This is a genomic window from Paenibacillus sp. FSL R7-0273, assembly GCF_000758625.1.
GTDB lineage: Bacteria > Bacillota > Bacilli > Paenibacillales > Paenibacillaceae > Paenibacillus_AQ.
In genome coordinates this window covers 85001-132500 of sequence record NZ_CP009283.1, presented here as the reverse complement: position 1 = coordinate 132500, position 47500 = coordinate 85001, and the positions used below count along the sequence as shown (strand labels likewise).

Genomic DNA, 47500 nt, shown 5'->3' with positions numbered 1-47500 from the left:
AACTGAACACGAGTGAGTGTTCGAACCCGAAGGTTCTAATGGAAGCTTAGCTTCCGATTTGAATGTCACCGTTGCAGGTGACGATTCTCCATAGAAAGGAGGTGATCCAGCCGCACCTTCCGATACGGCTACCTTGTTACGACTTCACCCCAATCATCTACCCCACCTTCGGCGGCTGGCTCCCTTGCGGGTTACCCCACCGACTTCGGGTGTTGTAAACTCTCGTGGTGTGACGGGCGGTGTGTACAAGACCCGGGAACGTATTCACCGCGGCATGCTGATCCGCGATTACTAGCAATTCCGACTTCATGCAGGCGAGTTGCAGCCTGCAATCCGAACTGAGACCAGCTTTGCTGGGATTGGCTCCACCTCGCGGCTTCGCTTCCCGTTGTACTGGCCATTGTAGTACGTGTGTAGCCCAGGTCATAAGGGGCATGATGATTTGACGTCATCCCCACCTTCCTCCGGTTTGTCACCGGCAGTCACTCTAGAGTGCCCAGCTTAACCTGCTGGCAACTAAAGTCAAGGGTTGCGCTCGTTGCGGGACTTAACCCAACATCTCACGACACGAGCTGACGACAACCATGCACCACCTGTCTCCGATGCTCCGAAGAGGGGCACTATCTCTAATGCTTTCATCGGGATGTCAAGACCTGGTAAGGTTCTTCGCGTTGCTTCGAATTAAACCACATACTCCACTGCTTGTGCGGGTCCCCGTCAATTCCTTTGAGTTTCAGTCTTGCGACCGTACTCCCCAGGCGGAGTGCTTACTGTGTTAACTTCGGCACCAAGGGTATCGAAACCCCTAACACCTAGCACTCATCGTTTACGGCGTGGACTACCAGGGTATCTAATCCTGTTTGCTCCCCACGCTTTCGCGCCTCAGCGTCAGTTACAGCCCAGAAAGTCGCCTTCGCCACTGGTGTTCCTCCACATCTCTACGCATTTCACCGCTACACGTGGAATTCCACTTTCCTCTTCTGTACTCAAGCCACCCAGTTTCCAGTGCGACCTCAGGTTGAGCCCAAGGTTTAAACACCAGACTTAAATAGCCGCCTGCGCGCGCTTTACGCCCAATAATTCCGGACAACGCTTGCCCCCTACGTATTACCGCGGCTGCTGGCACGTAGTTAGCCGGGGCTTTCTTCTCAGGTACCGTCACTCCGGTAGCAGTTACTCTACCGGACGTTCTTCCCTGGCAACAGAGCTTTACGATCCGAAAACCTTCATCACTCACGCGGCGTTGCTCCGTCAGGCTTTCGCCCATTGCGGAAGATTCCCTACTGCTGCCTCCCGTAGGAGTCTGGGCCGTGTCTCAGTCCCAGTGTGGCCGTTCACCCTCTCAGGTCGGCTACGCATCGTCGCCTTGGTGAGCCGTTACCCCACCAACTAGCTAATGCGCCGCAGGCCCATCCCTTAATGACAGATTACTCCGCCTTTCATTCTCCCTTCATGAGAAAAAAGAAATTATCCGGTATTAGCTACCGTTTCCGGTAGTTATCCCAGGCTAAGGGGCAGGTTGCCTACGTGTTACTCACCCGTCCGCCGCTAAGCTTACCCCGAAGGATAAGCTCCGCTCGACTTGCATGTATTAGGCACGCCGCCAGCGTTCGTCCTGAGCCAGGATCAAACTCTCCAAATTGGTATTTAGAAAGAGCGATTGCTCATTTTGAAACATCTGACGAGAATTTGCATTCTCTATTTTGAAATCACCAAGGTGATTTCCACTCACTCGTTGTTCAGTTTTCAAAGATCAATTTGTTTCGTATTCTTCGTCGTTGTCTTTGTCAGCAGCGACCTTTATAATATATCATAACCTCTTCGATTAAGTCAAGCGTTTTTTTAATTTCTTTTTTCGCTTTACTCGGTAACAAGTTATTAGTGAATATCTTGTCCGAAGGGCCGAGAATTAATGTACCATAGATTCTTAGCCCTCGTCAACCTTTAAAACAAAGTTATTTTTAAACCGAGCAGCATCAATACTCCAGGAAGCCCCAAAACCGTTACTGTGCCTATTGTAGCAGGATTCAAAGGGATATAAACTTCAGTAAGTAAACCAGAGAAATTAACAATATAAATGCCAAGTGCCGCTAATACCAGATGACTGCCGAATAAAGTCAGCCAGGCCCAGCCAAGCTTTTTACGAAATACAATCAAACCAAGCAAGATAACTGAGCCAATTAAGATACCTAACGCTACCGCCCTCACACCATCATCCTCCATTCTACGCTAATATAATTCACATTCGGGTGCGGTCAAGCCCCAGACTTTTCGCATGCTTCAGATGGATCTGATACTTCCGCTCAGCCGCCTCAAGAATAAAGATCGCATAATCGATCTGATCCTGGCCTAATGCTTCATCAAACATCAGATGTGCCCTCTCCCACTCCATCTGTGCATTGCGCACCTCATGGAATACACGCCAATCCTCGTCCAAGTTTAATTGATTCAGGCTTTTAACCCCTTCTTCCTGCCGGGCATTTCCCCACCAGCGCATAACAGCTCCCCCTTTGTATGAAGAATCCAGTCCCGCAGACACCGCACTTGCCACCGCTGCATATTCTCATTCATATCAGCAGGAGGACAAACTTAGAACCAGAAAGCTGCATGTCTGATTTGTTTTGATAGGGGAGCCGCAGGCTGCAGGGTACTCAAAACCAAACAAAAAAAGAAGCCCCTCGGGCTTCTCTGGTTAAAGCAGTTATTTGCAAATCTGTCTCAACGAGCCTCAGAGCTCGCGTCGGCCTTCCAGAGCCTTGGACAAGGTTACTTCATCCGCATACTCCAAATCGCCGCCTACAGGCAAGCCATGGGCTATTCTCGTGATTTTAATTTCAAACGGGCGGACGAGCCGGGAAATATACATAGCTGTAGCTTCCCCTTCTATATTCGGGTTCGTAGCCATAATCAGCTCCTTCACCCGTTCGTCACTTAAGCGCGTCAGGAGCTCTTTGAGGCGGATATCATCCGGACCAATTCCCTCCATTGGAGAGATCGCCCCCTGCAGCACATGATAATAGCCGTCAAACTCCTTTGTCCGCTCTATGGCCACAAGATCCTTGGATTCCTGAACTACACAGATCACCGAAGCATCACGGGTCTTATCCTGACAAATCCGGCACGGATCAGTATCGGTAATATTACAGCAGACCGAGCAGTAGTGAAGATTTCGTTTGACGCTGACCAGCGCCTTGGCAAAATCAATAACTTCGTCCTCTTTCATGTGAAGCACATGAAAAGCCAGCCGGGCTGCCGTCTTGGGCCCGATCCCGGGCAAACGTGTAAAAGCATCAATCAGCTTGGCTAGCGGTTCTGGATAATACAAAGCGATGATTCTCCTTTGGGCTAGAGTGTAGCGGGTCTAGAACAGTCCCGGGATCTTCATTCCGCCAGTGAATTTACCCATGTCGTTGTTAGCCAGCTCTTCCGCTTTGGTAAGCGCATCGTTGACAGCAGTAATGACAAGATCCTGCAGCATTTCAACATCATCCGGATCAACTGCTTCCGGTTTGATCTGGATGGACAGCAGTTTTTTGTGTCCGTTAACCTGTACGGAAACTACGCCTCCGCCGGATGTTCCTTCGATTGTTTTGCTGCCCAGCTCTTCCTGCGCCTTGAGCATCTGTTCCTGCATTTTCTTAACCTGCTTCATCATTTGGTTCATATTATTCATTTGTCGTCTCTCCTTTGGGATGCGCTTATGCGCTGATAGGCTTAAGTATCACTCTTTTATGACAACAAGGTCTTCTCCAAAAAGCTGGATCGCCTCGTCAATCCATGGTTCGGACTTCTCTCCGGCCGTTTCGTGCTCATGCTCCAGCCGCAGTTCCTCAGTCCCCGGCTTGGCAGCCGATTTCTGGGAGGCCTCAGTCCAGTCACGCAGCATCATCGTCACAAGCCTGTAGGGCTTGCCCAGACGTGCAGCAAAGACATGCTCAATTACCTGGCGGTTAGCCGGCTTCTCGGTAGTATCACGGTGGATGGTATTCTTAAAAGCCACAAGCACCGCATCCTCCATAACCGATACCGGCTCGCCGTCAACAAACCAGGCATGAACCGTGACCCGCTCTTCCTTCACGGCCTGCAGCACCGTACTCCACTGCTTATATATGGCATTGGAGTCAGCACTGTCCTTGCTGGCAATGAATTTATCAAGCTGCGGAGGCAGCTTAGAGCCTGACGATACGCGCGGAGCAGGGCTTGAAGCCGGACTCTGGCGCTGTACAGCCGCCTGATCCCGCCCTGCTCCTGAAATGCCGCCCGCCTGGATAGCCTGCTCAAGCTTCTTCTCCAGCGCAGCAATCTGCCGCTTCAAGGCATCCAGCTCACCCGCCGCAGCAGGCTGCCCGCCGGCTGAAGTAGCACTCGCTGACCCTGCCTGTGCAGATGATGCTACTGCCGGTTCAGCTTCCTGCTGCATCGTGCACAGCTTCATAAGAGCTACCTCAAACAACGTCTGGGGATGCGTTGCATATTTCATTTCACCAAGATAGCGGTTTAAGGTTTCTATGATCTGAAACAGCCGCCCACGTGTAAAGCCGGCGGCCATGTCACGGAATTCTGCCGGGTTAAGCACCCTGTCTGTCAGCTTATCTGCACCAGGTACCATCTTGATCATCAGAAGATCCCGGAAATAATACAGCAGATTCTCGAGACATTTATCAGCACTCTTCCCTTCCTGCATCAGCTGCTCTACCAGCTCCAGCAGCCTTCCCATATCCCCCTCCAGAATGGCCGTGGCAAGCCTTGCAAACTGCTCGGAAGGAATGCCGCCGGTCATGCCAAGCACCTGCTGATAGGTCACCTGTCCGTCTGTAAACGAAGATATCTGATCCAGTATGCTGAGCGCATCACGCATCCCTCCGTCGGAGAGCCTCGCTATATACTGCAGCGCATCAGTATCTGCAGTAATCCCCTCTTTGAGGCAGATTTCAGCAAGACGGCCGCTCTGCTCTTCAAGTGATACCCGGCGGAAGTCAAACCGCTGGCAGCGGGAAATGATTGTTGCCGGCAATTTATGCGGCTCTGTTGTCGCCAGTATAAACATTACATGCGGCGGCGGCTCCTCAAGCGTCTTCAGCAGAGCGTTGAACGCCTCTGTTGTCAGCATATGCACTTCATCAATAATATACACTTTACGGCGCACCTCGGTAGGTGCATATTTCACCTTGTCCCGCAGGTCACGAATCTCTTCAACTCCGCGGTTAGACGCTGCATCAATTTCCTGTACGTCCATTATATTACCCGCAGTGATTCTTAGACAGGAAGGACATTCGTTGCACGGCTCCGGACCCGGTCCGCGCTCGCAATTGACCGCTTTGGCGAGCACTTTGGCTGCACTCGTCTTACCTGTTCCGCGCGGACCGCTGAACAGATAGGCATGAGAAACCCGCTGTTCACGGATTGCATTCTGCAGCGTCTGGATAATATGCTGCTGTCCTACCATGTCCTGGAACGACTGAGGCCGCCAGGCACGGTACAGCGCGATATGTTCCACTAAGCATTACCCTCTCTTAGACTGCCGCTTTCCGGCATTTGTAGCTTATTTATTATACTATATTCCCGGGGCTTTGACTAAAACAAAAAGCATCTTCGCTTGTGGCAAAGATGCTATAATTAGCAGTTATTAAACCGTGCACCTGTTATTGATGACTGCGATCCAAGCGGCAACCCTACAGAACTGCTCGGGCTAGGCAACCCTCCGGCACAAGAGTAAACTTGCTTATGGCTGCTTCCTTCCGGACCTGACCAGGTTCACAAGCACTCATTGCGGAGGACCCAACCGTCAACACAGCCCATAGGAACCAAGACCTCACATCGACAGCACCTCTAACAGGAATTCAACCTCGCTACAGCGGATTGCGAGTTACAGGGCACCGCTACCTCCCCGTCTAGCACGGCGAAGATAAGTATAGCTCACACCCCGGCAAAAATCAACCTTTCCCGTAAAGTGGCAAATAAAAACTCCCCGGATATTATATCCGGAGAGTGATCAGTGCTACGCCGCAGCGCGGCGCTGGTAATTAGATACCGTATTTCTTCTTGAATTTATCGACACGACCACCAGCATCCAGGAACTTCTGCTTGCCAGTGAAGAACGGGTGGCAGTTGGAGCAAATTTCGACGCGCAGTTCCTGCTTAACAGAACCAGCTTCGAAAGTGTTGCCGCAAGCACAGGTTACAGTAGTGATGTGGTACTTTGGTTGAATGGCTTCTTGCATTTCATTTCACCTCTCTTGCCCTAGGCCTCATGCGGACCCAGAGTTATTAAACACACAACGACATTCTAGCACGAAACATCGGACACTGCAATATTTTTAAATCACGGATGCTTTAGAGGCGTACACGCCGTTCCTTCACCCGGGCCAGCTCGGCTGGGGGGATGTGTGTATACGAGCCAATAACTACCTCCGGGAGCTCTTCACGGAATATATCCAGCATCGTCTTCATGCCAAGAATCTCTCCTTGTGCAGGAGGAATAAGTCCAAGATAGCTCTCGGGGTCAATATTAAGATTACGCATTTGGATCAGCTTCAGATCTGTCCGCCGGCAGAATTCAACCATGGCTTCAATCTCTTCCTCCCGGTCTGTAACTCCGGGGAAGATCAGGTAATTGATTGATGTATAAACTCCCTGGGAGGCTGCATACTTCAACGACTTCTCCACGTTGGCAAGCGTATATCCGCGCGGCTTGTAATAGGCATTATAGTGATCATCAAGCGCGCTGATGGTACTGACCCGCATCAAATCAAGTCCTGCATCCACAATTCCGCGGATATGATCACTTAGTCCAGCATTAGTATTAATATTGATATACCCCATATCGGTAACCGCCCGGACTTCCCGCATCGCTTCAATAATTATCTTAGCCTGGGTAGAAGGCTCTCCCTCACAGCCCTGGCCGAAGCTGATAATCGACTGCGGTGTCTTAAGGTGCTCCAGCATAACCTGGGAAATTTCATTTACGGTAGGCCGGAAGTTCATCCGGGTCTGCGGGGAGACGAACCCGCTGTCATCCGGCTGCTCTGAAATACAGCCGAAGCACCCTGCATTACAGGAGTAAGATACGGGAACAGCTCCTTCCCAGCGGCCAAGGAATGTATTAGACGAAGTAAGGCATTCGTAACCCAGTGCACAGTTGGAAAGATGGTCGTATAAGCGGTTCTCCGGATACTTCGCTTTCAGATCGCCTACCCCGACCTCGACTTCCTCCCTGTCACAGTTAAGGGGATTCCACTGCTCCGGATCATCCGTCGGATCGGCAGCAACATAAAAGCCGCCATCTTTCCACACTACAGCGGAGTAACCGAAGAGCGGAAGCTTATACGATTTATCCGTCTTGACATAACCGGGAAGGCACAGTCTTGTAAAGCCCTGCGGCAGCAGTGCTCCGACAGCCTGTGAACCCTCCGGCAGCGAAAGCATTTCACCCGTTTCGGGATTCATACCGACCGCGCGGGTGCTCGGAAGCCCGACCAGGGTTGCCCCATCCGGAAGCGGAATAAGCTCCTCCTCCAGCATCTCAACGATCATATCGCCGCTGCGGGCAAGCCCGTACAGCTCCGGATGATCATATACATTTCCTTGTTCATCGGCATATACCAGATACATGTTAATCTCCTCTTATTCTCTATTCTCAGGTTGTAGGGACAGAAGGTGTCTTTGGCCGTGAAGTCCGGCGGGCGGAAGCGCCGCTGTTGGAGGTTCCTCCGCTGCTGGCCGTGCCGCTTGGCGATGAGGAATCTTTACCGGATACATCGAACGAGGCCAGGAATTCAGCGTTAGTCTTACTGTCACGAAGCTTCTTGAGGAAGCCTTCTACGAAATCATAGGATTCATTCATATTTTTACGGATAGCCCAAATGGTATCCAGCTCTTCCTTGCTTAGCAGCACTTCTTCGCGGCGTGTTCCGGAGCGCCGGATATCGATCGCAGGGAAAATACGCCGTTCGGCCAGCTTGCGGTCCAAGTGAAGCTCCATATTGCCTGTACCTTTAAATTCTTCATAAATGATATCATCCATCCGTGACCCGGTATCAATCAGCGCTGTAGCGAGAATGGTCAGACTTCCGCCCTCCTCCACGTTACGTGCTGAACCAAAGAACCGTTTTGGACGATGGAAGGCAGCAGGATCAATACCTCCGCTGAGCGTACGTCCGGATGGCGGAACTACAAGGTTATATGCGCGTGCCAGCCGCGTAATGCTGTCCAGCAGAATAACAACATCCTTCTTATGCTCTACAAGGCGAAGGGCGCGCTGCAGCACAAGCTCAGCAACTTTGATATGATTCTCAGGCAGTTCATCAAAAGTAGAAGCGACCACCTCGCCCTTTACCGAGCGCTGCATATCTGTTACTTCCTCAGGGCGTTCATCAATCAGCAATACGAACAGCTCAATCTCGGGATTGTTAGTGGAGATACTGTTGGCAATTTCTTTCAGGAGGAGCGTTTTCCCTGCTTTGGGAGGTGCTACAATCAAACCGCGCTGCCCCAGGCCTACAGGAGCAAGCAAATCCATTATTCGGGTAGACAGATGAGTAGGGGATGTTTCAAGCGGCAGCTTGTCTTGCGGATAAAGAGGTGTTAGCGCCGGGAAATGCAAGCGCTCCGCTGCACTGGCAGGATTCTCGCCGTTGACGGCATTGACTTGAAGCAAACCGAAGTACCGTTCATTTTCTTTCGGTGTGCGGCATTTACCTGATACAAGATCGCCGCTTCTCAGATCAAACTTGCGGATTTGTGAGGCTGAGATATAAATATCTTCCGCACTGGGCAAATAGTTAATCGGTCTCAGGAACCCGTAGCCTTCCGGCAATATTTCCAGCACGCCTTCCATAAACATGAGCCCGCTCTGCTCCGCCTGCGCCCGGAGGATAGCGAAGATCAGCTCCCGTTTCTTCAGCTGTCCGTAGTAAGGGATCTGGTATTTCTTGGCCAGCTTATACAGCTCGGTCAGCTTCATTTCTTCCAGATCGGAAATTTGAAGATCCATGTAATAACCACCTATTCAATTTTTATAAAATATAAATCTATTAAATTGCTCATTAGGATAGGATTACCCGATTTGGAAGGAGATATGCAGCAAGCCGCAAAACTCCCTCCATTATTCAGATAATCCTATGGGTTAGTCTTCCTCGCGCCAGATTTCAGCGCCAAGGTCACGCATATTCGTTACCAGATTGTCGTAACCGCGGTCGATATACTCTACACCGGTCACCTCGGTGATCCCGTCGTCTACAGTCAGTCCGGCAATCACAAGCGCTGCACCCGCACGCAGATCAGCCGCTTTGACTTTGGCCGCATTTAGCCTGCCGCCTTCAATGATGGCAGAGCGTCCTTCAACACGGATTTTGGCCCCCATACGCACCAGCTCCGGAACATGCTTGAACCGGTTGCTGTAGACGAAATCACTAAGCACACTAACCCCTTCAGCCTGGGTCAGCATACTCGTCATCGGAGACTGCAGATCGGTTGCAAAGCCGGGATAGATCAGCGCCTTTACATCGACATGCTCATATTTGGATCTGCCGATAACGCGGATGCTCTCATCCAGCTCCTCTATACCTACACCCATCTCAAGCAGCTTGGCCGTTAATGCCTCCAAATGCTTGGGAATAACATTATCTATTAGTACGTTGCCGCGCGTTGCCGCCGCAGCAATCATGTATGTTCCAGCTTGAATCCGGTCAGGAATGATGGAATGGCGGCAGCCATGCATCTCGGTAACGCCTTCTATCCGGATGGTTTCTGTTCCGGCACCTTTAATAACAGCGCCCATGGAGTTTAACAGGGTTGCTACATCTATAATCTCAGGCTCTTTAGCCGCATTTTCGATAATTGTAGAGCCTTTGGCCCGTGAAGCCGCCAGCATAATATTAATCGTTGCACCAACGCTGGATACATCTAAATAAATTTTTGCACCGCGCAGTTCCTTGGCATACAGATGAATAGAACCATGATCATTAGTCACGGTTGCCCCTAGTGCTTCAAAGCCTTTGATATGCTGATCAATCGGACGGGGCTCGAAATTACAGCCTCCGGGCAGACCTATGGTCGCTTCTTTAAATCTTCCAAGCAGCGCACCCATCATATAATAAGAGGCACGAAGTTTTTTGACTGGTCCGTTAGGCATGGGAATGGAAACAATACGGGAGGGGTCGATTCTCATCTGGCTGCCTGTCCAGGAGACAGTGGCGCCAAGCTCTTCAAGAATTTCGGAGTATACGGCTACATCACTTAGGGACGGCAAATTATCCAGAACAACTTCAGATTCAGCTAAAATAGCCGCAGGAATAAGCGCGATCGCGCTATTCTTCGCTCCGCTGATGGTTACAACGCCCTTTAGCGGACGTCCACCGCCAATCATTAACTTTTCCATAGAATTATCTGTTTCCCCCTACGTGTATTGCAGCTTGCCCTTGCAATACCTGCTGTGGCTTATTAGTGTGAAGAAGAAACGGCTGCGCCGCCCTTGCAATAAGGACGGCACACGTTTCAGAAAAAACATATTTGACGATCTACAATAATGAACAGCTTGTCCGCCTGGAGCGGATCAGCTTAGGCTTTGTTGCTGGAACCGAATTCGCGGATTTTGCCGATAACGGTCTGTTTGATAGCTTCACGGCCTGGTGCGATAAATGTACGTGGATCGTAAGCATCCGGTTTAGCAGCCAGCACTTCGCGAACCACTTTTGCGAATGCAATCTGGTTCTCAGTGTTTACGTTGATTTTGGAAGTTCCCAGGGAGATGGACTTCTGGATATCATGCAATGGAATACCGGTACCGCCGTGAAGAACGAGCGGAAGCTTAACAGCATCACGGATTTCTTCCATTTCTTTGAATCCGAGGTTAGGCTCGCCAAGGTAAGGTCCGTGTACGGAACCAAGCGCCGGAGCCAGGGTATCAACGCCAGTTTCTTTAACCAGAGCGATACATTCGTTAAGGTCTGCATACTGGATGCCGCCGATAACGTCGTCTTCCTGTCCGCCTACTGTACCAACTTCAGCTTCAACGGAAACGCCTTTAGCGTGTGCGTATTCAACAACTTTTTTGGTCATTTCGATATTTTCAGCGATTGGATGATGGGAACCGTCGATCATAACGGAAGTGAATCCGGCATCAATAGCGTCTTTACATTTGTCAAAGCTGGAGCCGTGGTCCAGGTGAATAGCAACAGGAACAGTGATCTTCATGTCGTGAATAAGTCCTTCAACCATCTTCACTACAGTAGTGAATCCGCCCATGTGACGCGCAGCGCCTTCGGAAACACCAAGAATTACCGGGGATTTCTCTTCTTCTGCTGCACCAAGAATCGCCTGAGTCCACTCCAGGTTGTTAATGTTGAACTGGCCTACTGCATATTTTCCTTCAAGTGCTTTGTTTAACATGTCAGTCATAGATACTAATGGCATGGTTTCAATCCTCCTAAGAATGTTGGTTGCCTATATATAAGCCCACATCACATACAGGCTTATTATAGCACATCCTGTGTCAAATACTAAATAGGGCACGCAAAAAAATGTCCCGGTGGGACGATATTTATCCAACCCCGTCACAGGGCAGACTTATCCTATTTAGAGTATCCATAAAAGCCTGAAACCAAACCATCTATATCAAGAAGACTGAGACTAATTAACCGGCCTGCCCCTGAAGATGCATATTCACCGCTACCCGCATTTCATCAATGTCAAACGGCTTCGTAAAATGCATCAGCGCGCCAAGCTTTGTAGCTTCCTTAATCATATCAAGCTCTCCGTATGCCGTCATCATAATGACTTTAATGGCCGGATTCAGCTGCTTCAGATGCTTGAGAATTTCCAGCCCGTCCATGCCCGGAATTTTCATATCAAGCAGAACCAGATCCGGGGATTCCTTCTGGACAATATCAAGCGCCGCTTTTCCGTTAGCAGCCTGATAGGTGGTATACCCCTCGCTGTTAAACACTTCCATCAGGAGAATGCGGATTCCGTTCTGATCATCGACGATTAACACTTTTCTCTTTTCCATATCATACCCTCCCAGATTTAAAGCAGTTGTCAATACCGCGCCCTCTCACAGCTAACGGCCCATTATGACTTATCAGTCTATACGAAACCTATAATTCGTGCTTTACAGCCAAAATCCTGCTAATTGGATAAAAAGGGTAAAATGATTCCATAAAATGGTCACATCTTGCGGTAGTTTACAGACAATCTGTGCTTAATATCAAAAGAAAGCCTCCTGATGGAGGCTTTCCGAGACCCGTAAAGGGTATTCGTATATAAAATATTACAGCTGCTCTGAATGAGTCAGGGATGCTTTGACAAATTCGCGGAACAACGGCTGCGGACGGTTCGGACGGGAAATGAATTCCGGATGGAACTGTACCGCCAGGAACCAAGGATGTCCCGGAAGCTCCACAATCTCGACGAGGCGGCCGTCCGGTGAGGTTCCGGAGATTACGAGGCCCGCTTTTTCAATCTCATCGCGGTAAGCATTGTTGAACTCGTACCGGTGACGGTGACGCTCATACACCAGCTCATCCTCATAGCAGGACATTGCCAGGGAATCCGGCAAAAGCTTGCACGGATAAAGGCCAAGGCGCATCGTTCCGCCCATATCCTCAATATCCTTCTGCTCAGGCAGCAGGTCAATCAGAGCATGCGGTGTAGCCGGATCGATCTCCGAGCTGTTCGCACCGGTCAGCCCCAGGATGGAGCGGCCATACTCGATTACCGATACCTGCATTCCCAGGCAGATGCCGAAGAACGGGATAGACTGCTCACGGGCATAACGGATTGCGGAAATTTTTCCTTCAATCCCCCGGTCCCCGAAGCCGCCCGGAACAAGGATGCCGCCGATGCCGCCCAGCAGCTCGTCCACATTCTGATCCGTAATCAGCTCAGCATCAACCCAGCGGATCTTAACCTCCGCATTCGCCGCAAAGCCGGCATGGGACAATGACTCCACTACACTCAGATAAGCGTCATGCAGAGCTACATATTTACCGACAATTGCAATTTCAACCGTACGCTCCAGCTGCTGGATCCGGCCCAGCATGCTCTCCCATTCGCGCATATCCGGAGCCGGAGTAGTCAGCTTCAGGTGGTTGACTACAATTTCATCCAGGCCTTCGTCACGCAGATTGAGCGGAACTTCATATAGAGTGGAGGCATCGCGGCACTCTACTACGGCATTCTTATCAATATCACAGAACAGGGCAAGCTTGGCCTTCATGTCATCGGTCAGAGGATACTCTGTGCGGCATACAATCACATTCGGCTGAATTCCGATGCTGCGCAGCTCTTTTACACTGTGCTGTGTCGGCTTGGTTTTCACTTCACCGGCAGCCTTGATGTAAGGAATCAGTGTTACGTGAATGTACATTACATTCTCACGGCCGATATCGCTCTTGATCTGACGGATAGCTTCCATGAACGGCAGACTCTCAATATCGCCTACAGTACCGCCGATTTCGGTGATGACTACGTCAGAGCCTGTCTCACGTCCCGCACGGAATACGCGCTCCTTGATTTCATTCGTGATATGCGGGATAACCTGAACAGTTCCGCCCAAGTATTCACCGCGCCGCTCTTTACTGATAACTGAGGAATAGATCTTCCCTGTAGTCACGTTGCTGTTCTTGGACAGATTAATGTCAATAAACCGTTCATAGTGTCCAAGGTCAAGGTCAGTCTCCGCTCCATCATCGGTAACGAAAACTTCCCCGTGCTGATAAGGGCTCATTGTTCCCGGGTCAACGTTAATGTAAGGATCGAATTTCTGGATTGTCACCTTGAGACCTCTGTTTTTGAGCAGCCTGCCCAGCGAAGCGGCAGTTATGCCTTTGCCCAGGGAAGACACGACGCCACCCGTTACAAAAATATACTTTGTCACTGTAAAACCCTCCTAAATAAAGTCCAGGAATTCAGGCGACGCTTCTGTTTATCGTAACCCTTTTTTCCATTATCAAAACGGGGGAAACCAAAGTTACTTCCGCCGCCTAAAATGAAAGGCGATAATCATCAAAAACCACGGAAAAACCATCTAAAAAAATAAAAAAAGTGACACCCGTAGAGCCGGGGCACTTTTTATTTTAGAAAACATATTAACGTTCATTAGAAGCCCATGCAATAGTTTACTCTGGCGGTACCACCCGTGTCAAGGGAGGAATTACGCGGTTCTGCGATATTAATAATCGTCTTCCCCGTTGCCGTCAGCGTCCCCATTACCTTCTTCTTCCGAATCCTCTTCATCCTCATCTTCGTCCATGTCATCATCATCAATGACAACATCCTCGTCAACTTCCTCTTCGCTGTCGTCGTCGGAATAGAGGTCGTCGCGGTCTTCATCGATCGCATCGAAATCCTCTTCCTCGGCAGCGTAGTTATCATCCTCTTCAGCAAAGTCGTCATCTTCCAGGTCATCGTCCTCATCATTGATGATACGCGGACGTTTGGAGTTGCCGACTGGATCATCGGAGCGCTCAAGCGGATACCAGCGCTTCAATCCCCACAGATTGGTTCCGACACAGGCAAAACGCCCGTCGATGTTGATCTCGGTATATAACTGGGCAATCGTATCGTTGGTTTGTTCTTCGGTCATACCGCGCAGCTTGGCCACTTCGACCATCAGGTCACGGTAATAATAAGGCGTATTGGCCGCTTTAAGCACCAGGAAGGCCAGGTCGACCATCGGCATTTCTTTAACTTTCTCAGGGTCCAGCTTTAAATTGAGTGGCGTACTCACTAAGGGACACTTCCTCTCACGCATATTAACAAAACTAAGTAAAACCTATTTGAGGGCAAAATGCAAGTCAAATGCGGATGGAAGCCGGAAATACTAAGGAATAATATGTAAAATAATCCGCGGCAATAAAAAAGGCGGAGGAATTTCCTCCGCACATGACTGTATCCGCGCCAAGGATCGGCTCCTTACGGGATGTTGCAAAGAGAGCTTAAGATCTCTTCTGTTTATTTTATGTGAAGCTCCGCCTTTTGACACGATGGGCAGCCTATTTCGTAAAAAAAGGGCAAGTTCCCATTCGGACGCCCGCCTCTCCTCATACAATATGGCAGCACGGCAGCGAGGAGGGGACGGCGTAGCTTATGGATTATTACGGATTTTGGCAGTTGCTGCTTGAGGAGATATCGGCTGCCCCCAAAAATGCGGAGCGGCGCATCGTGACTTTTAATGACCACCGCCAGTATGCCGGTGCCCTGTCGCAGTGGAAATCACTGAAGGCCAAACGCCCGGGGCTGCGGCAGGTTCAGGTCTCGAGCCTGATTAAGGCCTTTTTTGTTCCGGCTGCAGGGGCGGAGAAGCTGATGGACCGGTTTCCCGCCTCCTTGAGCATAGAAGAAGATTTCAGAATCCAGGTCCATTCTCTCCCGGCGGAAAAAACAGCCACCTCCATCATGCCCTGGGGCGTGAAAGCGATTCATGCCCCCCAGGCCTGGTCCAGGTCGACCGGAGTCCATGTAAAAATCGGAGTCATCGACACAGGGGTCGATTACCGCCACCCCGACCTGAAGCATTCTCTCGCCTCCGGCGTTAACCTGCTCCACCGCGGCATGCTGCCGCTGGACGACAACGGGCACGGCACTCATATTGCCGGCACACTGGCCGCCGCCGGCGGTTCACGCGGCATGATGGGTGTGGCACCGCGGGCGCTGCTCTACCCGGTCAAGGCTTTTGACCATAACGGCTCCGCTTATGTGTCCGACATCGTGCTCGGCATCGACTGGTGTGTGCAGAACAAGATCGACATCATCAATATGAGCTTCGGCATGAAAACCCGGAGCAAGGCTCTGCATGATGTGGTAATCAAGGCCTACCGGGCCGGGATCGCCATCATCGCCTCCTCCGGCAACGACGGCAAGCGGGGCGGGGATTACCCGGCCCGTTATCCCGAGACGATTGCCGTCGGCGCCCTTGACCGGAGGCACCGCGTCGCGGCCTTCAGCAACCGCGGCCCGTATATCGACGTATACGGGCCCGGCGAGGGCGTGCCCTCCTGCTGGCTGCGGGAAGGCTACAAGGAAATGAGCGGCACCTCCATGGCGACCTCGCATGTCACCGGTGCCGCGGCCCTGCTGCTCGCGCTGCGTCCGGCGCTGACGCCGCGCGAGCTGAAGCAGCTCCTGCGCCGCACGGCCCTGCCGGTGCGGCTGCGCAAGGGCCAGCGCCGCGCCGCCCTCGGCGGCGGCGCAGCCGATGCCCTGCGCCTGCTGCGCGCAGGCGCAAGAGCCAAACGGGCCGCCGCCGCTGCCGCGAAGGCGTAGGCCCGCAGGGCCCCGCCGCGCACTGCGGCGGGGGCAGGCCGCCGGGCGCAGCGCCGGCGGCACCAAAAAGCACCGCCTCCCCGGGGCACGGGGAGGCGGTGCTTGGTGTGCTGAGCGGGTGCTACATCCGCTCAGGTGCCGTTACGCCAACGAGACGCAGGACGTTGGCGATGGTGGTGCGGGCCGCGCCCAGCAGGGCGAGGCGGGCCACGGTCTGGGCGGCGTCGTCAGTGATGACGCGCTCAGCCTTGTAGTAGCTATGGAACTGCGCAGCCAGATCGTACACGTAGCGGATCAGGCGGTGCGGTGCATAGCTCTCGGAAGCAATGGCAATTTCGGCAGGCAGCTCGCCGATTTTGCGCAGCAGGTCATATTCATGAACGGCTGTCAGCTTGCTGAAATCAATCTGATCCATAGCCGGCACGGTGATACCCTGCTCCTCAGCCTGGCGGAAAATACTGCAGATCCGCGCATGCGCATACTGCACGTAATAGACAGGATTCTCATTGGATGTGGAAATCGCCAGATCCATGTCGAAATCAAGATGGGAATCCATGCTGCGCATAGTGAAGAAGTAGCGGATCGCGTCGAGTCCGACCTCCTCCATCAGATCCTCCATTGTAACGGCCTTACCGGTACGCTTGGACATTTTGACCTTTTCGCCGTTCTGGAACAGGCTGACCATCTGGGCAATCAGCACGACCAGCTTCTCAGGGTCATTGCCGAGCGCCGACATAGCAGCCTTCATCCGCGGAATGTAGCCGTGGTGGTCGGCACCCCAGATGTTGATCATGGTATCGTAGCCGCGCTCATACTTGTCGTTGTGATAAGCGATATCCGGTGTCAGGTAGGTGTAGGTGCCGTCGTTCTTGATCAGCACGCGGTCCTTATCATCGCCGTATTTGGTCGTATTCAGCCAGGTAGCGCCGTCCTGCTCGTATACCTCGCCGCGGTCGCGCAGCTCATCCAGCGAGCGCAGCACCTGGCCGTTCTCGTACAGCGAGGTCTCGCTGAACCAGATGTCGAAATTTACGCGGAAGCGTTCAAGGTCGCGTTTGATCTTGTTAAGTTCCTTCGTAAGCCCGTAGGTACGGAAAAATGCCGCACGGTCTCCCGGAGTCAGCTCCAGCAGGGTATCACCCTTCTCAGCGACAAGATCCTTGGCAAAGCCCTTGATGTCCTCACCGTGGTAGCCGTCCTCCGGCATTTCCGCCGGCTGGCCAAGCTCCTGCAGATAACGGGCTTCAATTGATTTGCACAGGTTATTCACCTGATTGCCGGCATCATTAATGTAGTATTCGCGGGTTACCTGGTAACCGGCAAAATCCAGTACATTGCAGAGGGCATCGCCGACAGCCGCGCCGCGGGCATGTCCGAGATGCAGGCTGCCGGTAGGGTTGGCGCTGACAAACTCCATTTCTACCTTCTTGCCTTTGCCCGTCTCAATCCGGCCGTAATTATCGCCTTGCTCTGTGACAAGACCGATGACCGGGTAAAGATAGCTCTTGGAGAGCGTGAAGTTGATGAAGCCCGGGCCGGCGATTTCCGCTTTTTCAATAGAGGCGGAAGCGGTGTCCAGATGCTCAATAATAGCTTCCGCAATCTGGCGCGGGTTGCGCTTGGCGATCTTGGTAAGCTGCATAGCGGCATTGGTAGCCAGATCTCCGTGAGCCTTGTCCTTCGGCACCTCCAGCGCAATGGCCGGAAGCTCTTCCTGCGTTACGAGACCGGCAGCCAGAATAGCACCTGCTACCGCTTCTTTGACCCGCTCATTGGCAAGCTGCAGCGGATTTGAACTTTGTGTCATGATTGTGGTTCCTCCTGTATATACAAACTGATAGCGAACTGTCCTGATAACTCCCCGTAGACGTACAAGTCATACTCCCACGAGACCTCCAGCGAACGTCCATTACGCGTAATATCCAGCTTCCGTGTTGCGGTAGAAAGATTGAACTGGGCATACGGGGAGCGGTAGAAGCCGGGTAACTGCTTCCCTGTCTCAAAAGACTGCTCAGACTCGATACTCCCGTGCCGGATCAGCTTCAGTTCGCGCCCTGTAATCTTTATCATCGTACGGATGGATACGGCCTCTCCCTGAGGCCCCTGCTCCGTTTCTTCATAACGGATAAACAGCTGCTCCCCCTTGGAGACAGCTTCCCCGGCAGCCGTAATTACATTCTTCTGCCCGTCCTGCCGGCTTTCCAGAGTTACAGTAACACCGTATTTGCCGGACTGTAATTCAGACATTCTCTGTTCCTCGCTTATCGTTCAATTCATAAATTCAAGGCATATTCGCTTACCCATTGTACACTATATCCAGTTCGGGTGAGCAATACAATTGAACTTTTATTTTTCCCTTTGAATTGAATATAGGTTCAATTTATTTAACTTAGCTACAACGGCAGCAGCCGCACCTTATCTGTGGAGCGCAGCTGCTCTACCATGGCATGCCAGGCGGCCGGCTTATCTTCGAGTACCGTATAGTAGCGGGTCAGGAAGTCGGCCACCAGCGATGCCTCTACCGTCTCCTGTCCCTCCTGTCCGGGCATAAAGCAGAGGTCCAGCCCGGTTACAGCCTCACCGTCACCCTGCCAGGACGGGTGGACATAAGGGAAATCGAGCCGCTCATATCCCAGATGGGACAATACCTCACGGCGGACAAACGGGTCCATCGGCTTAACGCCGCCGAAGCCGAAATCCTCCACCCGGTACGGATCATAAATTTCCGCGAACATGCCGTACAGCTCCTTGCCGTTGTCTGCTGCAAGCTTCCTAAGATCCTTCAGGCGGCTTTGAGCCAGAAAACGCCCGATGCCGAGGCCCTCACGGCCGATTACGGTGAAGTCGGTCATCGCCACATTCCAGTCCGGATAGTAACGGTATTCTGTAGTACCGACAACGTTGCCTTCATGGACGGCTGCGAACACACGGATTCCCGGATCCTCCAGCGGCTCCTGCCACAGGCTGTATTCCAGCACCTCTTCCGGCGGGAACACCTCACTCAGCAGATTATGTACTTGTCTGAATAGCGGATCAGAAAGGCTCGTAATTCTTACATATTCCATAGTAGAATCTCCTCCAGTGTTATTCTGATTGGGTTCTGCCTTTAGCCAGTCTTTTCTATAAAAAAGGATTGCGCCACTCCATCAGTGCGGCGTAATTGCAGGACTCCTCATCCTCCAGGTAGTCTGCTGTCACACCAAGCGGCGACCGTCCGCAGCGCAGCAGGAACGTTATGACCGGATCAGCCAGCTGTCCGCTGATAACCTCAGCAAGATACGCCTGCGCCGATAGCCGGGAAGCCTCTTTATGATAGCCCGGCATTCTTCCCGCACCCAGCAGCCGTTCAAGCTTCTGTTCCACTACAACATGATACAGTGACTGCACCAGCTCCTTGCCCAGGCCCAGCTTGCGGAACTTGGGGCGTACACACAGATCTGCAATGTACAGCGTATTGCCGTAAGGCTGATGTGTGGTAAGATACCCGTCCGCTGTTACTTCGGACCAGGTATGGCCGTTATGCACCGATTCTTCATTAAAATGAATTTTGAGGCCCGTGACCGAACCGGCCAGCTCGCCGTTCACTTCGGCACAGAGCGCCCCCTCCTGAAACAGCTCCACATGATTGTGCAGCTGTTCCCGGTTCCACAGCAGCTCTTCGGGATAAGGGGGCGGGAAAGCCTCCGATTGTATCATAATCAGCTCGCCGAAATCCGCGGCCGTATAATTCCGGATAACCGCAGGGACCGGCACCTTGCCGTCAAATGCATAAAAGCTCTTCGTATACATCCTTGCCTGACTCCTTTATGTCCAGTCTGTGTAAAGGTCCGTTCTACGGTCGCGCCAGGTGGTCACTGACCCGCGCTCACGCACCCGGTACAGCAGCTCCAGATCCAGATCGGCGGTTATAATCATGTCATCGTTAATCTCACCTTCAGCCAGCAGCCCTTTTGGCGGAAAAGGAACATCATTAGGTGTGATTACAGCAGCCTGCCCGAAGTTCGCACGCATGAGATCAACAGTCGGCAGCGACCCGACGGTTCCTGTCAGCACAACGTAAATCTGATTTTCGATTGCACGCGCATGGCTGGTATAGCGTACCCGGTGGAACCCGTGGCGGTCATCCGTGCAGGAAGGACAAAAAATCACATCCGCCCCCTTGGCTCTGGCCATCCGCACAATTTCCGGAAATTCGATATCATAGCAGGTCAGCATAGCGATAGTACCTTTCTCCGTCTTAAAGACCTCCAGGCCTTCACCGGCCCCCATATTCCAGCCCTCTACCTCAGCTGGCGTAATATGAAGCTTGGCCTGCTCGGCAATTCTTCCGTCCGGATAAAAGAGATGCGCTACATTGTACAGCTTGCCTTCCCGGCGCAGCACATGGGTGCCTCCGATGATATGCACATTGTACTTTCTGGCATAGCCGGAGAACATGTCCCGGTACTGCTCCGTAAACTGCGGCAGGTCTTCAATGCCCAGGGCATTTCCCTGTCCGTCCCCGATGGACATCAGCTGAGTCGTAAGGAACTCCGGAAACAGAATAAAGTCGGTGCTGAATTCCTCAGCGGTCTTGATATAATGCTCACACCGGGCGGCAAACTCCTCAAATGAAGTAATCGTATGCAAATGATACTGAACCGCGGATACGCGAAAGGCCACTCTGCATTCCTCCTAGCAATTGTCCACAGGCTCCGCAGCTACGCGGCACCGTCCTGTTAAAGTAAATCAAATTTTATCATACTGGCGGCCAAAATCACACTCGGCAGGTAAACGTAAAAAGGCCCCCTTCCGGAAGATTGGCTAAATCTTGCGGAAGAGCAGCCATATATTTTACTTGGCAGCCCGCTCTGTAATCATTCTGGCGAGCTCTTTAATCTTTTCATGTTATTTCCCTCTAAAAGCAAACTTCTCCGTCCAGGTCATGCCACCGTCCTGAGTGGCATAAAGGAATGAAGCATCAGCATCTTTGACTGCCATCCAGCCCGCTTTGCTGTCAGGGAAGGAGATCCTTGCTTCATATCCGGCAATTGCCGGCAGGTTGCTCCACTGCTTGCCCGCGTTCAGTGTGCGGCCGACAGCCACCTGTTCACCTGCAGGCGAATAGCCTGCCAGAAAGGCTGTGCTGCTGCCGGCCAGCTGCATATTGGCCGGTCTGCCGGATACCGGACCTTTCTTCAGCAGCGCTGATCCGCTGCCCGGTGCGGGACCGCCGCCCGCCGTCTCCTGGGCAATTACGCGCGTCCAGTTCTTTCCCTGATTGCCGCTGGCATACAGCGAATACGAGGTCTGGGACATACCTGATCCTCCGTAGAGGAGCGCATATACCTGGTCACCCTTGGCATATACCTGTCCGTACTCCGGGTAAGCGAACGGCGATTTAAGTGCCAGCTTCCAGGTCGCTCCGCCATCAGTAGTCTTCATAACCCGGTAGCCTTCGCCCGGTGCCACCACTACTGCCCACCCGTTATTGCGGCTGGTAAACTCTGCGCCGCGCGTGTTAGCGGGAGTCTTGATCTGGCTCCAGCTCCGCCCCCCGTCTTCCGTATAATACGTAAAGGCACGGACGTAACCGAAGCCGTGCTTGCTGTCTGTAAAAGCAATCCGCTCAAAGCCTACCTGTGACTCTGAAATTCTGGTCCAGGTCGAACCGCCGTCCGTTGTGCCTATAAGATAAACCCCATTCTGCTCCTGAACCGATGCTAATGCCCAGCCGTGCACGTTGTCCGGGAATGAGATCTGCCGTAAGTTCCACTGTCCCTCATAAATCTTCTGAAAATGGCCGCCGCCGTCCGATGTCCCGATCATAAACCCTTTGCCTGCGGCCCGTCCTGTATCTGCACTGAGAAACGCCAGATCATTGAAGCTGAGCGGTGTCTCTTCAGCAGCCAGATACTTGGCCTGCAGCTGCTGCAGCAGCCCGTGATCTCCGCTGCCGCCGGCTGGTGCCGCTGCCGCCTGTACAGGAGCTGCTGCACCCCACACAGACAACGTGAGCAGTCCGGCCGAGAGAAGCGTTAATGCTTTTAAATGTACTTTTTTAGTCCAATTCATGGTGCCACCTCCTGTGATATATATACCCTTTCCTGTCAGCGCTACTCTCTGTTATACTCTCCCCCTGCTGTTCTATCTACCCCGGGAAGGTCACAAAAAGGAGACAATTTGGTTACTGCTGCCCCGGCCCTGAATATCTGCCCGTTTCCTTTCCCATAATGAAAACTAACCGGCACTATCCTTAGCGGATGAACGCCGCCGGCCGTTTAACATTCCTGAGGACAAGGAGCCTGAAGCCATGCCGCGCGATTCTGCTAACCCGAAAGTCAAGAAACACCGCCTCCGCCGGCTGATCCGGCTGCTGGCCGCCATGACAATAATACTTGTGCTTGCTGCGGGAGCGCTGCTGGGCTACCTCTATAACAAACCGCTGCCTCCGGTCGGTGATGATATCCGTTCCCGTCTGCTCGATGCCAGGGGCAATGTGCTGGCTACCTTTACAACAGACGGGCGCAGCCGTAATCCGGTAACACTGGACAAGATCGCCCCCGAGCTGATTCAGGCCACTCTCGCTGTAGAGGACCGCAAGTTTTTTGAGCATGCCGGGTTTGATCTGAAGGGCATGGCCCGGGCTGTTCTGGCCAATCTGGAGAAGGGTGAACGCTCCCAGGGGGCCAGCACGCTGACCCAGCAGCTCGCCCGCAATCTGTACCTTACCCATGAAAAAACCTGGACCCGTAAAACCAAGGAAGCCCTCTACACCATGCAGCTGGAGATGAAATACAGCAAAGACGAGATTCTGAATATGTATTTAAATGAAATCTATTACGGTCACGGAGCCTATGGCATAGAGGCTGCCTCCCGCATGTATTTCGGTAAAGCGGCGGCAGAGCTGAGTCTTGCGGAAAGCGCGCTGTTGGCCGGTATCCCCAAAGGCCCGACCTATTATTCACCGTACACTCACCCGGACAATGCCAAGAAGCGGCAGGGAATTATTTTATCCTCCATGGTCCAGGTAGGTGATATTACTGCAGCACAGGCTGAAGAGGCCTCAGAGGCTGTACTCAGCTTCAAGCCGCAGGGAGAACGGAATACCGTTGTCCTTGCCCCCTATTTCCGCGATTATGTGCGCGGGCTGGTTACAGATACGCTGGGAATCAGCAGCGACGAGCTGGAGCTCGGCGGACTGGAGGTATACACGACGCTTGACCCCGATATGCAGCAGGCAGCTGAGGAAGCGGTTGATAAAGGAATGGATTCCTCAAGTGAGCTGGAGACCGCGCTCGTCTCTATTGATCCGCGCACCGGTTATATCAAAGCGATGGTCGGAGGCAAGAATTACCGGAGCAATCAGTTCAATCATGCCCTGGCAACCACCCGCCAGCCGGGTTCCTCCTTTAAGCCGATCATGTATCTGACCGCCCTCTCATCCAGGCAAATGACCGGCCTGTCCGTCTTCAACAGCCAGCCGACCCTGTTCCATTATGACAATAACCGCAAAACCTACCAGCCTAAAAACTTCGGAGACAAGTATCTCGGGGAGATTAATATGCGTCAGGCCATTGCCGCCTCCGACAATATTTATGCTGTTAATACCATTATGGCCATCGGTGCCGACAAGGTCGCGGACATGGCCGCCAGGCTGGGTATCGGCAGTCCGCTGCAAAGCGTTCCTTCCCTTGCACTCGGGACCTCACCGGTCAGTCCGCTTGAGATGGCTTCCGCCTTTGCCGTAATCGGCGGAGGCGGCATCAGGCAGCCGGTTACGGCCATTCTGAAGATTACCGACTCCAAGGGAAATCTGGTCTATGAGGCCCCGCAGGCTTCAGGGGAGCAGGTCGTCGAGCCTGCAGCCGCCTACGTGCTGACCCGGCTGATGGAGGGGGTCTTTGAGAGCGGTGGCACCGGCAACCGCGTAGCCTCCATTATCAAGCGTCCTGTAGCAGGCAAGACCGGTACCACAGACACTGACGGCTGGATGGTCGGCTTTACGCCCGAGCTGTCCACTGCGGTCTGGGTCGGGTATGACAAGGGCCGTGATATTGCCACAGCCGACGGAAGACGGGCTGCGCCGATTTTTGCAGAATTTACAGAGAAGGCTCTGGCCAATGTGCCGCCGAAGATTTTCCCGATTCCGGACGGTGTTGTCAGTGTCTACATTAACCCGGAGTCCGGCAAGCTGGCTACGGCTGCCTGCCCGGAGAAGGAGCTCGAGACCTTTATCAGCGGCACGGAGCCAACAGAGTATTGTGAGGAGCACAGCACCAGCGGAGAGACCGCGCCTGCAGAAGAGACCCCTGCGGCTCCAGGCAAGGAGGACCACTCCCTGTGGAGCGATATAAAGCGCTGGTGGCTGAACTAGGCTGCAGTTGCAGCCGTTGCTACCCTGAGGTACGATGAGGCCATGAGCGGCAGGTTGGCCCTGCCGGGAAAGGTGCCATCCGGATATGAACCATAAAGAAAACAAGCCAGAGAAGTCTCTGCTTATCGGACCCGAGCTGTACAGTCTCCCTGCCCTGCAGGCTGCACCGCTTCTGCTGGGCCAGCATCTCGTCCGGCGGACAGAGGATGGGGAGATCCGCTGCCGTATTGTCGAGACTGAGAGCTACGGCGGAGTGGAAGACAAGGGCAGCCACGCCTCCGGGGGACGCCGTACGGCAAGAACGGATGTAATGTTCCGCGAGGGAGGAACAATCTACATCTATTTAATCTACGGCATGTATCATTGCCTTAATGTCGTTACTGCCGGGGAAGGCGATCCGCACGCTGTGCTGATCCGGGCTGTAGAGCCGCTGACTGCCGGCGATGCCGGCCTGATGCGCAGCTACCGCGGGGCTGCCGCAAGGAACCCGGCAGGGCTGTCCGGCGGCCCGGGCAAGCTGTGCCGGGCGCTGCGGATTGATAAGAGCCTGAACGGGCTCCGGCTTGATAACGGGGACAGCCCCCTGCGGCTGGAGCAGGGCGATGAGCCCAAGGACCTTGATATCGTCCAGGCCCCGCGTATCAATATTCCCTATGCGGAGGAATACGCCCGGCTTCCCTGGCGTTTCTATCTGCGGAGCAACCCTTACGTCTCGGTAAAGGACAAGCTGGAGCAGCCTTTTATATGGAACTGAGCGCCTGTACAGGCCTCCTTGGTTTCGCTGACAAAATATTGGGTAAAAAGAATAGAACCCTAATAAGCCGCCTGCTCCGGAGTACCGGAGCAGGCGGCTTCCCTCATGTTGGCTAAAAAGCATATACATATAAATGAATGCGCTTTCCCCGTTCTCTAAACTTACAATTACTGCTATAATCGAAGATATCCGCAAAAAAAATAATAAAGATGCAAATGAGGGACATGAGATGAAGGATACAGGCATGATCCGGAGTTTAGACAGTCTTGGCAGAATTGTGGTTCCCGTAGAAATCCGTATGACCCGCAATATCGATATTGGGGACCCGATCGAATTTTTCATTCTTAATGATGAAATTATTGTACTCCGGAAATACACTTCCACCGAATGCACCTTTTGCCGGAGCCTGGACCACGTGACTTACTATAAAGACCAGTTCATCTGCAACACATGCCTCAAGGAGCTGGGCGATCCCGGACGCATTGCGGATGCGGCCGAGCCTTTGCAGAATCCTGCGGAGGACAGTGCCGAACCCGCCGTTAGCGGCCGGCGTACCAAGACCGAGGAGATGAGCCAGCGTCTGGAGAAGGCGATAGCCGAGCATCCCTACGCCAACCAGAAGGAGCTTGCAGAGGTGCTTGGCATCAGTCAGGCAAGAGTAAGCCAGCTTAAGCGCAAGCTTAGCTCGTCCGGTAAATAGAAGCACCTGTTAGTCATCCATGACCCTCATGAAATATAAAAAGGGCTTGAACCTTCATGATGAAGGCTCAAGCCCTTTTGTCTGTTATGTGATTCTCCTGCTACTCACTCAGCGCTTCCTTCAGCTCATCTGAGGAGGCTGCCCACCAGTCTGCATTATGGGACATCAGCAGCGATTTAAGCGCCGCCTTCTCCGCTGATCCCAGACCCTCCAGGATGATCTTGCGCTTCAAGGCTGCATCCAGCTTGTTCACATGATCGGCAAGAATTTTCCAGCCCCGCCGTGCCTCAGCGTCAATCCACATCTCACAGGCTGTAATACCGCCGTAAAGCTGTCCTTCCGGCGTACGGTCAACCGCCACCCATACTACCCAGACCTGTCTCCCATCCGGTACATCATCACGGTTCATCGAGAATCTGATGCCCTTCTCTACCTTGCTTTTGGCATGCATGGCGCCAATGTCGATAACGGCTTCACCGCCGTCAATAATGACCGGCGATACATTGTTGAGATCAATGGAGCCGGCACCAAAGCCTTTATGCTTGCTTTTTGCGTTCACAATATTCAAGGCAATCTGCTTTTTGCCCTCCGGTTGTACGTTATCCACAAGTGCACATCCTTCCCTTTTACTTTACAAGATGAACTTGAGAATGCCAAAACCAACATTCTCAAGTTCACGTTCTACAATAATTTAATTTTAGCTAATAATACGGCGATTGCAAACATATACATCCCGTAGATGCTTGTCACGGGAGGAATCACAGTATGAAGCCACTTTCATTAAGGTTCATGATCATCTCTGCGGCCCTGGCCGCCCTCATCCTGCTGGGAGGCTCCCTCTGGCTCCTGAGCGGGCACAGCCCTGCCGCCCGGCCTGCCGCTGTCCCGAAAGAGGCCAAGTCCCCCGCTGCCGTGTCACAGGCTAAGGCGGTGGAGCCTGTTCTTCCTGAGAGCAAGCCGCTTCCGGTCTCTGAAGCATTAAGCCAGCGGGTAACCGAGTATCATATCGATGTACGGCTGAACGCAGATGCCGGTACACTGGAGGCCGCAGAAACGGTTACCTGGACCCATCCCGGCCAAAAGCCCGTACAAGAGCTCTATTTCCATCTCTATCCCAACGCTTTTGCCTCTGAAAAGACTACATTTATGAAAGAGTCCGGCGGCGAGATGCGCGGCGATACAATGCCTGAGGGCGGATTCGGCAGTATGGCGATTACCGATCTGCGGACCACTGAAGGGGTTTCCCTCATGCAGCGCATGCAATATGTTCAGCCTGATGACGGCAATATTCATGACCGCACACTGGTAAAGGTGCATCTTCCGCAGCCGGTGAACGGAGGAGAAAGCGTGACGCTCAAAATCCAGTTTGAGGTCAAGCTGCCCAAAATATTCGCCCGCATGGGCACTGCCGGAAATTTTGTGATGGCCGGACAGTGGTTCCCCAAGCTCAGTGTATACGAGCCCAAAGGCACAAGAGGCGTTAAGGAGGAAGGCTGGAACCTCCACCAGTATCATGGCACTTCGGAGTTTTACAGCGATTTCGGCATTTACAATGTAACCATCTCTGTCCCTTCAGACTACATTGTAGGTGCCACCGGGTTTCCGGTTAAAAACGCCCAAATGAAGCAGGACCGGAAAATTTATCAGTTTTATGCCGATGATGTCCACGACTTTGCCTGGGCTGCGTCTCCTGACTTTGTCGTAGCCGAAGAAGCCTTCTCAGCCCCCAATGTGCCGGGGGTGCGGATCAAGCTGTACCTGGACCCGCTGCATAAGGATCTGCAGGAGCGGTATTTCCAGGCCGCCAAGGCAGCCCTGACCGCGTTCAGCAAATGGTACGGGTCTTATCCTTACTCCACCTTATCCATTGTGGTTCCCCCCCAGGAAGGGAATGGTGCAGGCGGTATGGAGTACCCGACACTGATTACAGCGTTCGGAGCGGCTGAAAGCTCCCCCGGCATGTCGCTTGAGCGTACTGTCATCCATGAGATCGGCCACCAGTACTTTTACGGCATGGTAGCCAATAACGAGTTTGAAGAAGCCTGGCTGGACGAAAGCTTCACTTCCTATGCCGAAGACCGCCTGATGGAGCAGGAGTATGGAGTCAGCTCCAGTGCCGCCCTGCAGGCCAGCCTGGTTACAGCCCCCCAGCCGCTTAATATGGAGACCTGGAAGTACGCTGCTGCCGAAGGCTATACCCGTAACGTATATATCCGCGGCAAGCTGGTGCTAAAAGACATTGAACAGCAGGTCGGCACCAAAACAATGGATGCTATTATGCTCTCCTACGCCCGCAAGTACAGATTTAAGCATCCTGCTACTGCAGACTTCCAGAAGGTTGTCGAAAAAGTAACCAAGCAGTCGTGGCAGGACTATTTTGACGAGTATGTATACAGCGGCGGTGCGCCTGACTTCTCTGTAGACCGCATTACCAACGGTGCTGCCAAAGCCGGCATTGACGGCGGAGAGCCCCGTTATGAGGCTACGGTAGAGGTGAGCAATAAGGGCAGCAGCTACGCTAATGTTCCGGTTAAATTCACCTTTTCCGACGGCTATACCGTACAGCAATTCTGGAACGGGGAGCAGAAATCGACTGCCTTCCAGCTGTCCTACAAAGCCCCGCTTGCCTCTGTGGACATTGACCCCGGACACTCCATTCTGCTGGAGGCTAAGCATCTGAATAACTTCATGCTGGCCGAGCTTGCGCCGAAGACGCTCTCGCGCTGGACGCTAAGTGTAACCAAACTGCTTGAAACTCTGCTCGGAACTCTAGTCTGGTGAGGTGAAGGATAGTGAAAAGAGCAATTTCCCGCAGCTGGATCAGCATGAAGGAGCAATTTTATATACTGATTCTGCTATTTATCTACCGGCTGCTCTGGGGCTATTTTTTGTACAGGTTCGTCAGGTCTGCTGTTATCCCGGTGCTGCTGCGTTATCCGGATACCCATGCCGGAGGCAGCGGCCTGGGCAGGCTGCTGTATTATATCGAGGGTCAGGCTGCTCTGGGCAGTGACCCGGGGGTCCAGCGCTGGCTCTGGATGTTGCTGGGGCTGTCGCTGCTGCGGCTGCTGGTATCCCCGTTTATCCGCGCCGGACTGCTCCATGAGCTGCATCAGGAGCGCAAGGGTGAGCGCGGCCTGTTCTTTTTTCCGGGAATGAGGCTTTACGGGCTGCCGGTATTCGTCTTCAGCCTGGCTGAATGGGCACTCTCCGCGCTTCCGCTATACTGGCTGCTGCCCAAAATGTATACGCTGCTGTTAGGCGGGCTGTTAGATTATAAGCTGCTTCTGAGGCTTCTCCCTTATCTGCTGGCCTGGATGCTCTATCTGTATATTATTCGGACTGTACTGCTATATATGCAATTCGGTTATACTGCCGGCACAGGCATGTTCTCCGCGCTGCCCGCTTACCTCAGGCTGCTTATTCCATCTACCGGGGCAGCACTTGTGCTTGGCGCAGGAGGGCTGCTAACCTGGCTGCTGTGCGCGGTAACGGGCCTGTTCTATCCCGGACTGCCTGCGCTGCTCCTCCGGCAGGTTGCACCGCTCCCCTCCACCCTGTTCAAAATGTGGGGAATCGCCGCCCAGTACCACCTGTGGAGCAGTAAAACATTCCCACAATAATTTTCCGCCAAAACGGCATATTAAAAGAGTCACTGCCTCTGTTTCAGGGGTGTGACTCTTTTGTGCTTAGCAGCCGCTTTACAGTGCATTTGCAAAACATTTAAACCTCTGTTACAATGATGCCTGTACCACCGGTAACAACTTTGTAATCTTTTGAAACTAATTTCGACTAACTGTATGTACCTTATACACTTCAACATTGCCAATCAACAGTCACTGTTCTGGTGCATAAAACGCCAAATTCCCAGCACCGGGAAGTGGGGGAACCATATTTTGGGTGAATTGATCTCGCTTTAGAGGGGTCATAGGGGAACCTTCTACCGAATCCTTAAGCTAACCTCGCAGGCCTTGGAAGGAGTACATCTTTTGAAAAGTCACACATCATTTCGTACACATCTAAAAAAGAAATGCACCGCAGCAGCACTGGGTCTTGTGATGGTATTCACTATGGGCGCCACAAGCGTCTCAGCTGACTCCAAAATGGACGCAGTTATCTCCAAAACGATCGGAGTTTCTTACAAAACTGGAGGGACAAGCACCTCTGGCTTCGATTGTTCCGGTTTCACCAAGTACGTATTTAAGAACATCGGCCTTACGCTGCCCCGCACCTCGAAAGCGCAGTACAGTGTAGGCACAGCCGTTTCAAAAAGCAATCTGCGTGCCGGCGATCTTGTATTCTTCAATACGCTGGGCAACGGAGTTTCCCATGTCGGTATTTATGTCGGTAACGGAAAATTTGCACAGTCCTCCAGCTCCAAGGGTGTAACCATCAGCTCGCTGAGCCAGGCTTACTGGGCCAACCGCTACGTTGGCGCCAAACGCGTAATGAGCACAACAGCTTACCAGGCTGTCGCTTACGATTGAACCTTCCCCTTATTACAACCTCTGACACATAATTGTAACTTATACTGGCCCGGACTTGATTATTGCCGTAATCAGCTCCGGGTTTTGCCTTTTTATTTCCTTATTATTCCTTTTACACACATCTGGGCCTTATGAAACACCCCTCTTACTAAAAGTTCCAATATTATTTCTGAAAAAGCTTACTTTGCACGTAAATTCGAGTCTTTTTAAGCACCCGCTTCTCTTAAAAAGCGCAAATATTATGCATTAATATGTTTTAAGTGATTGCCAACAGCCTCTGTCTTTGCTACAATTATCGCAGTGAGCTTTTAGTAACATTTTTGTAATTATTCAACCGTGTTTTACAAACGTTTTGTCATAATGTTCTGCCAGCTAATCTAATCAACAGTCGTGCCGAGTTCCCTTACGAAATAAGGGAAACGGGGGAACCGATTTTGGGTGAATTGACCTCCTATTCACAGAGGGGTCATAGGGGACCTTCAACCGAACCCTTAAGCTAACCTCGTAGGCATTTGGAAGGGGTATTTACTTTTGAAGAAGAAGTTAGCCGCCGCACTACTCAGCTTTTCTATTATGCTTACCATTGGAGCAGCAAGCGCTTCCGCAGATTCCAGGATGGATAAAGTCATCGATAAGGCCATCGGAACCAAGTATGTTTCCGGCGGAGAATCGACTAACGGCTTTGATTGCTCCGGCTTCACGATGTACGTATTTGATAAGATCGGCATTAACCTGCCGCATCAATCCGGCTCCCAATACCAGATGGGCACTGCGATCTCCCGTGATAATCTCCGGGAAGGCGATCTTGTATTCTTCAATACAAGCGGCCGCGGCGTATCCCATGTCGGCATTTATGTCGGTAACGGCAAATTCGCACATGCTTCAAGCTCAAAGGGCGTAACCATCAGCTCGCTGAGTGACAACTACTACGTCAACCGCTACGTTGGCGCCAAACGGATCATGAGCACAGATGCTTACCATGCAGTTGCAACAGATTCCGAAGAAAATGATGATGTTCAATAAGTAACGATAAAACGGGCGCTTTTCCAGGATTTTTGCCGAAATCTTGGAGGGGGCCTGTTTTTTTGTCTATAAAACTACTTACCCCTCCCCTCACGCATAAAACACCTTAAAACCCTATTTTCCGCAATTTCATAAAATATTATTGGCGGTTTGTCAAGTTTCTGCCTGCTGCACCAAATTCCTGAGTTGAACCCGCCCTGTTATGTATATAATTAAGTATACGGTATAGATTGAATCGTCCCCTGAAAGGAGGCCTGTGGCCTTATGAGCAGCACCCCAGTTACTTTTTATGTTGTGCCAATGGAGACCAGTCACGCCGAGGATATATGCGGATGGGATTACAGGCCGCCCTATAATATTTACGGATGGCTGCCGTGGGAGCAGATGCAGGCGCTAGGCATAGAATTTGGCGACCCGGTACTGCGCAGCGAGCAATATATATCCGTTGTGGACGCCCAAGGCGGCCTGTGCGGCTTCGCGCAGCTGTTTCCGATGGAAGGCGTGGTCCGGCTCGGCATCGGCATGCGTCCTGAGCTGTGCGGACATGGACGGGGGCATTCTTTTATGAATGCAATCCTTCAGGCTGCTCTGGAGAGATATCCGGACCGGGAGATTGACCTGGAGGTGCTGACCTGGAATCAGCGGGCCATCCGGACCTACCAGAAATGCGGATTTACGATTACAGATACGTATGAACGCCGTACTCCCTCCGGAGACAAGCCATTTTACTGCATGGTTTATAATAAATAACCGGTTCCGGGAATATGCCAAATAGCCGCAGCCAAAATTGTTCAATTATTTGACACATCCTCTATGATAACGCTTTACCATTCGGTATAATGAAGAAGCAGCTTACATGGAGGGGACGGATGAAGATGCAGAAATGGATGATGAGCGGTTTATTTTTTGCCGCCTGCGCCTTTGCAGTAGTGCTCTTGTTCACATTGCCCGGCAAAGAAGAGGTCGCGGAAGAGAATAAGCCTGTAATGCCTCAGGTAACCCTGGATACCGCAGGTGCGGAGGCCGCTGTCAAAGCCAATTGCATTTCCTGTCATGGTGATCAGCTCCAGGGCGGTGCAGGCCCAAGCCTGCAGCATGAGGGCAGTGAACGGGATGCCGAGGGCATTTACAGTATCGTCTCCAAGGGGCGCGGACAAATGCCGTCCTTTAAGGAGAAGCTGGCCCCTGAGGAAATCGCCAATATCGCCCTGTGGCTTGCCGAGAAAAAGTAACCCGTAGCTGATTCATACAAATGCCCGTACAAGGACTCCAGCCGGTCCTTGGTACGGGCATTTTTTTGTGCAGCGCTTATATTAGACCTTGCCCTAACGTGCTTTGTCGAAGGCTTCATTAAATTCATTAGCCTGGCGGATATCAAGCGCCGCAAGGCCGCTCTCTTCTTTTGCCGATAAGCGCAGGGTGACGGTTTTGTAGTCAATGGTGATGTGCGGATGATGGTCAAAGGCTTCCGATATGGCCGCCACCTCATCCACAAAGGCAATACCCTTCATATATTCGTTAAACATATACTTGCGCACCAGAGTCTCCTGCTCCAGCTTCCAGCCCTCCAGCTTACCTATCTGCTCATGCAGCTCTTCCACTGATAATTGCAATTTGCTTCCTCCCTTACTTAATTAGCAGTAAAGTCCGTATGCTTCTGTTCTTTACCTGTTGCCTGTTCCTTAAGCCTTTATACTATCTGATATTTTAAACAAAACATCCCTCAGCTTCTGAAAGTCCAAGGGATGCGCCAGGATAAAGGCTTTTTTTCGGTTTAATGTATTCTGAAATCCCGGCAAATAGCACTCGTCGCATCAATTTTACCACGGGTGCAAGGAGGCGGGCAAACCGCCCCCTCTGTGAATGCGGCTGCTCTAGACCAGAACCACCGAAGCCAGATCCTGCTCACCAAGCAGAATGTTGATCCGGTGTGTCTCTTTATCATAGATGACAACTCCGCTGCCCACATGAATTACAGGCTCATTGCCAAGCCCGTAGAACAGATCCTCTGCGAGCGCTTCCCATACCTCCAGCTTTGATTCCTGCGGCAGCTCCTGCCACTCGTCCGGCTCCATTTCAAAAAATACATAACTGTCTGAAATCCGGCTGACGGCCTCCGTCAGCTCATTCAGAATCTCACTGTAATCTCTGCCGTGCTTAACACCCACGTCTATCACTCCGTTTTCTCCACAGATGAATAATAACTTACCCTATCTATTATAGCCGAAAAAATGACTTCACAAAAAAGGGAATGCTGTCGATAAATAAGAATATACGTGATTTGATTTCACACAGGGTGTCCTGCTGCTGTTCAAGGATGATACATGCGGCTGTGACGGATCACTTTTTAATTCTCATGGACGAGGTGCATAATGGAACTTTCAACAATCCTTGGTTTAATTTTTGGTCTGGTTGCTTTTATTGGCGGTATGATCCTGAAGCATGCCCCGCTTACAAGCTTAAATAACCCGGCGGCCTATGTAATCATTCTCCTTGGTACTGTAGCCTCCGTCTTTGTGGCCTTCCCGATGGCTGAGCTCAAGACGATTCCTAAGCTGTTCAAGCTGCTTTTCGTTCAGCAAAAAATGGTTAACAAATCCGATCTGATCACCACCTTTATGGAATGGGCATCGATTACCCGCCGTGAAGGACTGCTGGCACTGGAATCAAAGGTAGATGAGATTGAGGACGACTTTTTGAGAAACGGCATGCGGATGATTATCGACGGAAACGACCAGGAGTTCGTGCGTGATGTTCTGATGGAGGATATTCATGCAACAGAGGACAGACATAAAGCTGGTGCTCTGATCTTTTCCCAGGCAGGTATGTATGCTCCTACACTCGGGGTCCTTGGTGCCGTTGTCGGCCTGATCGCTGCCCTGGCGGATATGAGTGATATGGATGTGCTTGCCCACGCGATTGCGGGTGCGTTTATTGCAACGCTGCTTGGTATTTTCACCGGTTATGTGATGTGGCATCCGATGGCCAATAAGCTTAAGCGTATCTCCAAAAAAGAAATTCAGCTCAGGCTGATGATGGTTGAAGGGCTGCTCTCTATCCAGTCCGGGGTTTCGACCATTGCCATTAACCAGAAGTTATCTGTCTTCCTTACACCAACGGAACGCGCCAAGCTAAATAAGGAGGGCGGTTCGAGTGAGCAAAAAGACTAGGCATGAGGAGCACGAGGAGCATGCCGACGAATCCTGGCTGCTGCCTTATTCCGACCTGATGACCCTGCTGGTTGCCCTGTTCCTCGTTATGTATGCGATGAGTGCCACCGATGCCAAGAAGTTTGAGCAAATGAGCCAGGCCTTCAGCTCAGCCTTAAACGGCGGAACGGGTATACTGGACCAGCGTTCAGCTACTCCTACCGAGTCCCAGCTGGATCAGGGCAAAAATGATAAGATGGACAGCGTTGTTGCCCCGAATACAGGAGAGTCCGAAATTGCCAAGCTGCGCAAGCAGGAGCAGGAGGATCTTGAGAAGCTCAAGAAGCAGTTTGACCAGTATATTGAGAAAAACGGGCTTACCGACCTGCTGAGCACCAAGCTGAACCAGTCGCAGCTGATGATTACCATCAGTGATAACGCCCTCTTTGCCTCAGGACAGGCAGTGGTTAAGGATGAATCCCGCCAGCTGGCCAAATCCATATCAAGCATGCTGCAGCAGTTCCCGGATTACAACGTGCTTGTTCAGGGTCATACCGACAACATCCCGATTTCCAACAGCAGCTATTCATCCAACTGGGATCTCAGCGTAGACCGTGCGCTGCATTTCATGAAGATTCTGCTGCTTAATCCGAGCCTCGATCCGGTTAAGTTCAGTCCGATCGGTTATGGTGAATACCATCCGATTGCCGACAATGGAACTGCTGCGGGACGGGCCAAGAACCGCCGTGTAGAAGTTTCTATCCTGCGGAAGTACACGGACTCATCCGAAACAACGAGCGTTACTCCGCCGACATAATAATCAAAGCTTCAAAAAGAGCTGTTTTCCGGGATTGCCCGTGAAAACAGCTCTTTCTTTATTTGCTGCTACTGCAGCTCATAGCTGAGCATTGCCCCCAGCTCCTGCTTCTCCTGCACGCTCAAATCACGCCACTGCCCGGTCTTCAGGGCTCCGAGGTGAATATTCATAATCCGGATCCGCCGCAGGCTCCTTACCTCATAGCCAAAGGCGCTGCACATTCTGCGGATCTGCCGGTTCTTGCCTTCAGTCAGGACAATGCGGAATTCACGCTCCGATATCCGTGTTACTTCACAGGGCAGTGTTTTGCCGCTTAGAATCTTCACTCCGCTGGACATGCCGTTGAGGAAGGACGGTGTAACCGGCCTGTCTACAGTCACTATATACTCCTTCTCATGCTTGCCTTCAGCCCGAAGTATTCTATTAACGATATCCCCGTCATTGGTAAGCAGAATTAAACCCTCGGAGTCCTTGTCGAGCCTTCCGATCGGAAATATCCGCTCCTGATGGCCGATAAAATCAACAATGTTGCCCTGAATGTGGCCTTCTGTAGTTGAGGTAATCCCTACCGGCTTATTTAAAGCGATATAAACCACCTGGCTGCCCGTTTCAAGCGCCTTGCCATCAATCAGCACCTGATCTCCCTGAACAGCCTGGCTGCCTAATACAGCCGTTTCTCCGTTGATTGTAACTCTTCCGCTCTCTACCAGCTTGTCTGCTTCACGGCGTGAACAGTAGCCTGTCTCACTGATGAACTTATTAATTCTCATTTCTGTCCTCACTCCGTTCCTTTTTCAATCCTTGTATCAGGCCTGACTGCGTAGTACAGGCAATATAATAGTGATCTCAGCCCCGCACCCGTATTCGCTGCTGATTTCCATGGTGCCTTTGTGGGCATGGATGATCCGTTGGCTGACCATCAGTCCGAGCCCCGTCCCCGTCTCCTTATTCGTAAAGAAGGGCTCTCCCAGCTTAGGCAGCATCTCTTCCGGAATTCCTTCACCCTCGTCTGAGATTACAATGATAACAGAATTTCCTTCGATCCGCTGCGAAACGGTTATAGTGCCGCCTCCGGGCATCGCCTCGATTGCATTTTTGACGATATTGATGAAGACCTGCTTCAGCTGATTCTCCTCGCAATGCACGATTGCAGGCTGTCCTGCAAGCCGGGATTCAAATTCAATCCCGAACAGATGCGCCTGGCTGTCCAGCAGGGAAATCACATCATTCAGAATATACCGTACATCCTTCTCCTGAAAATGAACCGCCTGCGGCTTGGCCAGAATCAGAAACTCGCTCACAATCAAGTTAATCCGGTCAAGCTCAGACAGCATCAGCTCAATGTGCAGGGGTACAAGAACGCCCTTCTCCTTCTGAAGCTGCAGGAATCCGCGCAGTGTTGTCAGCGGATTACGGATCTCATGGGCAACACCTGCAGCAAGCTGGCCGACTGTCGTCAATTTCTCAGAACGTCTGAGCAGCTCCTCAATCCGGTTGCGTTCGGTCATATCACGCGAGACATGAACAAAGGCCTGAGGCCTTCCCTCCTCATCCCGGATTATTGAGGTGCTCACACTGACCTCAACTACAGATCCGTCGCGTTTTAGCCGCATGGTCTCCACTGGCGGCAGTACAGCACCTTCTCTTAGCTCCTGCAGCCGCATATCCTCCTGCTTCTGTACGGTTGCCGGCACAAGATACGGCGGCTTGATCCTCGCATCAGCAGCATTCCAGCCGTAGAGCATCTCAAAAGCCATGTTCGTACTGGTAATCCTACCTTCCATGTCTACCGTATGGATAGCATCGGAGGTTCCGTTGATTACTGACTCCAGGTGCTCCTTCACAGCCCGGTTCTCCTCAAGCGCCCGTCCAAGCTCATTGGTATGCTTATACAGGTGAGCGGTCATAGCATTAATCCGGCTGGCCAGCTGGCCCAGCTCATCCCCGCTGGTAACGTTAAGCGGGGACTCAAAGTTGCCTTTGGCCACATCGTTGACCTTCCGCAGAATATCCTTAATCGGCCTCGTAACAATACCGGACAGGACATAGCTGCATATGAAGAAAATGACCAGCAGCAGCACCGATGTGGTAATATTACTGACCAGTTCCTCATTAATAACGGAGGAGATTACAGAGTAGTCCATAACTACGCTGATGACATAATCATCGTTCCCCGGCAGAATAATGGGAATAAAGCTTTTAAGCACTCTTTTTCCCAAGGCCGTTGTATCGATTGTAACCGGAGCTTCCTTCCTTATAGCCGTCATCATTGCTGTCTTATCCTCATCAATATTACCGAAAATATAGGAACCAAACCGGATAGGACGGTTGCGGAGCTTATGATTCACGCTGTCCGTGCCATCCGGCTGCATGGTCTCAGAGCCAAAGGTCTTGGGATTCATCCCCGTTATCTCCAGAAGCCCGGGATTGACCTCCTTGGAGCGCCGGACAATCTCCTCAGGCTCCATGATTCTCACGTAATCACTGACTGCGGTACTGCGGATATAAGGATCTATTATATAGTTTCTTGAAGGGTCCCGGTAGTACCCCCACTTCTCAATAAAATCCGGATTGGAGGTTGAGTATTCAAACGGCCCTGACCAGAAGTTCTCAAGCGCCTGCCCCTGCTGAACGGATACCTTCTGTCCGGCAAACAGCTCAAGAAAAGCGACATACCAAAAACCCATGCCCTTGGTAGACAGCCCCAGCTCGGCAGGATCAGAGGATTTGGCTACTATAATATCATCTTCGGTTTGGACAAGAAGCGAAATGTTAGATACATCCAGCTTGTCCGCCAGCTGCTTCAGCTGTGAATTGCTCACATTGCTGATATCCGGGTCAAGCTCCTCTGCAGCCAGTATGGCCGCCAGGCGCAGGTTCTGAGCCATCTGGTGCTGGACATAATTCGAGCTGTAATTGCTCTGCTCGACAGAAACGGCGATTTGCATGGCCGTCGTCTTCATATTATTTTTGCTTTCAGCAAGCAAATTATTCCGGGCTGTATATATATTCAGCATCAGATTAAGCCCCAGTATCAACAGCACCGAACCAAAAATGATCGCCGATAATTTAGTTTTAATGGACAAGCTGTATATTCACCTCTTATCAGCTGGTAAAAAAATCAAGGAGATGGTTCATGAATATCATACCTTTTGCCAATCTATTTGAAAAGAGCATATAGATGTCTCTTATTCCTGCACAAACATTGAATTTTGAATACAGTTTCTCTACAATAATGAAGGAAATAATGAACATCATCCACAGGCTATTCACATATAAACAGTTTATTAAGTGTTGGTGTGCACAAAATTGTGTATAAGTAGGCGGTTATCCACAGAGTTATACACAATTTGTTCAGAACGAATATTTGTTCGTTGTACAAGGATTGCTACAGGGAAGGGAAGATCAGCTTGAATATTCACAGCAGTGAATTACCGGAGGATGAATTAAGCCTTCATGAATTCTGGATGAAAGAGGCGGTTGCGGAAGCGCGCAAAGCAGAGAGCCTGGGCGAGGTGCCTATCGGCGCGGTTATTGTACGCCACGGGGAGATTATCGGGCGAGGCTACAACCTGCGAGAAACAACACTGGACTCAACCGCCCATGCCGAAATGGTCGCTATCCGCCAGGCAAGCATTGCGCTTAACTCCTGGAGGCTGCTGGACTGCCAGCTCTACGTTACGCTTGAGCCCTGTCCCATGTGTGCAGGGGCAATGGTTCAATCACGGCTGCCGCTTACGGTATACGGCACCACAGATCCGAAGGCAGGCTGTGCCGGAACCCTTATGAACCTGCTCGAGGAGCCGAGATTTAATCACCGGACTGAGATCATTCAGGGTGTACTTCAGGAGGAGTGCGCAGAGCTGCTTACCTCCTTCTTCCGCCGGCTCCGCAAGAAGCCGCCCAAGCTCGGAATGGATTAACCTCCCGCACCATTCAAGCTGGGCGGAATGCTTCATGACAAACTTTTTAAATTAAGAAGGGAGGGTACCGCCATGGAAATAAAGCTATACAATCACGCGCAGGGCATTTATCTGTCTCTTCTGCAGCTGCAGGATGCAGATAAGCTGCTCCAGCTGAGGCTGCGCAACCGAGCCCACCACCAGCCGTACGAACCGCTGCGTGAAGCGGACTATTTTACACTCGAAAGCCAGGAGCTGCTGCTAAGCCAGCGTATCAGTGATGCGGAGCAGGACAGGGCTTACATGTTCGGCATTTTCCTGACCGATGGACAGCTGATTGGCCAAGTTACCCTTTCCAATCTGGTGCGGGGTGTAGCGCAATATGCGGATCTGGGTTATTTTATAGACTATGCCATCCAAAGTAAGGGTCACATGACTGCTGCAGTGAGGCTCATTCTGGAATATGCGTTCCGTGGCCTTGCCCTGCACAGAGTCCAGGCCTCTATTCTTCTTCATAATGATGCCTCACGCCGGGTATTGGAGAAAAGCGGCTTTCAGGCTGAAGGCGTGGCCCGCCGGTACCTCAAGATTAACGGCGACTGGCAGGACCACCGGACTTATGCCATTTTGGCTGATGATTTTCTGACAGCCCGGCCTTAGCCTGAATGACACAATAAAAAACCTGCAGATGCGCTTATCGCACGCCTGCAGGTTTTTTTAGATGAAATTAATAAGTGCCCATACCGCCAAACTGCTGCTGCAGCTCTTCCATAGTAATGACATTCTCGCCCTGCGGAATACCAATTACAAAGGTCTGCTTCTCATTGATCTTGCTGTATTGATTGCTTCCGGTCAGAGACAGGTTAATGTTCTGTCCTTGCTCGGGATTCTTAACCACAACATCCATGAGCAGGTTCTGATATTCAGGGAAGTCATCTCCGTTAAGAGCAGTATTCAGCTGGAAGTTGTTGACGGTCAGATAGGTATCCAGGTCAGCCACGCTCTTATCAAACTCTGCCCGGGCCTCACCCGACTGCAGCTCCTGCTTGAATTCTGCCAGCTTAGTCTCGTCAATATTCAGCAGCTCTTTGTATTCCTCTTTATTCAGAACATCAATAACTTTAGGAATCGCATTGTTTACCAGGATGGTTAAGGCTTCCTTAACATTGCTGTTGGTCACCTGGAACTGAACTACCTGCTTTGCATCTACCTCTTCAGGTATGCCTGCTTCTTCAGGCTTAACGTTCTTGAAATAGGTCTCCTCATCATACTCGCCAAGCAGCGTGCTCAGCACCTCATTAGAGAGATCCTGAACTTTTTTGGTATCTACGGTTGTTCCCGGTGTTACAGCAACTCCCTGCTGTGCAGCCAGCTCCTGCGGATCAAGCTCCAGGAACTTGCCTACGACAGTCTCCGGAAGCGGCAAAAACGGAATGGACGGAATTTTGACATACATCTTGTCACTGGTCAGTACCATCGGAATGTTGAAGGACATTGCCATGTCCCCCTTCAGATTCAGCACCATTGTTAACTCGGTCTGCATCGGCTCGGACTGATGAACTGCATTAATTGAAATATCAGCGTTCTGCAGCATATTGAGCACCATGCCCGTAGTCTCATCATTCGCCCCCGCAGGTGCATCGATGGCCAGATTATTTACGGTAAGTATGCTTTTCATTTCGTAAGAATTCATCGTTAAAGCCTTGGTGGCCGATGACGATATCGCCTCTTTAGGTGATTCTTTACTTGCACATCCAGGTAGAATTACTGCAGCCGTAAGCAGCAATGCTGCAGCTGATAGTCCCCACTTTTTAATCATATTGTTCTCCTCTCCCATGTAAAAATATTACTTCCCCATGCTAATGATAAACCAATTAGCAAATACGAGAAACATTACGTTTCACATATTGCCCCGGTTTCATGCTACCCCTGCGGGTTATTATGGTCCACATGATTGGCCTGTTTCACCTTTTTGGAGCCGGATAACGGCTTGGGACCGGATGAATGGTGCTGCTTTCCGGACTGCTGATTATTCTCTGCTCCCGGTACAGGCATACTTTTGGGCTTGCTCATTTTACAACTCCTCCTATGGATTGGTCAAATTCTGCAGGGCCTGGGCACATTCGTGAATCCGTCTGGTATACTGCTGTGCCAGCTGCTGTACGGCATCGTTACGCTCATCCGCAGGACGCCCGCTCTGCTCCACATCAATCAGATTAACAGCAACCTCCCGGCTGTCCACATAGGTACAGCGGAAATCCAGGGAGTACGCCTGATGGCCGGCAGCATTGAAATGAATGAGCAGACTGCTCGGATCCGCTGCATCCCCCTGCAAGCTGAAGCTATCCCCATCCTTCATTAGCTCAGGCAGACGCTCCTGCCAGGCTGAAACAAGCGTGTTCTGATCTAACTGCATGTCTCGGTTCATTGTTATTATCCTCCTCCTTCTCCATTACATTGCGGAGAAGAGGCGGTTTTTATTCCTGTCTGTATCATACAAAAAAGCCGTCCTCCTGAGAGAACGGCTTCTATCTGCATATCATTAGCTTTAAGGAAATGGCGGAGAGGATGGGATTCGAACCCATGTGGGCTTGCACCCTAACGGTTTTCAAGACCGCCCCGTTATGACCGCTTCGGTACCTCTCCATAATGCATATGAATTTCACACGCATTAGTAATTGTACCACAATTTCCGATTATTACGCAAGTATTATTGAGAAACTTTTGGACTGATAACTTTTACATTCCGCATGTACGGCTGAAGCACTTCCGGAATCAGCACGCTGCCGTCTTCCTGCTGATAATTCTCCAGGATAGCCGCTACAGTCCGCCCTACAGCTAGTGCTGATCCATTCAGCGTATGAACGAATTCAGGCTTCGCTTTAGGCTCTTTGCGGAAGCGGATATTGGCCCGGCGGGCCTGGAAATCCTCTGTATTTGAGCATGAGGAGATTTCACGGTACATGCCGCTCTCAGGCAGCCATACCTCAAGGTCATAGGTCTTGGCCGAGGTGAAGCCCATATCGCCCGTGCAGAGCCCCAGGACGCGGTACGGAAGCTCCAGCAGCTGCAGCACGCGCTCAGCGTCTGCCGTCATCTTCTCAAGCTCCTCATAGGAGCTCTCAGGTGTAGTAAGCTTTACAAGCTCCACCTTATTAAACTGATGCTGGCGGATCAGACCACGGGTGTCGCGGCCTGCCGAGCCTGCCTCTGAACGGAAGCAGGAGCTGTAGGCGACAAAATACTTCGGCAGATCTGCAGCTGTCAGAATCTCCTCGCGGTAATAGTTGGTCACCGGAACTTCAGCTGTAGGAATCAGGTAATACTCTGTGTCACGCAGCTTAAACAGGTCTTCCTCAAACTTAGGAAGCTGGCCTGTGCCATACAGGCTGTCTTTATTGACAATTTGCGGCGGCAGCATTTCCTCATAATTGTGCTCACCGCTGTGCAGATCCATCATAAAATTAATCAATGCACGTTCAAGACGTGCTCCAAGCCCTTTATAAAACACGAATCTGGAGCCCGTTACCTTGGCAGCAGCTTCGAAGTCCAGGATGTCCAGCTGCTGTGCAAGCTCCCAGTGCGACTTCGGTGTGAATCCGAACTCACGCGGCTGGGCCCAGCGCCGGACCTCCACATTTTCCTCTTCCGATTTGCCTACCGGCACTGATGCATGAGGAATATTAGGGATACTCATCGTCAGCTCATCAATCTGTACTTCAAGCTCACGGACTTCATCATCCAGCTCTTTAATCCGGTCTGATACAGTACGCATTTCTGCGATCAGATCGTCAGCCGGCTCACCGTTCTTTTTCTTCTTGGCCACATCGCCTGAAACGACATTGCGGCGGTTCTTGAGACCCTCCGTTTCCTGCAGCAGCTCCCGCCGGCGCAGGTCAAGCTGCGGGAATCCGGCGATAAGGTCAAGCGATTTACCACGGTTGTTAAGCGCTTCTTCTACTTTAGCGTAGTCATTGCGCAATACTTTTACATCTAGCACAAAGTTTCCCTCCTGAAAACAGCCTAAACCCTTTCAGATTGCTGTTTACAGCATTGAAAGAGTCAGATTGTTCTTATATGCAGTTCTATTGTTTGGCTGCAGCACTTGCCTCTACCATATCGGCAAAGTATTGATGCAGCCGGTAATCATCTGTTAATTCCGGATGGTAGGAGGATACGAGCAGATGGTCCTGGCGTGCTGTGACAATCTCGTTGTTATAGACTGTTAGCACATCGACACCCGGACCTGCCTCACTTATCAGCGGGGCACGGATAAAGACGGCGCGGACCGGCTCACTGATCCCCTTTACATTCAGGTCACATTCAAAGCTTTCCCGCTGGCGGCCAAAGGCATTCCGGGCAACGGTAATATCCATCAGCTCCAGATGCGCGGCTTCGTCTCCGGCAATTCTCTTTGCCATTACAATCATCCCGGCACATGTACCAAAGATAGGCTTCCCCCGGTCAGAAAAGCTGCGAATGGCTTCTATAAAGCCATATTTGCGCATCAGCTTGCCGATTGTTGTGCTCTCTCCGCCGGGGATAATCAGTCCCTGTATTTCCTCAAGCTGCTCTACGCGCTTAACAGGCAGCCCTTGCGCACCTGTCTTCTCTATGCTGATAATATGCTCAGTAACAGCGCCTTGCAGCGCCAGCACTCCTATTCTCATCCGGACAACCTTCTCTCTATTAACGGCCGCGTTCTGACATGCGCTCAGCAGGAGTCAGAGTGGCAATATCAATACCCTTCATTGGAGTACCCAGATTCTTAGATACCTCAGCAATCAGCTTGTAGTCAGTAAAGTGAGTGGTTGCTTCAACGATTGCACGGGCAAATTTCTCGGGGTTGTCCGATTTAAAAATACCGGAGCCGACAAATACGCCGTCTGCACCAAGGTGCATCATCAGCGCGGCATCCGCCGGAGTGGCGACTCCGCCTGCGGCAAAGTTAACCACCGGGAGCTTACCAAGCTCATGAACTTCGAGCAGCAGCTCATACGGAACACCTAGGGTTTTGGCTTCATGGTACAGCTCGTCCTTAGACAGGCCGGTTACTTTGCGGATTTGGCTGTTAATAAAGCGCATATGCCGCACAGCTTCGACGATGTTGCCTGTTCCCGGCTCGCCTTTGGTACGGATCATGGATGCTCCTTCATTAATGCGGCGCAGGGCCTCTCCGAGATCTTTGGCTCCGCATACGAAAGGAACAGTAAAATCATGCTTGTCGATATGGAATACTTCATCTGCAGGGGTAAGGACTTCGCTCTCATCCAGGTAGTCAACGCCGAGTGATTCCAGCACTTTTGCCTCAACATAATGGCCGATACGGGCCTTTGCCATTACGGGGATGCTAACAACCTTGAGCACTTCTTCTACAATGGTTGGGTCAGCCATCCGGGCTACTCCGCCTGCTGCACGGATATCCGAAGGAACCCGTTCCAGCGCCATTACAGCTACTGCACCTGCAGCTTCGGCAATTTTCGCCTGCTCAGCATTCATGACGTCCATAATGACGCCGCCCTTTTGCATTTCTGCCATACCTCTTTTGACCCGCGATGTTCCTGTTTCCATGTCCCCAGCCCCCCGATTATCTAACTGTATCTAGCTAATTTTAGAACAGATCCTTAATCCCTGTAAACAGATCACCGAAAAAATCGCCAATTGCCCGCATCAGCAGCTTGAACCAGCCGGCCTTCTCTGCTTCCTCTGCTGTAATCAGATTGACTGTTTTTTGCTGCACGGTTTCCATACCTTCAATCTTATAGGTATAGGTTACCTTACCAACAGCAGTAGCATTGGCAATAGGAGCTACAAGTGTGGAGGCATCATTAACAGCAACAGCCGTTTCTACTGCAGGGTTTGTTGTTCCTTTTGGCACAATGAAGGTAACCCCGGCATCTGTAACTACCGGTACGTCTTCGTTTTTACCCTTTTGGACAGGCACGGTTTCCTTTCCCGCAATAACGGATTTCGCAGCAACAACCTGCTTGATCTCAAAATTATTGAAGCCGAAATCAAGCACCTTCTTCGTCTCTGTGAAACGGTGTGCCTCCGTGTCCGCCCCCATGACTACACTGATCAGACGCATACCATCACGTACTGCCGTACCGGTAAAGCAGTTGCCTGCTTTGGAGGTATGTCCTGTCTTCAGCCCGTCCAGGCCCGGATAAGCATACGCCTTGAAGTTGGCGATATCCTTATTCGCTTCAAGCATCCAGTTATAGTTAATCATCGGCTTGGTATCGCGCTCACGGAATTTATAGGATTGAATCGTTGTGAACTCAGAAAAATCAGGATGCTCTGTTACAATATATTTAGCAAGAATAGCCGCATCCATCGCAGACATCACTGTTTCCCGGTCTAACTCCGGCCGGTATTTGGAAGGCATGTCCGCCCGGTCAAGACCGGTGGAGTTAATGAAATAAGCTGTCTTCATCCCCATCTTCTGGGCTGTCTCGTTCATTAGGGTCACAAACTGCTGCTCCGAGCCGGATACCAGCTCTGCCAGAGCAACAGTAGCATCATTAGCTGAACCTACTGCCATAGCTATGTAAAGCTCTCTAACGGTATGTTGGTCACCCTGTGCCAAAAAGATCCGTGAACCGACCTGCTGGGCCGCGTTCTCCTGAATGCTGATTGTCTGATCCCAGGAAATCTGGCCATTGTTCACAGCTTCGGTAACAAGGTATTCTGTCATCATCTTGGTCATACTGGCCGGCGGCAGCGCCTCATCCGCATTATACGATAAAAGAACTTCCCCTGTAGTCGGTTCAATCAATACAGCCGAGCTTACGTTAAGTCCCAACGATTCCACCGAAGGAATCTTAACAGCTGCAGTATTCGTTGCTGCCTTATCCGCATCGGTTGTGCCTGCCTGTGAGGTGGCTGCCGGAGTCTGTACTTCGGTGGCGAATACTGCAGAACTTACTGGAGAAGCTAACATATTTAAAAGCAGACCTACTGTCGCTGTCTTAATCACTAATTGCTTGCTGCTAAATTTACGCTTGTGCTTCAAAATCACTACTCTCCTTTAATCCTCATATCCATTGCTTGTTCTATTCTAACACAGGGGTATCTGCAAAAAAAGACAGGCAGAGCGAATTATGCCCTGCCTGCCCGTATTTTGGCGAATTCACGCGATTACAAGGAGTAGTTAGGTGCTTCCTTGGTAATCTGCACATCATGCGGATGGCTCTCACGGAGTCCTGCTCCGGTAATCCGGATAAAGCTGGTATCATCACGCAGCTCGGTCAAATTCTTGGTCCCGCAGTAGCCCATACCTGAACGGAGTCCGCCAATCAGTTGGTGAACGGTATCGGAAAGAGGTCCTTTAAAAGCAACTCGTCCTTCAATGCCTTCCGGAACAAGCTTCTTGTCATCATCCTGGAAGTAGCGGTCCTTACTGCCCTGCTTCATAGCACTCATGCTGCCCATACCGCGGTACACTTTGAACTTACGACCCTGGTAGAGCTCGGACTCACCCGGGCTTTCTTCAGTGCCTGCGAACAGGCTGCCCATCATAACTGCCGATGCTCCAGCAGCAATAGCTTTGGTAATCTCGCCTGAATATTTAATCCCGCCGTCTGCGATAATAGGTACTCCGTACTCACGAGCAACGGTTGCACAATCATAAATAGCAGTAATTTGCGGTACACCGATACCGGCAATAACACGCGTGGTACAAATGGAACCAGGTCCAATACCTACCTTAACAATAGATGCGCCTGCTTCGATCAGGTCACGTGTTGCCTCGCCTGTTGCCACATTACCGGCTACAATGGTAAGGTCCGGATACTGGGCGCGCAGATTACGTACTGCTTCAATAATATTAATGTGGTGGCCGTGTGCAGAGTCAACAACCAGCAAGTCAACACCGGCTTCAACCAGCGCTTTTGCACGTTCGTTTGCATCCTTGGAAATCCCGATAGCTGCACCGACAAGGAGACGGCCCTGTGCATCTTTGGCTCCGTTAGGGAATTGAATGGCTTTCTCGATGTCTTTAATAGTAATAAGACCTTTGAGAATGTTATTGTCATCGACCAGCGGCAG

The 47500-nt window shown here is 51.6% G+C and carries 46 protein-coding genes, 1 tRNA gene, 1 rRNA gene, 1 other RNA gene and 2 riboswitches (1 of these 51 only partly in view); of the genes, 14 read left to right on the top strand and 35 right to left on the bottom strand.

Annotated elements, in window-relative coordinates:
- Window positions 1-94: 94 nt before the first annotated feature.
- The 15 genes from R70723_RS00630 to rpoE form a co-directional block, all read right to left on the bottom strand.
- Window positions 95-1642 (bottom strand): 16S ribosomal RNA (locus R70723_RS00630).
- A 302-nt stretch (window positions 1643-1944) separates the two neighbouring features.
- Window positions 1945-2208 (bottom strand): pro-sigmaK processing inhibitor BofA family protein, encoded by a 264-nt coding sequence (locus R70723_RS00625; protein ID WP_039869004.1) that lies wholly within the window; start codon window positions 2206-2208, stop codon window positions 1945-1947.
- 31 nt (window positions 2209-2239) lie between these two features.
- Window positions 2240-2497 carry a hypothetical protein gene (locus R70723_RS00620; RefSeq protein WP_039869002.1) on the bottom strand — a complete coding sequence of 86 codons (258 nt, stop codon included), beginning with the start codon at window positions 2495-2497 and terminating at the stop codon, window positions 2240-2242.
- A 231-nt stretch (window positions 2498-2728) separates the two neighbouring features.
- On the bottom strand, window positions 2729-3325 hold the full coding sequence (gene recR, locus R70723_RS00615; protein ID WP_039869000.1) for a recombination mediator RecR: 597 nt from the start codon (window positions 3323-3325) through the stop codon (window positions 2729-2731).
- A 36-nt stretch (window positions 3326-3361) separates the two neighbouring features.
- Window positions 3362-3673, bottom strand: coding sequence for a YbaB/EbfC family nucleoid-associated protein (locus R70723_RS00610; RefSeq protein ID WP_039868998.1), 312 nt, complete (start codon window positions 3671-3673; stop codon window positions 3362-3364).
- Between the two features lie 48 nt (window positions 3674-3721).
- Entirely contained in the window at window positions 3722-5497 is a 1776-nt protein-coding gene (dnaX, locus tag R70723_RS00605; RefSeq protein WP_039868996.1) for a DNA polymerase III subunit gamma/tau, read from the bottom strand.
- 134 nt (window positions 5498-5631) lie between these two features.
- An RNA gene (gene ffs, locus R70723_RS32505) (signal recognition particle sRNA large type) lies at window positions 5632-5900 on the bottom strand.
- A 123-nt stretch (window positions 5901-6023) separates the two neighbouring features.
- Entirely contained in the window at window positions 6024-6221 is a 198-nt protein-coding gene (gene rpmE / locus R70723_RS00600; protein WP_039868994.1) for a 50S ribosomal protein L31, read from the bottom strand.
- Window positions 6222-6333: 112 nt separating this feature from the next.
- Window positions 6334-7611, bottom strand: coding sequence for a radical SAM family protein (locus tag R70723_RS00595; protein ID WP_039868992.1), 1278 nt, complete (start codon window positions 7609-7611; stop codon window positions 6334-6336).
- Window positions 7612-7636: 25 nt separating this feature from the next.
- The gene (gene rho, locus R70723_RS00590) at window positions 7637-8992 is read right to left on the bottom strand and encodes a transcription termination factor Rho (RefSeq protein WP_039868990.1); all 1356 of its coding nucleotides are present in this window, start codon (window positions 8990-8992) and stop codon (window positions 7637-7639) included.
- 132 nt (window positions 8993-9124) lie between these two features.
- Window positions 9125-10378, bottom strand: coding sequence for a UDP-N-acetylglucosamine 1-carboxyvinyltransferase (locus tag R70723_RS00585; protein WP_039868988.1), 1254 nt, complete (start codon window positions 10376-10378; stop codon window positions 9125-9127).
- A 179-nt stretch (window positions 10379-10557) separates the two neighbouring features.
- Window positions 10558-11412, bottom strand: a complete 855-nt coding sequence (fba, locus tag R70723_RS00580; protein ID WP_039868986.1) for a class II fructose-1,6-bisphosphate aldolase — start codon at window positions 11410-11412, stop codon at window positions 10558-10560.
- A gap of 220 nt (window positions 11413-11632) precedes the next feature.
- Window positions 11633-12007: a response regulator gene (locus tag R70723_RS00575; RefSeq protein WP_039868984.1), complete on the bottom strand. Its 375-nt coding sequence runs from the start codon at window positions 12005-12007 to the stop codon at window positions 11633-11635.
- A 261-nt stretch (window positions 12008-12268) separates the two neighbouring features.
- Window positions 12269-13876, bottom strand: coding sequence for a CTP synthase (locus tag R70723_RS00570; protein WP_039868981.1), 1608 nt, complete (start codon window positions 13874-13876; stop codon window positions 12269-12271).
- Window positions 13877-14170: 294 nt separating this feature from the next.
- Window positions 14171-14728: a DNA-directed RNA polymerase subunit delta gene (gene rpoE, locus R70723_RS00565; RefSeq protein ID WP_039868979.1), complete on the bottom strand. Its 558-nt coding sequence runs from the start codon at window positions 14726-14728 to the stop codon at window positions 14171-14173.
- Between the two features lie 359 nt (window positions 14729-15087).
- On the opposite strand from rpoE, the gene R70723_RS00560 reads away from it, so the two are divergent.
- A complete protein-coding gene (locus R70723_RS00560; RefSeq protein ID WP_039868977.1) occupies window positions 15088-16263 on the top strand; it encodes a S8 family peptidase in 1176 nt (391 codons plus the stop codon).
- A gap of 121 nt (window positions 16264-16384) precedes the next feature.
- Here R70723_RS00560 and argS read toward each other — a convergent pair whose 3' ends face one another.
- The 6 genes from argS to R70723_RS00530 all read right to left on the bottom strand — a co-directional run bounded on the left by argS (window position 16385) and on the right by R70723_RS00530 (window position 22317).
- Window positions 16385-18070: an arginine--tRNA ligase gene (gene argS / locus R70723_RS00555; protein ID WP_039868975.1), complete on the bottom strand. Its 1686-nt coding sequence runs from the start codon at window positions 18068-18070 to the stop codon at window positions 16385-16387.
- Entirely contained in the window at window positions 18067-18510 is a 444-nt protein-coding gene (locus tag R70723_RS00550; RefSeq protein WP_039868972.1) for a YwiB family protein, read from the bottom strand. Before R70723_RS00550 ends, argS begins: the two co-directional genes overlap by 4 nt.
- Before the next feature lie 146 nt (window positions 18511-18656).
- Window positions 18657-19328, bottom strand: coding sequence for a hypothetical protein (locus R70723_RS00545; protein ID WP_039868970.1), 672 nt, complete (start codon window positions 19326-19328; stop codon window positions 18657-18659).
- Between the two features lie 55 nt (window positions 19329-19383).
- Window positions 19384-20052: a GNAT family N-acetyltransferase gene (locus tag R70723_RS00540; protein WP_039868968.1), complete on the bottom strand. Its 669-nt coding sequence runs from the start codon at window positions 20050-20052 to the stop codon at window positions 19384-19386.
- 15 nt (window positions 20053-20067) lie between these two features.
- Window positions 20068-20925, bottom strand: coding sequence for a carbon-nitrogen hydrolase family protein (locus R70723_RS00535; RefSeq protein WP_039868966.1), 858 nt, complete (start codon window positions 20923-20925; stop codon window positions 20068-20070).
- Between the two features lie 225 nt (window positions 20926-21150).
- A complete protein-coding gene (locus tag R70723_RS00530) occupies window positions 21151-22317 on the bottom strand; it encodes a hypothetical protein (protein WP_052421134.1) in 1167 nt (388 codons plus the stop codon).
- A 238-nt stretch (window positions 22318-22555) separates the two neighbouring features.
- Here R70723_RS00530 and R70723_RS00525 point away from each other — a divergent pair, with 238 nt between their 5' ends.
- The 3 genes from R70723_RS00525 (at window position 22556) to R70723_RS00515 (ending at window position 26073) form a co-directional block, all read left to right on the top strand.
- Window positions 22556-24619 carry a transglycosylase domain-containing protein gene (locus R70723_RS00525; protein WP_039868962.1) on the top strand — a complete coding sequence of 688 codons (2064 nt, stop codon included), beginning with the start codon at window positions 22556-22558 and terminating at the stop codon, window positions 24617-24619.
- 85 nt (window positions 24620-24704) lie between these two features.
- The gene (locus R70723_RS00520) at window positions 24705-25373 is read left to right on the top strand and encodes a DNA-3-methyladenine glycosylase (RefSeq protein WP_047170985.1); all 669 of its coding nucleotides are present in this window, start codon (window positions 24705-24707) and stop codon (window positions 25371-25373) included.
- Between the two features lie 229 nt (window positions 25374-25602).
- Window positions 25603-26073, top strand: coding sequence for an AbrB/MazE/SpoVT family DNA-binding domain-containing protein (locus R70723_RS00515; protein WP_039878060.1), 471 nt, complete (start codon window positions 25603-25605; stop codon window positions 26071-26073).
- Between the two features lie 100 nt (window positions 26074-26173).
- Here R70723_RS00515 and R70723_RS00510 read toward each other — a convergent pair whose 3' ends face one another.
- Window positions 26174-26680: a YwhD family protein gene (locus tag R70723_RS00510; protein WP_039868960.1), complete on the bottom strand. Its 507-nt coding sequence runs from the start codon at window positions 26678-26680 to the stop codon at window positions 26174-26176.
- Between the two features lie 158 nt (window positions 26681-26838).
- Here R70723_RS00510 and R70723_RS00505 point away from each other — a divergent pair, with 158 nt between their 5' ends.
- From R70723_RS00505 to R70723_RS00480, 6 genes are all read left to right on the top strand, one after another.
- Window positions 26839-28854 carry a M1 family aminopeptidase gene (locus R70723_RS00505; protein ID WP_039868957.1) on the top strand — a complete coding sequence of 672 codons (2016 nt, stop codon included), beginning with the start codon at window positions 26839-26841 and terminating at the stop codon, window positions 28852-28854.
- 11 nt (window positions 28855-28865) lie between these two features.
- Window positions 28866-29696: a hypothetical protein gene (locus R70723_RS00500; RefSeq protein WP_052421133.1), complete on the top strand. Its 831-nt coding sequence runs from the start codon at window positions 28866-28868 to the stop codon at window positions 29694-29696.
- Window positions 29697-29920: 224 nt separating this feature from the next.
- Window positions 29921-30059, top strand: a riboswitch (cyclic di-AMP (ydaO/yuaA leader).
- 72 nt (window positions 30060-30131) lie between these two features.
- On the top strand, window positions 30132-30560 hold the full coding sequence (locus R70723_RS00495) for a C40 family peptidase (protein ID WP_047170984.1): 429 nt from the start codon (window positions 30132-30134) through the stop codon (window positions 30558-30560).
- A gap of 381 nt (window positions 30561-30941) precedes the next feature.
- Window positions 30942-31086: riboswitch (cyclic di-AMP (ydaO/yuaA leader) on the top strand.
- 5 nt (window positions 31087-31091) lie between these two features.
- Entirely contained in the window at window positions 31092-31583 is a 492-nt protein-coding gene (locus tag R70723_RS00490; protein ID WP_039868952.1) for a C40 family peptidase, read from the top strand.
- 264 nt (window positions 31584-31847) lie between these two features.
- Window positions 31848-32333 (top strand): GNAT family N-acetyltransferase, encoded by a 486-nt coding sequence (locus R70723_RS00485; RefSeq protein WP_039868950.1) that lies wholly within the window; start codon window positions 31848-31850, stop codon window positions 32331-32333.
- 125 nt (window positions 32334-32458) lie between these two features.
- Window positions 32459-32815: a c-type cytochrome gene (locus R70723_RS00480; protein ID WP_039878058.1), complete on the top strand. Its 357-nt coding sequence runs from the start codon at window positions 32459-32461 to the stop codon at window positions 32813-32815.
- A 93-nt stretch (window positions 32816-32908) separates the two neighbouring features.
- Here the strand turns inward: R70723_RS00480 and R70723_RS00475 are convergent, their stop codons facing one another.
- Together R70723_RS00475 and R70723_RS00470 are read right to left on the bottom strand one after the other, a co-directional pair.
- A complete protein-coding gene (locus R70723_RS00475) occupies window positions 32909-33196 on the bottom strand; it encodes a 4a-hydroxytetrahydrobiopterin dehydratase (protein ID WP_039868949.1) in 288 nt (95 codons plus the stop codon).
- A gap of 261 nt (window positions 33197-33457) precedes the next feature.
- Window positions 33458-33751, bottom strand: a complete 294-nt coding sequence (locus R70723_RS00470; protein WP_039868947.1) for a hypothetical protein — start codon at window positions 33749-33751, stop codon at window positions 33458-33460.
- A gap of 204 nt (window positions 33752-33955) precedes the next feature.
- Here R70723_RS00470 and motA point away from each other — a divergent pair, with 204 nt between their 5' ends.
- Complete coding sequence (motA, locus tag R70723_RS00465) at window positions 33956-34753, top strand: flagellar motor stator protein MotA (protein ID WP_039868945.1); 798 nt, start codon at window positions 33956-33958, stop codon at window positions 34751-34753.
- Window positions 34737-35549, top strand: a complete 813-nt coding sequence (gene motB / locus R70723_RS00460; RefSeq protein WP_039868944.1) for a flagellar motor protein MotB — start codon at window positions 34737-34739, stop codon at window positions 35547-35549. Before motA ends, motB begins: the two co-directional genes overlap by 17 nt.
- Window positions 35550-35617: 68 nt before the next feature.
- On the opposite strand, the gene R70723_RS00455 is transcribed toward motB, so the two are convergent.
- Together R70723_RS00455 and R70723_RS00450 are read right to left on the bottom strand one after the other, a co-directional pair.
- Window positions 35618-36319, bottom strand: a complete 702-nt coding sequence (locus R70723_RS00455; protein WP_039868939.1) for a pseudouridine synthase — start codon at window positions 36317-36319, stop codon at window positions 35618-35620.
- A gap of 36 nt (window positions 36320-36355) precedes the next feature.
- A complete protein-coding gene (locus R70723_RS00450) occupies window positions 36356-38635 on the bottom strand; it encodes an ATP-binding protein (RefSeq protein ID WP_039868937.1) in 2280 nt (759 codons plus the stop codon).
- 324 nt (window positions 38636-38959) lie between these two features.
- Here R70723_RS00450 and tadA point away from each other — a divergent pair, with 324 nt between their 5' ends.
- Together tadA and R70723_RS00440 are read left to right on the top strand one after the other, a co-directional pair.
- On the top strand, window positions 38960-39472 hold the full coding sequence (tadA, locus tag R70723_RS00445) for a tRNA adenosine(34) deaminase TadA (RefSeq protein WP_039868936.1): 513 nt from the start codon (window positions 38960-38962) through the stop codon (window positions 39470-39472).
- Window positions 39473-39544: 72 nt separating this feature from the next.
- Window positions 39545-40111: a GNAT family N-acetyltransferase gene (locus R70723_RS00440; RefSeq protein WP_039868933.1), complete on the top strand. Its 567-nt coding sequence runs from the start codon at window positions 39545-39547 to the stop codon at window positions 40109-40111.
- Between the two features lie 67 nt (window positions 40112-40178).
- On the opposite strand, the gene R70723_RS00435 is transcribed toward R70723_RS00440, so the two are convergent.
- The 9 genes from R70723_RS00435 to guaB form a co-directional block, all read right to left on the bottom strand.
- Window positions 40179-41270 (bottom strand): hypothetical protein, encoded by a 1092-nt coding sequence (locus R70723_RS00435; protein ID WP_039878057.1) that lies wholly within the window; start codon window positions 41268-41270, stop codon window positions 40179-40181.
- A gap of 104 nt (window positions 41271-41374) precedes the next feature.
- A complete protein-coding gene (locus R70723_RS00430) occupies window positions 41375-41524 on the bottom strand; it encodes a small acid-soluble spore protein P (protein WP_039868932.1) in 150 nt (49 codons plus the stop codon).
- A gap of 13 nt (window positions 41525-41537) precedes the next feature.
- Entirely contained in the window at window positions 41538-41879 is a 342-nt protein-coding gene (locus R70723_RS00425) for a hypothetical protein (RefSeq protein WP_039868931.1), read from the bottom strand.
- 129 nt (window positions 41880-42008) lie between these two features.
- Window positions 42009-42097, bottom strand: a tRNA-Ser gene (locus tag R70723_RS00420).
- Between the two features lie 64 nt (window positions 42098-42161).
- A complete protein-coding gene (gene serS / locus R70723_RS00415; RefSeq protein ID WP_039868930.1) occupies window positions 42162-43451 on the bottom strand; it encodes a serine--tRNA ligase in 1290 nt (429 codons plus the stop codon).
- Between the two features lie 85 nt (window positions 43452-43536).
- Window positions 43537-44121: a pyridoxal 5'-phosphate synthase glutaminase subunit PdxT gene (gene pdxT / locus R70723_RS00410; RefSeq protein WP_039868928.1), complete on the bottom strand. Its 585-nt coding sequence runs from the start codon at window positions 44119-44121 to the stop codon at window positions 43537-43539.
- Between the two features lie 19 nt (window positions 44122-44140).
- Window positions 44141-45022 carry a pyridoxal 5'-phosphate synthase lyase subunit PdxS gene (gene pdxS, locus R70723_RS00405; protein ID WP_039868927.1) on the bottom strand — a complete coding sequence of 294 codons (882 nt, stop codon included), beginning with the start codon at window positions 45020-45022 and terminating at the stop codon, window positions 44141-44143.
- 40 nt (window positions 45023-45062) lie between these two features.
- Entirely contained in the window at window positions 45063-46472 is a 1410-nt protein-coding gene (locus tag R70723_RS00400; RefSeq protein ID WP_039868926.1) for a D-alanyl-D-alanine carboxypeptidase family protein, read from the bottom strand.
- Between the two features lie 119 nt (window positions 46473-46591).
- Window positions 46592-47500 carry the 3' portion of an IMP dehydrogenase gene (guaB, locus tag R70723_RS00395; RefSeq protein ID WP_039878056.1) on the bottom strand. The gene runs 549 nt beyond the window's last position, so 909 of the gene's 1458 nt are visible here — the last part of the coding sequence; its start codon lies beyond the right edge, outside the window; the stop codon is at window positions 46592-46594.

Excerpts from the sequence above, each read along its gene's own strand:
- R70723_RS00620 (WP_039869002.1), bottom strand. The coding sequence starts at position 2,497 with ATGCGCTGGTGGGGAAATGCCCGGCAGGAAGAAGGGGTTAAAAGCCTG.
- R70723_RS00610 (WP_039868998.1), bottom strand. The coding sequence starts at position 3,673 with ATGAATAATATGAACCAAATGATGAAGCAGGTTAAGAAAATGCAGGAA.
- rpmE (WP_039868994.1), bottom strand. The coding sequence starts at position 6,221 with ATGCAAGAAGCCATTCAACCAAAGTACCACATCACTACTGTAACCTGT.
- R70723_RS00595 (WP_039868992.1), bottom strand. The coding sequence starts at position 7,611 with ATGTATCTGGTATATGCCGATGAACAAGGAAATGTATATGATCATCCG.
- rho (WP_039868990.1), bottom strand. The coding sequence starts at position 8,992 with ATGGATCTTCAAATTTCCGATCTGGAAGAAATGAAGCTGACCGAGCTG.
- R70723_RS00585 (WP_039868988.1), bottom strand. The coding sequence starts at position 10,378 with ATGGAAAAGTTAATGATTGGCGGTGGACGTCCGCTAAAGGGCGTTGTA.
- fba (WP_039868986.1), bottom strand. The coding sequence starts at position 11,412 with ATGCCATTAGTATCTATGACTGACATGTTAAACAAAGCACTTGAAGGA.
- R70723_RS00575 (WP_039868984.1), bottom strand. The coding sequence starts at position 12,007 with ATGGAAAAGAGAAAAGTGTTAATCGTCGATGATCAGAACGGAATCCGC.
- R70723_RS00560 (WP_039868977.1), top strand. The coding sequence starts at position 15,088 with ATGGATTATTACGGATTTTGGCAGTTGCTGCTTGAGGAGATATCGGCT.
- argS (WP_039868975.1), bottom strand. The coding sequence starts at position 18,070 with ATGACACAAAGTTCAAATCCGCTGCAGCTTGCCAATGAGCGGGTCAAA.
- R70723_RS00550 (WP_039868972.1), bottom strand. The coding sequence starts at position 18,510 with ATGTCTGAATTACAGTCCGGCAAATACGGTGTTACTGTAACTCTGGAA.
- R70723_RS00545 (WP_039868970.1), bottom strand. The coding sequence starts at position 19,328 with ATGGAATATGTAAGAATTACGAGCCTTTCTGATCCGCTATTCAGACAA.
- R70723_RS00540 (WP_039868968.1), bottom strand. The coding sequence starts at position 20,052 with ATGTATACGAAGAGCTTTTATGCATTTGACGGCAAGGTGCCGGTCCCT.
- R70723_RS00530 (WP_052421134.1), bottom strand. The coding sequence starts at position 22,317 with ATGAATTGGACTAAAAAAGTACATTTAAAAGCATTAACGCTTCTCTCG.
- R70723_RS00525 (WP_039868962.1), top strand. The coding sequence starts at position 22,556 with ATGCCGCGCGATTCTGCTAACCCGAAAGTCAAGAAACACCGCCTCCGC.
- R70723_RS00520 (WP_047170985.1), top strand. The coding sequence starts at position 24,705 with ATGAACCATAAAGAAAACAAGCCAGAGAAGTCTCTGCTTATCGGACCC.
- R70723_RS00515 (WP_039878060.1), top strand. The coding sequence starts at position 25,603 with ATGAAGGATACAGGCATGATCCGGAGTTTAGACAGTCTTGGCAGAATT.
- R70723_RS00505 (WP_039868957.1), top strand. The coding sequence starts at position 26,839 with ATGAAGCCACTTTCATTAAGGTTCATGATCATCTCTGCGGCCCTGGCC.
- R70723_RS00495 (WP_047170984.1), top strand. The coding sequence starts at position 30,132 with ATGGTATTCACTATGGGCGCCACAAGCGTCTCAGCTGACTCCAAAATG.
- R70723_RS00485 (WP_039868950.1), top strand. The coding sequence starts at position 31,848 with ATGAGCAGCACCCCAGTTACTTTTTATGTTGTGCCAATGGAGACCAGT.
- R70723_RS00480 (WP_039878058.1), top strand. The coding sequence starts at position 32,459 with ATGCAGAAATGGATGATGAGCGGTTTATTTTTTGCCGCCTGCGCCTTT.
- motA (WP_039868945.1), top strand. The coding sequence starts at position 33,956 with ATGGAACTTTCAACAATCCTTGGTTTAATTTTTGGTCTGGTTGCTTTT.
- R70723_RS00455 (WP_039868939.1), bottom strand. The coding sequence starts at position 36,319 with ATGAGAATTAATAAGTTCATCAGTGAGACAGGCTACTGTTCACGCCGT.
- R70723_RS00440 (WP_039868933.1), top strand. The coding sequence starts at position 39,545 with ATGGAAATAAAGCTATACAATCACGCGCAGGGCATTTATCTGTCTCTT.
- R70723_RS00435 (WP_039878057.1), bottom strand. The coding sequence starts at position 41,270 with ATGATTAAAAAGTGGGGACTATCAGCTGCAGCATTGCTGCTTACGGCT.
- R70723_RS00430 (WP_039868932.1), bottom strand. The coding sequence starts at position 41,524 with ATGAGCAAGCCCAAAAGTATGCCTGTACCGGGAGCAGAGAATAATCAG.
- R70723_RS00425 (WP_039868931.1), bottom strand. The coding sequence starts at position 41,879 with ATGAACCGAGACATGCAGTTAGATCAGAACACGCTTGTTTCAGCCTGG.
- pdxT (WP_039868928.1), bottom strand. The coding sequence starts at position 44,121 with ATGAGAATAGGAGTGCTGGCGCTGCAAGGCGCTGTTACTGAGCATATT.
- pdxS (WP_039868927.1), bottom strand. The coding sequence starts at position 45,022 with ATGGAAACAGGAACATCGCGGGTCAAAAGAGGTATGGCAGAAATGCAA.